General features: G+C 45.2%; 39 protein-coding genes. 4 read left to right on the top strand and 35 right to left on the bottom strand.

Going from position 1 to position 42602, the window contains the following annotated elements:
- From ACQY3M_RS07215 to ACQY3M_RS07190, 6 genes are all read right to left on the bottom strand, one after another.
- Positions 1-459, bottom strand: a 459-nt coding sequence (locus tag ACQY3M_RS07215; RefSeq protein ID WP_428067123.1) for a PLP-dependent cysteine synthase family protein, incomplete at its 3' end; no start/stop codon positions are given.
- 9 nt (positions 460-468) lie between these two features.
- Entirely contained in the window at positions 469-1302 is an 834-nt protein-coding gene (locus ACQY3M_RS07210) for a transglutaminase family protein (RefSeq protein WP_428067121.1), read from the bottom strand.
- Positions 1295-2206, bottom strand: coding sequence for a GTPase Era (gene era, locus ACQY3M_RS07205; RefSeq protein WP_428067119.1), 912 nt, complete (start codon positions 2204-2206; stop codon positions 1295-1297). Before era ends, ACQY3M_RS07210 begins: the two co-directional genes overlap by 8 nt.
- 131 nt (positions 2207-2337) lie before the next feature.
- Positions 2338-2880 (bottom strand): bifunctional pyr operon transcriptional regulator/uracil phosphoribosyltransferase PyrR, encoded by a 543-nt coding sequence (gene pyrR, locus ACQY3M_RS07200; RefSeq protein WP_428067118.1) that lies wholly within the window; start codon positions 2878-2880, stop codon positions 2338-2340.
- 146 nt (positions 2881-3026) lie between these two features.
- Positions 3027-4517: a D-alanyl-D-alanine carboxypeptidase/D-alanyl-D-alanine endopeptidase gene (gene dacB / locus ACQY3M_RS07195; RefSeq protein ID WP_428067117.1), complete on the bottom strand. Its 1491-nt coding sequence runs from the start codon at positions 4515-4517 to the stop codon at positions 3027-3029.
- Between the two features lie 14 nt (positions 4518-4531).
- Positions 4532-6094: a hypothetical protein gene (locus ACQY3M_RS07190; protein ID WP_428067116.1), complete on the bottom strand. Its 1563-nt coding sequence runs from the start codon at positions 6092-6094 to the stop codon at positions 4532-4534.
- Between the two features lie 56 nt (positions 6095-6150).
- Here ACQY3M_RS07190 and ACQY3M_RS07185 point away from each other — a divergent pair, with 56 nt between their 5' ends.
- A complete protein-coding gene (locus tag ACQY3M_RS07185) occupies positions 6151-6657 on the top strand; it encodes a biotin transporter BioY (protein WP_428067114.1) in 507 nt (168 codons plus the stop codon).
- Positions 6658-6724: 67 nt separating this feature from the next.
- On the opposite strand, the gene ACQY3M_RS07180 is transcribed toward ACQY3M_RS07185, so the two are convergent.
- A complete protein-coding gene (locus ACQY3M_RS07180; RefSeq protein WP_428067113.1) occupies positions 6725-8104 on the bottom strand; it encodes an MATE family efflux transporter in 1380 nt (459 codons plus the stop codon).
- 88 nt (positions 8105-8192) lie between these two features.
- On the bottom strand, positions 8193-8396 hold the full coding sequence (locus ACQY3M_RS07175; protein ID WP_428047105.1) for a cold-shock protein: 204 nt from the start codon (positions 8394-8396) through the stop codon (positions 8193-8195).
- A gap of 111 nt (positions 8397-8507) precedes the next feature.
- Here ACQY3M_RS07175 and ACQY3M_RS07170 point away from each other — a divergent pair, with 111 nt between their 5' ends.
- From ACQY3M_RS07170 to ACQY3M_RS07160, 3 genes are all read left to right on the top strand, one after another.
- Positions 8508-9377, top strand: a complete 870-nt coding sequence (locus ACQY3M_RS07170; RefSeq protein WP_428067112.1) for a class I SAM-dependent methyltransferase — start codon at positions 8508-8510, stop codon at positions 9375-9377.
- 93 nt (positions 9378-9470) lie between these two features.
- Positions 9471-10475, top strand: a complete 1005-nt coding sequence (ftcD, locus tag ACQY3M_RS07165) for a glutamate formimidoyltransferase (protein ID WP_428067110.1) — start codon at positions 9471-9473, stop codon at positions 10473-10475.
- 1 nt (position 10476) lies between these two features.
- Positions 10477-11631 (top strand): aminotransferase class V-fold PLP-dependent enzyme, encoded by a 1155-nt coding sequence (locus ACQY3M_RS07160; RefSeq protein ID WP_428067109.1) that lies wholly within the window; start codon positions 10477-10479, stop codon positions 11629-11631.
- Here ACQY3M_RS07160 and rsmA read toward each other — a convergent pair.
- From rsmA to ACQY3M_RS07025, 27 genes are all read right to left on the bottom strand, one after another.
- Positions 11621-12409, bottom strand: a complete 789-nt coding sequence (rsmA, locus tag ACQY3M_RS07155) for a 16S rRNA (adenine(1518)-N(6)/adenine(1519)-N(6))-dimethyltransferase RsmA (protein ID WP_428067107.1) — start codon at positions 12407-12409, stop codon at positions 11621-11623. The two genes, ACQY3M_RS07160 and rsmA, sit on opposite strands and share 11 nt — an antisense overlap.
- Positions 12410-12411: 2 nt before the next feature.
- Entirely contained in the window at positions 12412-14289 is a 1878-nt protein-coding gene (locus ACQY3M_RS07150; protein ID WP_428067106.1) for a tetratricopeptide repeat protein, read from the bottom strand.
- 262 nt (positions 14290-14551) lie between these two features.
- Positions 14552-18412: a hypothetical protein gene (locus ACQY3M_RS07145; RefSeq protein ID WP_428067104.1), complete on the bottom strand. Its 3861-nt coding sequence runs from the start codon at positions 18410-18412 to the stop codon at positions 14552-14554.
- Between the two features lie 134 nt (positions 18413-18546).
- Complete coding sequence (locus tag ACQY3M_RS07140; RefSeq protein ID WP_428067103.1) at positions 18547-20079, bottom strand: hypothetical protein; 1533 nt, start codon at positions 20077-20079, stop codon at positions 18547-18549.
- A 59-nt stretch (positions 20080-20138) separates the two neighbouring features.
- On the bottom strand, positions 20139-20648 hold the full coding sequence (locus ACQY3M_RS07135; RefSeq protein ID WP_428067102.1) for a hypothetical protein: 510 nt from the start codon (positions 20646-20648) through the stop codon (positions 20139-20141).
- Positions 20649-20679: 31 nt separating this feature from the next.
- Positions 20680-22188 carry a hypothetical protein gene (locus ACQY3M_RS07130; protein ID WP_428067100.1) on the bottom strand — a complete coding sequence of 503 codons (1509 nt, stop codon included), beginning with the start codon at positions 22186-22188 and terminating at the stop codon, positions 20680-20682.
- A 29-nt stretch (positions 22189-22217) separates the two neighbouring features.
- On the bottom strand, positions 22218-23135 hold the full coding sequence (locus tag ACQY3M_RS07125) for a hypothetical protein (protein WP_428067098.1): 918 nt from the start codon (positions 23133-23135) through the stop codon (positions 22218-22220).
- A gap of 254 nt (positions 23136-23389) precedes the next feature.
- Positions 23390-24754, bottom strand: coding sequence for a hypothetical protein (locus tag ACQY3M_RS07120; RefSeq protein ID WP_428067097.1), 1365 nt, complete (start codon positions 24752-24754; stop codon positions 23390-23392).
- Positions 24755-24925: 171 nt separating this feature from the next.
- Positions 24926-25522 carry a TadE family protein gene (locus tag ACQY3M_RS07115; RefSeq protein ID WP_428067096.1) on the bottom strand — a complete coding sequence of 199 codons (597 nt, stop codon included), beginning with the start codon at positions 25520-25522 and terminating at the stop codon, positions 24926-24928.
- The gene (locus tag ACQY3M_RS07110) at positions 25477-26553 is read right to left on the bottom strand and encodes a hypothetical protein (RefSeq protein WP_428067095.1); all 1077 of its coding nucleotides are present in this window, start codon (positions 26551-26553) and stop codon (positions 25477-25479) included. Before ACQY3M_RS07110 ends, ACQY3M_RS07115 begins: the two co-directional genes overlap by 46 nt.
- Complete coding sequence (locus ACQY3M_RS07105) at positions 26554-26724, bottom strand: hypothetical protein (protein WP_428067093.1); 171 nt, start codon at positions 26722-26724, stop codon at positions 26554-26556.
- A gap of 6 nt (positions 26725-26730) precedes the next feature.
- The gene (locus tag ACQY3M_RS07100; RefSeq protein ID WP_428067091.1) at positions 26731-27396 is read right to left on the bottom strand and encodes a response regulator transcription factor; all 666 of its coding nucleotides are present in this window, start codon (positions 27394-27396) and stop codon (positions 26731-26733) included.
- A gap of 9 nt (positions 27397-27405) precedes the next feature.
- The gene (locus ACQY3M_RS07095; RefSeq protein WP_428067089.1) at positions 27406-28521 is read right to left on the bottom strand and encodes an ATP-binding protein; all 1116 of its coding nucleotides are present in this window, start codon (positions 28519-28521) and stop codon (positions 27406-27408) included.
- A gap of 4 nt (positions 28522-28525) precedes the next feature.
- Positions 28526-30364: an ATP-binding protein gene (locus tag ACQY3M_RS07090; RefSeq protein ID WP_428067088.1), complete on the bottom strand. Its 1839-nt coding sequence runs from the start codon at positions 30362-30364 to the stop codon at positions 28526-28528.
- A 90-nt stretch (positions 30365-30454) separates the two neighbouring features.
- The gene (locus ACQY3M_RS07085) at positions 30455-31396 is read right to left on the bottom strand and encodes a hypothetical protein (RefSeq protein ID WP_428067086.1); all 942 of its coding nucleotides are present in this window, start codon (positions 31394-31396) and stop codon (positions 30455-30457) included.
- A 21-nt stretch (positions 31397-31417) separates the two neighbouring features.
- Positions 31418-31726 (bottom strand): hypothetical protein, encoded by a 309-nt coding sequence (locus ACQY3M_RS07080; protein WP_428067084.1) that lies wholly within the window; start codon positions 31724-31726, stop codon positions 31418-31420.
- A 19-nt stretch (positions 31727-31745) separates the two neighbouring features.
- A complete protein-coding gene (locus ACQY3M_RS07075) occupies positions 31746-32867 on the bottom strand; it encodes a sensor histidine kinase (protein WP_428067083.1) in 1122 nt (373 codons plus the stop codon).
- Between the two features lie 4 nt (positions 32868-32871).
- Positions 32872-34254 carry a tetratricopeptide repeat protein gene (locus ACQY3M_RS07070; RefSeq protein WP_428067081.1) on the bottom strand — a complete coding sequence of 461 codons (1383 nt, stop codon included), beginning with the start codon at positions 34252-34254 and terminating at the stop codon, positions 32872-32874.
- A gap of 12 nt (positions 34255-34266) precedes the next feature.
- Positions 34267-35157 carry a type II secretion system F family protein gene (locus ACQY3M_RS07065; protein ID WP_428067079.1) on the bottom strand — a complete coding sequence of 297 codons (891 nt, stop codon included), beginning with the start codon at positions 35155-35157 and terminating at the stop codon, positions 34267-34269.
- A 3-nt stretch (positions 35158-35160) separates the two neighbouring features.
- Complete coding sequence (locus tag ACQY3M_RS07060) at positions 35161-36765, bottom strand: type II secretion system F family protein (RefSeq protein WP_428067077.1); 1605 nt, start codon at positions 36763-36765, stop codon at positions 35161-35163.
- A gap of 12 nt (positions 36766-36777) precedes the next feature.
- On the bottom strand, positions 36778-38997 hold the full coding sequence (locus ACQY3M_RS07055; protein WP_428067075.1) for an ATPase, T2SS/T4P/T4SS family: 2220 nt from the start codon (positions 38995-38997) through the stop codon (positions 36778-36780).
- Between the two features lie 4 nt (positions 38998-39001).
- Entirely contained in the window at positions 39002-39745 is a 744-nt protein-coding gene (locus ACQY3M_RS07050; RefSeq protein ID WP_428067074.1) for a hypothetical protein, read from the bottom strand.
- Between the two features lie 34 nt (positions 39746-39779).
- The gene (cpaB, locus tag ACQY3M_RS07045; RefSeq protein ID WP_428067072.1) at positions 39780-40538 is read right to left on the bottom strand and encodes a Flp pilus assembly protein CpaB; all 759 of its coding nucleotides are present in this window, start codon (positions 40536-40538) and stop codon (positions 39780-39782) included.
- Positions 40539-40626: 88 nt separating this feature from the next.
- Positions 40627-41097 (bottom strand): TadE family protein, encoded by a 471-nt coding sequence (locus ACQY3M_RS07040; RefSeq protein ID WP_428067070.1) that lies wholly within the window; start codon positions 41095-41097, stop codon positions 40627-40629.
- Between the two features lie 7 nt (positions 41098-41104).
- Positions 41105-41317 carry a class III signal peptide-containing protein gene (locus ACQY3M_RS07035; protein WP_428067069.1) on the bottom strand — a complete coding sequence of 71 codons (213 nt, stop codon included), beginning with the start codon at positions 41315-41317 and terminating at the stop codon, positions 41105-41107.
- A 41-nt stretch (positions 41318-41358) separates the two neighbouring features.
- Complete coding sequence (locus ACQY3M_RS07030) at positions 41359-41523, bottom strand: hypothetical protein (RefSeq protein WP_428067067.1); 165 nt, start codon at positions 41521-41523, stop codon at positions 41359-41361.
- A 26-nt stretch (positions 41524-41549) separates the two neighbouring features.
- Entirely contained in the window at positions 41550-42536 is a 987-nt protein-coding gene (locus tag ACQY3M_RS07025; protein ID WP_428067066.1) for a UPF0164 family protein, read from the bottom strand.
- Between the last annotated feature and the right edge of the window lie 66 nt (positions 42537-42602).

The following is a 42602-nucleotide window of genomic DNA, read 5'->3' as shown; positions in this document are numbered from 1 at the left end:
CCCGGTGGTTTCGTAATGAGAAAGAGCATTGGCCTTATTGGAAAATTGATCGGGCATATACGCAAATGGAATTTCTTTTAAAATTTCCTTGGCCTTGGCTATGGAACCGCCCATTCCGTCACGCGCGGGCGTAAGAATAAGCTCCGCCCCCAACAGCTTAAGCAGTTTGCGCCGCTCCTCGCTCATACTCTCGGGCATACACAAAATTACCCTAAATCCCTTTAAACGCCCCAGCGCCGCCAAGGCTATGCCAGTATTGCCGCTGGTAGGCTCCACTATTGCCCCGCCCGGCTTAAGCAGTCCTTCTTTTAAGGCCGAGTTTATCATATACAAGGCAGCCCGGTCTTTTATGCTGGAGAAAGGATTAAACTTCTCCGCTTTTATGTAAATGTTTGCGGGTAATTCCCTGTTTATTTTGATAAGAGGCGTATGCCCTATTGCGGAAGTTATGTCTTTCACAAAATCTCCCTATTCCGCCAAGCTGAGGCTCTTGCGTACAATCGCAAGCGCTCCGTCCTCCCCGTTCTTGGAATAGACATATATCAAGTTGGCCAAAAAGCGCCTTATAATTTGTTTGCTTGTGAGCGGGGTAATCAGAGCGCCGCTCCAAGAAAATCCGTGCGCGGAAGCATAAATATTACACTCGTCCTCGCCTACGAACCGCCCGCCCGCGAAAACGTCTACATATACGGGCTCGTAGGAGTATTTGTCGCGCAGCCTTACCATAACTTTGCCTCCCGCGTCAAACATATCTGCCTTTACGTCAAAACATTCCGCCGCGCAGCAATATAAAGCCGCCATCGCGAAACTGCTCGCCCCGCCGTCTGATATTATATCGGGCAGACTTAAAACCTTTACGCCCGAGTTTAAACTCTCAAGGCGGTATTTCCCGCGGACAAAAAAGTATTGTGACAATACCTCCGCCTTATGAAATATGTCAAAACCGCAATCCATTTCGGCGGCCAAATCCCTCTTTAAAAGTTCAAATTTGGCCAGGGCTTGCCTCTCGCTCAAATAAGGGTTTATTATTCCCGCTATAAGAAGCATACCTTTCAACAACGATGGATTGCCCGCCTTAAAATAGTTCCCGAAAGCCGCAGAACGTTCCTCCCGCTTTATGTTTACCAGAATGTCCTTGATATAGCCGGGTATATTCGCGCCGTAGCTTTCCTCGAGTACGTTCTTGAATTTTAACGGGTCTTGCCTTATAAACTGCGCCAAAGTAGCCTGAAGGCGCGGCTTCAAAGAAGGCTCCTTGTCCATTAAATCGATAAGCGCTTTTATTTTGTTTCTGCTAATCATTTATATACCCAAACCGCTTAAGATACTTTACGCTTTGCCGCCAGTTCGGCGTAACGGCTACGTGCAGCTGAAGGCGATATTTCATACCCAAAAAGTCGTTTATCCGGCGTTGGGCGGCCTCCCTCAGCTTGGCTATCGCGCTGCCGCCTTTGCCTATGATAATAGGCTTTTGGCGTTCCCGTTCCACGTGTATTACCGCGCTGATATAGTTTTTTTCTCCCAAGTCCTCGGTAAATTTTTCCACCTCTACATAAGTGCTGTACGGTATCTCCTCCCCGTACTGAAGGAAAATCTGCTCTCTTATAAATTCCCCTATATAAAAACGTTCCCAGCGGTCGGTAAGCTGGCCTTTGGGGAAATAGGCGGGGCCGTACGGTATATAGTCCACCACCGCGCGCTCCAAATCTTTGACGCCTTCGCCCTTCTTCGCATTCACCAAGAAAACTTTCTTAAATTTAAGCTCGCACGACAAAGCCTTTACTATTCTGTCCAGCTCGTCTTTGTCCTTTATCAAATCAACTTTGTTGACTACCAGAAACAGCGGGCAGTATAATCCCTTGAGCTTCTTTATAAGCGGGGTATGCCGCGCCATCGGCGCCGTAGGGTCGTATACGAAAATAACCAAATCGGCGTCCTCGTTTATCGCCTGATTGAGAGAGTTGAGCATTATCTGCTGCAATTTGTATTCAGCATGCAAAAAACCCGGCGTATCCACAAACACTATTTGATAATCGTCGCCTTCGCATATCGCCAAAATGTTTTGTCTGGTAGTCTGCGGCTTGTGCGTAACGGGCGAAAGCGCCACGCCCGCAAACTGGTTAAGCAGTGTGGATTTTCCGGCATTGGCAAGCCCCGCCATTACGGCAAAACCGCTTTTGAATTTTTGTTCGGCATTATTTTCCATATATTAATATTCTATCAATTTAAAGTCGCGTGCGTTAAGTATTTTAACATAAAGAAAACCGCCCCCAAAAGGGCGGTTCCTTTTTTATACGATTTAAATCACTCGGCTCAATTCAACGAGAAATCGGCGTTTTATTTCTTCTGCCCGCCGATATTGTGTACTATTCTGTCATCGCCGTCATGTTCCTTGATATGCACATGTATAATATCGTCGTCACCCGTCACCACGTATTTGCCTACATAATCGGCCATTACCGGTATTTCCCTGTGCCCCCTGTCAACCAAGACCATAAGTTCCACTTTGCGCGGGCGGCCGCAGTCCATTATCGCGTCCAGCGCGCAGCGGACGGTGCGCCCGGTATAAAGAACGTCGTCTACTATAACAATATTCTTGCCGTTAATGTCAAAACCGATATTGGCCGCTTTCATTTGAGGGTCTTCAGCTACGGTGGTCAAGTCGTCACGGTAAAGGGTTATGTCAAGCTCGCCCAAAGGCAGTTTTATGCCCGAAAATTTTTCTATCTTGTCCTGAAGCCGCTTCGCGATATGTACGCCGCGCGTCTTTATGCCGACAAGGCACAAGTCTTTGGTGTCTTCATATCTTTCGAGTATTTCATTGGCTATTCTGTCTAAAATCCTGCTCATTAAAGCTTCGCTTACTATATCTTTCTGCATAATATCTCCCTCAAAAATAAAAAAACCGCCCTGTAAAAGCTGCGGATTTATGAAAATAAAGAGGCCAAAGCTTTTTTGCCGATAAGCAAGATATGCCCGTATTTTTTATTTTTCATCAGCGGCCTCCCTAATATTTTATTATAGCATTATTTGCCCGCGCGGCGCGCCTGCGGCTTCTTGTTTAGGCCTATGTCCGAAAGCTTGCCGATAAAATCGTCATGTACTTCATCCACTCCGCGCATACGCCCCGAGTAATTGTTTACTATCGAGCAGAACGCTATGCGCCTGCCGTTATGGTCCTTGGTATAGCCCGCAACCGCGCGGACTCTATCCAAAGAGCCCGTCTTTACAAAAGCCTCAAAAGCCGCGGTGCTGTATCTTAGCCGCCTTGACATCGTGCCGTTATCATCGGGATCGCCGGCCACGGGAAGACTGTTCAAAAACACTTCCCCGTAAGGCTTGTCCAAAACTTTTTCCAACATCTCCACCGTTATCTTGCAATCTACGATATTATCACGCGCCAAGCCGCTGCCGTCAAATACGTCAAAATTAGCCGTATCTATGCCCAAACTTTCAAGAAATTCCTTAACCTTGCGCACCCCTTCACCCGAACTGCCGCTGCCTTCTTTATACGCGCTTATAACCCTTATAAGAGTATCGGCGTATAAATTAAAACTGCGTTTGTTTGTATAGGACACTATATCTTTAAGCGGAGGCGAAAAATAGCTTATAAGCAATTTTTTGTCGTCATAACTTTCGGGCGCTTTTAACAGTGCAGTTCCTTTAACCTGGATATCGTTCTTTTCCAAAGAGCGCCTAAAATAATCGGCCATAAAAGCCGCTGGGCTAGGCATTGCGGCGGATATTTTTACGGGATTTTTGCTAAGCGGTATTGCCCCTAATATTCTCGCTTCCGAACTCGCGGGAACAAAATTTACAAAAGTATCCTCCGACCTCAAAGACGCCGACCCTTTTACCCTGCTTTGTAAGCTCAAATTGGACATTTCCGGCTCGGTCTTGAGTATCTCGGCCGGGGCGCCGTCTTCCGATACTGGCGCGAAATAAATTTCATAGGAGTTATCCCTCACGCTTAATCCGTCGCTCGGCGCGGCGTAATAATTGCCTATGTTCTGATAACTTGTTCTCCACGGCAGCATAACCCCGCTGAAAATGCTGTTGTCGGCATAGATATTGCCTTGTATTTTATTTATCCCCGCTTCCTTAAACTGCCCGACCCAGCTTTCCATCAAAACGGGCAAATCCGGCACAAAAGCCAATCGGGGCGAACCCAAAGTCGGGTCACCCGCTCCTTTTATGTAGACGTCGCCCAAAAGTTTTTTGCCTTTTATTTCGCCGTCGTAATATACTTTGGTTTCAAAGGTGAAGTCCGGCCCAAGCAAGTCCAAGGCCGCCGCCGTAGTGAAAAGTTTTAAAACGCTGGCTGGCGCCAAACGCATGGTGGGATTTATGCTTACTATATCCTCCCCGCCCACATACTTGGCATAGGCGGAAAACTGCGCGTCTTTTAAAGCGGGCCTTTCGTCAAAAACGGAAGATATCTCCCCGCAGCCTTCGCATTCGGCAAAAGCGTGAGCAAACAGAACGGTAAAACTTAACAGCACAATGGCAAACCTCATAGCGCCCCCAAGTTCTAATTTACCCAAGGATACCATTTATCCCTGTCGCGCATCGCTATTACGGCACAGGCTATTATCAAAGTCTTGCTGTTTATCGCTTCGGGTTTGTCGATTTCGCAGGTCAGCCTGGAAAAAATATTCTTCTCGTATTTTATAGTTCCTTTACACTCTACCCGCCCTTGCAAAACATAATCAGCCCGCAGCAGCCCGCTTAAATGCCCGAAACATTTGCGCAAAACGGAGCGCCAAAGCGAAGCTTCTTGTATAATGGCTATGATTTCTTCCCCGTTATATATAGTCCACTTCCTGCTCAGGCGAAAGCGATCCCTGCTGATGCGGAATATGACGGCATTGCTTGTATCGGCAACCGCATATTCCTCTTTAAGCAAGGGCACACCCTGCTGTACACAGCGGAAAGCCAGCTTGCCGCTATCGCCGTAAAAGTAAAATTTCGAGCCGAAAAGAAACGATGTCAGCAACCCCGCACAGAATATCAATAATCCGAAAACGGAAAACAGCGAACACAAAGACAGCGCCGTATTTATCACCACGGGGTGCAAGTTCATATAATTGCCCGTGATTATAAAGATTAAGAACACCCTTAGCAAAAAGAAAAACAAGGCACACAAAAAACCCAAGCCGGTAAATATCCCGCCCCATCTTGGAGCCGTAGTTATAAAATTATTGCCTTGGTTATCGTAAAATCTGAAAAACAAATCGGGCGAACCGTAAAAACGCTTCCCTCGAATAGGGTAGACCGAACGGGGATTTGAATGCGCGCGAATGGCTTTTGCCGGGAAAAACAGCCTAAGCGCAAAAACACACACCAAAAGCAAAGCGTAAATCATTACAGCTATGAGCAATATCCCCGACCAGCCGCCGGTATTCAGGCTGAATTTGACCTTCGCCTCGCCCGCTTGAAGTTTGGGTGTGGGCTTTAAATTTTCGGGACTATCTTCCAGCGAGTCTCCGTTTAACAGAGCTGACATATCCTCATCTACTATCGGTTGTTCGTCTATCGATATATCGCCAATCTGCAAATCCGTAAGTTCGGCGGCGGTATCGGCGCCGGCCAGTTCAACGGGTTTTGGCGCCGGCGAAATAAAGGATAATATCAAATCCGCCTCAACATAGGGCAAACCTTTGATATCCACTTTATAGCCTTTGGAATCGGCCAAGAAATATCCATGCGTAAACTCCGAACCGTTGCCCGTAAAATTAAATGAAAGCAATGGATCGGAAGTGGAAAACTCCGTCTTTTTTATGGTCTCGCCCGTATAGGTATTGACGATTATTTTATATTTCTTCTTTTTAGTGGCCGCGATATCTTTGTTTATCGCGTCTTCAAGGCACTTGACGTCGGCGCATTTTTCAAGCGCGTCTATCCTGAAACTTGCCTTTCCGCGCTGCGCGTATACCACCGCGCCTTCCTTGGCGGAGGTCTTCCAGCCGGAGGGCAAATCTATCGTAAACGCTTTATCCGGCGCTGAAAACAAAACCGCATTTCCGCATAACGGAAATAAGGCAAGCAACAACGCCGCGCAAATAATCAATTTTGAAATGCGCCTAGTCCTCATATTTATATTTATTATATAATATCCTAAACAGCATTTAACAAGAGGGAAACTAAAAAATGGAACTCGTAAAGACTATCAAAAACGTAATTTCCAAAGAAATTGCCGCCATTATCGGTGGTGCTTTATTCATAGCTTTGTTAGCAAAAATAGCTTTGTTTTTGCCTTTTACGCCTGTACCGGTAACGTTGCAAACTTTGGCCTGTATGCTTGTCGGCGCAGCTTTGGGCAAAAAAGGCGCGCTCTCCGTAATAACCTATATAGCACTCGGCGTTATGGGGCTGCCTGTTCTTAATGTGGGCATGTTCACTGCCGGCTATTTGCTGGGTTTTGCCGTCGCCGCCTATTTAATAGGATACTTGTTTGAAACGAAAATAGTAAAAAACGTTTTTACCGCTTTTCTAGCTTTTACCGCGGGCGAACTTCTTATCCTTACCATGGGCAGCCTTTGGCTCTCGCTGTTCATAGAACATGCTTTTGCGTTGGGATTTTTCCCCTTCCTGTTGGGCGGATTGTTTAAAGTTTGTCTGGCAACTTACATAGCAAAAAAAGTAAAACGTTGGTAAAAATAATTTTTACGGAATAAAATAACCCGCCCAAAATGGCGGGTTATTTTTTGGATTAAATATATTTTTATTTGGTAATGTCTATATTGCGCCATCTGCCGCTGAAAAACCGCCACCCCATAATTATACCCGTCAGCCAGGCATAAGACGTTATCCAACTCCACGCCGCAACTATACCCATACCCATAACACCTACGATAAACCAACTGCCCAGAACCAGCATAGCCGCACAGCATATCATAGCTTTCATATGAAATTTGGTATCGCCGGCACCCCTTATAGCGTCACCAAAGCACAGATAAGTCAAATCGCCCCAGGTAAATAGACACAAAAGGTGCAAAAGAGGGACAGTCTGTTTTTGAATAAGAATCATATCTTCCGTCAAGACATTCCCCTCAAAAAAACCCGTAAAGAAATGCGGAAAGAAATAAAAACCCGCCGTTATGCATATTACGTAAAAAGCACCAGTTTTAAGGGCGGTAAGCGTCGTCTTTACGCCCAAGTCCGGCTGCTTGCGCCCAACATATTGCCCCATAAGTATTTGCGTCGCTATCGCCAAGCCCATAAGCGGCATAAACACTATGGACTGAAGAGTCATTACTATATTGCTCGCGGCTAAGGATATTTTATCTATATTCCCCACAAAAAACGCAAATACCGAACAGGAAAATATATCCATAAAGAACCCAAATCCGTTCGGCATTCCGTACTTGATAAGCCGCCACGCCGCCTGCTTGTTAAAACCGAACAGCCTGCCCAGTTTAAATTTATTGTTTATTTTGGGATTAAAAATAATGGCAAAAAATATTAAAGTCACGCTTGCTCCGCTTATTACGGTGGACCATGCCGCCCCCTTTATACCCATCTGAGGAAAGCCCCATTTGCCGAATATCATCGCATAAGACAAACCTATATTAAGCACATTGCCAGCCAAGTTGACCAACATAGTAATGCCCGTCTTGCCCTGCCCGCTGAAAAACCCCGCCAAGGCATTGTTCACTATCGTAAATCCGCCAAAGAGCGTAAGTATAGTAAAGTATTGTTTTTCCAATTCTTTAACTTCCGGCGCATGAGAAGACAAATCTATAAAAAACAGGCCCAGCGGCACCAAAGCCGCAATAACCAAACCAAAAAAAGCACCCACCAATACGCCTTGCCACAGAGCCACACTCAAGCGAGCGTAACGGCGCTGGCCATAATAATTGGCCACGAATACGCTGGTATAACCGCAGGTACCCATAAAAAAGGATACCATGGAAAAAGAAATCAAACCCGCGGGCAGACACGCCGCCAAAGCGTCGGCCGAATACCACGAAAGAAACATCCTGTCGGTAAACTGCATTATACTGGCCGAAGACGTCGTGATTATCAAAGGTACGGCTATCCTAAGCAACAGTCCTACGGAACCGGGTTTGTCACTCTTTACTATTTTTAATATGTCTTTCATACAAACTACACCTTACATCTTAAACTTTATATCACGCAAAAAAACCTCAGCAACCGAAGGCTGCTGAGGTTTTAGTCATAAAAGCGTTTTATTTCTTTGAGACTTTTACAGCCTTAGGACCCTTTTCGGATTCTACGACTTCAAAGGTTACTTCCTGACCTTCGGCTAAGGTTTTGAAACCGTCGCCTTGTATTTCCTGATAGTGAACAAAAAGATCTTTTGAACCGTCTTCAGGGGTTATGAAACCATAACCTTTTTGATCATTAAACCACTTTACTTTTCCGTTTGCCATTACATTTACTTCCTTGTTAATTAACTTTAAGTCTCAAAGAGACGTAGAGGATTTTCTCCTCACTTAAATTATACAATAAATAATATTATTTTGTGCCGATACGGATTTATTATGAAAAAAACAAAACTTATAAAACGCTGCCTTCAAGGGTTTTCCACCGTCTTAAAGCGGCTTGGTCTGCCGGGCAAAAAATACGGCTATTATATTCCCTATCCATACGCAAACGACGATTGCTCTAAAAAAGATTTATACCCTTTAAAAAATATAAAAAGCTTGCTGGACGCAAATCTTAAAGAGTTTAAAAAATTATGCTCGGAAATGGAAAAATACAACAATGTTCTGCAAACTTTTAAAAAGAGCTCCAAGCTGACGCCTTTGGCTCCGCGCTTTAATCAGGACTGGTTCTGCGGCATAGACGGCGCCGCCGCTTACGTTTTAACGCGTATGTTAAAACCCTCCAAAATAGTGGAAGTTGGCACCGGTTTTTCCACCCGCTTTCTGGCGCAGGCCGTCAAAGACGAAAATCTTTCCACTTTAATTTATTCCGTCAACCCCAAGGAATTGCACGGCGAGGCGAAACTATGCTCAAAATTTTTTAACTGTACTTTGGATAAAGTGCCTCTTTCTCTGCTTTGCGATCTGAAGCGAAACGATATCCTATTTATAGACGCCTCCCACTTGTTTATGCCCGGCACCGATCTGGAAACTATTTTCCTGCAAGTACTGCCCGCTTTGCCTAAAGGAGTATATATACACTTCCACGATATTTTTCTGCCCGACGACTATCCCCATGACGAGGATTGGGATTGGTGGGCCTTCAACGAGCAGTCCTGCCTGGCAATACTTCTTAACGGCGGCGGCTATAAACCCGTTTTCCCCAGCGCCTATTTAAGAAAGTACCACCCAGAATCATTGCAAAACGTCTTTGCGCCCTGCCACCCCAGAGGCCGAGAAAGCGGTTTTTGGATTGTAAAAGAATAAAATATAACTCTTTTATTGATTGAGGGGCCTTATTCTGCAAAAACTCCAAATTATATATAATTTATGGATTAAGATATTTAAAGAGGTATAAAGATGTCAACGATAGCATGCGTCCCCAACATATCCGAGGGACGGGACAAAAAAATAATCAAAGCGATAATAGATACGGTAAAGAAAAGCGCCAACATACAGCTTTTGGGCGCCGAAAGCGGATATGACGTTAACCGTACGGTAATAACTTTCGCGGGAGCGCCCGAGGAAGTTAAAAAAGCCGCCTTTGCCTGCATAAAGAAAAGCTATGAACTTATTGATATGTCCAACCACCACGGCAAGCATATGCGTATGGGCTGCGTGGACGTCTGCCCTTTCATACCGATAGCCAAAGCCGATATCCAAGACTGCGTGGTAATAGCGCAGGAACTCGGCGCGCAAGTCGGCGGGGAGTTGGGCATACCGGTATATTTATACGGATACGCCGCAAGCAGTTTGGCCAGGAAAGATCTGGCCTATATCCGCAGCGGCGAATACGAACACTTGGCCATAAAACTGCAAAATACGCCGCCCGACTTCGGCACCGACACCTACGACGCAGTAGTAAAGAAATCCGGCGCGATATGCATCGGCGCCAGGAACTGCCTTATAGCCTATAATGTCAATCTTGACACAAAAGACGTCAATATAGCTAAAGAGATCGCCGCAGTTATCAGGGAAAGCGGCAAAAATCACAGCGGTATGGGGATACTAAAAGCCGTAAAAGCGATAGGGTGGTATATAGAAGAATACGGCAAATGCCAAGTATCAATGAATTTGGAAGACTATAAAAGAACCCCGCTGTATGTCGTCTACGAAACCTGCGTGGCGGAAGCCAAAAAGCGAGGCGTAAAAGTTACTGGCAGCGAGATTATAGGGCTTGTCCCCAAAGATCTTATGCTCGATACGGCCAAGTTCTATTTAAACAAGAAGGGCAAAATAACGCTCGGCATGCCGATGAAAGACGTAATAAACGAAGCGGTGGAAAACCTGGGCCTTAACGAAATATCGCCCTTCAATATGAATGAACGCATATTGGAATTTAAACTCAAATCAATGAATTCTTAATATGAAGATACCCAAAAGGATTTTGCCTTCCTCCACTTTCGCGGCGGGGCCCGCGCAAGGGCTTGAAGCCGTGCGCGAAACGCCTCTAAGCGAGACTATGTTCGAAAGAAGGCACCGCACCCCATTCATAACGGAAAACCTTTACAAAAAAACAGCCGTAAACCTAAGGAAATTATTTAATTTGCCGCAGGATTATTTGGTCGTATTTTTCCCAGGCGGCGCTACGGCGGCGATGGATGCCGTCGTTTGGACTTTAAACGACGGACATATATCAGGGCTTAGCTTCGGAGCTTTTTCCACACTGTGGAACGAGAAAATATGCCGCAGCCTTCCACCAAAAGTAAAAAAAGAATTCGTGGATTTTGATTATAAAAATCCGTCCTCGGCAAAGCGTCTTGATACTAAAGCTTCTTTGCTTCTGCTTACCCCGAACGAAACTTCAAACGGCATAGCACTGCCCGATTCTTTGCTGGAATCAATTTATAAAGATAAAGGCAAAAATACCCTTATCGCTTGGGACGCCACTTCCTGCGCGGGCGCAAGAGTTCTGCCCAAATGCTTTGACATAATGTTGTTCGGCGCGCAAAAAGCCTTCGGCGCGCCGGGCGGCACCTGCGTAATATTCCTAAGCCCCAAGGCCGCGGAAAAGGCTTTATCCAAAGAAAACGACGGCAATATCCCGTATTTCTTAAATCTCGCGCACGCCGTAAAAAAAGCGCAAGCATATCAGCCTTTCAATACTCCTTGCAATACTACGATATGGGCCATAGCCCAAGCGTGCGAATTTATGCTGAAGCTCGGCGGAATAAAGAATATGCAAAAGCTATCCAAAGCGCATGCCGCCGCCATTTTAAACTATGTCAAAAAAAGCACCTGGCTTGAGCCGCTTATAAAAGACGCGAAATATCGTTCTTACACAACTCTTACGCTTGAAATTACCGATAAGGACATCAAAGACGAACAAATCAACCGCGCGCTGGCGCAGACAAAAAAAACCAACCTGATTGACGGGATAGAAAAATATTCCTCAATAAAAGAGAATTCTTTAAGGATAGGGTGCTTCCCCTTCGTAGATACAAAAGGAATCGGGCAGTTTGAGAAACTCTGCCTGACTCTGGATTTCATCTATAAAGAACTTAAAAAATCTAAAAGATGATACCGTCAAGCGCGGAGGCCAAATCGGCATATTTGCGCGGGGTAAGTTCCTCTGCGCGGGCCGATATTTTTACACCCGCTTTCTGCAAGGTTTTAGCCAAAAGCTCTTTGTCTTTTTTATATACTTCGCACAAAGCGTTGAGGACGGTTTTTCTTCGGTAGGCAAACACTGCTTTTACCAAAACCGTAAAATCTTCCTTATGCTTTTGGTTCTTGAAAGTTATTTGGCCTTCGGGTTTTATCAGAAGCACTTCGCTGTCGACTTTCGGAGGAGGATTAAAACTGCCGGGGCTCACCCTGCAAACGCTCCTGCACGAGGCTGAAGCCTGAAATATCACCGACAAAGGGCCGTAATGCTTGCTTTCGACTTTCGCGCTTAAGCGTTGGGCCTGCTCGCGCTGGAACATAAAAACGGCCGCCTGAAAATTGGGCAAAGCCAATACTTTAAGCAGAATATCGGCCGCGTCTATATACGGCAAATTGCTGACAAAAGTGACGGGGCCATCAGGCAGCCAGGAAAGATCGTCCTTTAAAAAATCATTGTTTTTTATACACACTTGCGCGTAAGAGGGCAAATTCTCCTTTAGGTAGGTTACCATTTCCGGGTCTATTTCCACCAAAGTAAAATCATTGACGCCGCGCTCAAGCAGAGCCTGCGTTATCGCCCCTTTGCCGGGGCCTATTTCCGTCAAAGAGCCTTCCATATTGTCTATAACCGTATCGGCTATTTTATCTATTATTCCTTTATTTACCAAAAAGTGCTGTCCGTATTTACGCATAATTATTTTTCGCTCAACAATATATTTTTATTTTCCAAAGCTATTTTATTTTCGGGGTTAAGTTTTAAGACGGCTTCATACTCTTTAAGAGCTTCATCTTCCCCGCCGAGTATTATATAGGCCGTTCCTCTTCCCAAAAGTGCCATTTCCATAAGGGTTTTATTCCCCTCTTTTTCAGCGGTGTCATAGGCTTGAGTAAAAGAGAGCAAGGCTTCTTTGCCTTCACCCAAAGTTAAAGCGGAAAGGCCTGCTATCATATAATCGCGCCCGTCGCCTCCGCTTAATCTGGCGGAAACCTCCTGCCCTACTTCTTTGACGTATTTAACCCAGCCTTTGCCCGCGACCCAAAGCCCCATATCATTACCCACCATATACGGATTATACGCCGCTTTTGAATTTGATTTGGATTGATTTCTCAGCGTGGAGCTGTCGTTTACCGCCGCGCCGCCGCGTATAGACATTTTTACGTCATACTCTTTGGAAGCGTTGTTTAATACGTCGTTAAGGCCGTTAAAAATCCTTTCTATATACTCTTTGCGTTCTTCCTCGGTCGAAGGTCTAAGCGCGAAGGAACGGCTGAACGAACGCGTCAGAGCCTGCTTCTCGGCAGCCTCCCAAGAGGCTTGCAGCATTGATGGCTGAGCTATCGGCACGCCGCCTTCCTCAGGGGGCGCGTCAAATAAATCCGAGGGTTTTAGTTTAGGCTCAAGCTGAATTTCCAAATCTATATTAAGCGGTTTGTCAGCGGGTATGCGTTCAAGCCGTTTTTTGAAGCTATCGAGCTGTTTGTCGGGCGGCGGCATTTTTAGATCGGGAGCGGTATTGGGCAAATTGGATTTGGAACTATCCTCAAGAGATTGCTCCCCGCCATCAGATTTTAAAGAGTCTGCATTTGGCCCCCCGTTTGAATCGCCCGCCGAGGCCGAAGGCTCCGATTCGTTTTCCTTGCCGCCTGAATAGGAAAGCGAAAGAGCAAGGCCCTCATCGGAAAGCGGCGATATTAAAAACGCGCGGCTGATAAATTCCACCGCTTCGTCTTTTCTGTTTTCGCGCGCCAATAAATTGGCCAGACGGAAACGCGCCACGCTGTCGCCCGGTTTAATTTTAAGCGCTTTTCTGTAATTTAATTCGGCCTTGGTAGAGGAACCCTGTTTCTCGCTAAGCACCGCCAAAGCAAGCATGGCTTCTTCATAATTCGGGTAAAGGCGCAAAGCTTTTTTAAAAGAGTCCTCAGCCAAATTATCCCGCCCCATAACCTCGTAGAGCGAGCCAAGCTGATAGTGGTACAAAGGGTGGTTTTTATCCAAGCGTACGGCGTTGCGGAAATGGAACAGTGCTTCGTCGTAATTGCCCAAGGCGGCGTAAGTTGAGCCCAAATTCATTTGGCTGTCGGGGCGGTCGGGATCAATCTCGACGGTTTTTTTGAAACTTTCCAAGGCTGAATTTATGTCGCCTTTCCAAGCATAAGCTATGCCCATAAGCTGGTGCGCGTGCGCGTTTTCCGGGTCTAGTTTTAAAGCCGCGCGATATTCCGACATCGCCTGATCAACCTGCCCCTGCCAATAAAGCGCAGCCCCCAAAAATATATGTGGGTAAGGGTCATCTGGATTTTTTATTACCGCCTTTGCAAAAGATTGGGAGGCCTCTTTATACTTTGATACGCTCAATTCCCTTATGCCTTGATACATATTGGTATAGGATTGATTTACCATCAAATTATCCCAAAAAGTGGGATATTTGCCCTCCAAATTGGCCTTATTGCCGCTTATGCCGATGCCGCTGCCGCCCAAGAATTTAGGCAATGCGGCGTTGAGATGCCCCACAGCAAAAGCCAGAACAAAAAGCAGTATATATACCTTATACACACGCGCCTTAAACATAGATAAATTATATCATTTAGCAAGATTGTAATTATAACCCCTATTTATTTAAAACAGAAAGTAAAACTTTGGGAAAGATTTTATTTATCCGTTTTAATTCTATCCACGTGAAATAAGTTCCCTAAAAAGAGTTTTGTAACTATAAAAGCGCATTATACCGCTTTAATTTAAACCAGTTAAAACGACAGGATTATTAAACTGAGAATAAATAAATAAAAATCCCCCGGTTTAAACCGGGGGATTTTAAGATTTTTACTTAACACTATTGTCTGCAAGGTTGAGGTGTATAGTCGTTATCGTTTATCACTTTACCCGCAATACATTTAGCCCAATGTTCATCAGCTTTAGAACCAGCAGAAGCACCTTGTCCGCTTACGTAAATTACCAATCTTCTTGATAATCTGCGTGCTTCCGCCAATTCGTTATTCTTATAATCAAGCTCTTCCTGTTTGGCTTGCCTATAAGCTTGATATTCCGGCAAAGCCTCCTCTTCAGGCGTTAATTTTACCTTAGCCCTTGTTGCATCCAAGAGGCTGTTTTTCTCATTAATCTGGCGTTTAATTGTTAGTTGTTCGTCAAATGCCGCACCATCAAATTTAGTTTCCAGATCGCGGATCTCAGCCTCAATCGTAGCTATTTCATTGTTGTCAAGTTTTCTAAGTATAGCCGCACCGTTTACCGTATTGCTGCTATAATTGTTCAAGGCAGTTCTGGCCGCGTCGGTAGCATCCGTCTTGGAAAGATATGTATCCTGGATCTCCTCTATTTTCGCTTTATGAGGATTTTCGCCGGTATCAACAGGATAATTCTGTTTCACGTTAGCTATATAGTCAGCCTCGGAAGTATATCCGTCTTTATTATTTCTGTTGAACCCGGGAACACCCGTAAAGTCCGAAGGGAATGCGAACTCAATATACAAGTTGGGATCTTTCCGCTGTATATATTCGTATACAATCTTTGCCACTTTTAGCGCTCTGGCTTGAGACAATCCCTTGTTCTTCTCTCCTCCGGAGGCGGAAGTCCATCCGTAGAGACCGACTTTCATCTCCTTTCCTTTTAAGCATTTGAGTAAATCTTCGGTCTGAGATTGAACCTTAGCAACTCCGTCGGAATCCATATCTTTACAACTGGCGCTGTTACCAGAACCGAATCTCGTAAACTGATAAGTACAGAAGGTCGAAGAGACATTAAACACACATTCGCCAGGTTTTTCTACTTCTCTTTGTTCGCCTTCGTCCTTAGGGTAGCATTCTTCGCAGTCGGTCAACACGTCATTTGCCACATTCTGCAAGACTTCTTTCTTCAAGTTCAGATCTTTACGATCCGGAGATACGCCATAAGTATCTGTATCCGTATGTTTGCACAATCTAGCGCACTGCGGCTGTTTGGAAATAAACTTATTGGTATCTTCTCCACATTCCGCATCACTCTTGGCATAATTCCTAAGATCTTCGCCTCTGACGTCTTGGCTCTTGTCGGTAGCTCTGAAGAAATAACCTTCAACTTGTACCGCTTTATAGAGCTTGCCGTCTTCTTTACAGAAAGTACCGGTAACCGGCTCAGGCGGACATTCGTCGCCGTTGCAACCCCATTTATAGAAACACTGCGCCTGTTTATATCCCGCGGTAGGACCGATAAGATCTTCCGCCGTAATATCGTCAAGGCTCTTGCCTTCGAATACATGTCCTATTTCGACCAGCGGGGTTTCCTTATTGGTCATCAACCAGAACACTTTACCGTTGCCGGGCCTGGATTTGCCGGTAGCCTCTTCGGTGGAGCCGGATAAAGATTTACCGGGCCTAAACCCTGGGACAGTATATCTTACTACCGTTTCCTTTTTACCGTCTTTTACAGTATCGCTAATTGTAGTCTTTACCATTCCGCCGGCATTTTTCTTTTCCTTTACTATCGCGCCCAATTTACCGTCTTTTACAGCACCGGTTTGTACGTATTCAACAAATATGGCGAATATATTGTCTTTCGGGTTGACGACATCTACCGAGAAAGATGATTCCGCCAAAGCATTAATCTCTACAGGGTCCTCCGATACGCACGATATGCTGTTCGTCTGTTGATTATTAATCTGTCCTTCGGAATACCATATAGGGCAGACTTCTTTGATCTCCGTCTTAGCCTTGATGTCTTTCATGATGTCGTCTTCATCAATGAATTGAGCCGGTTTGGCATTCTTGCCGGTACAATAGTTGTACTGCGCGTTTACTTTTCCTCTTATATAATCCGAGAAGGCTATATCTTCTCCTTCGGATTCTTCATCTCCCGCGGCAGTGCCTTTATCATCGAATATATATCTGCCGCTCTTTAAGTCCTTTCTCTCGGCAACAAGTTTTTCATATCTTTCTTTTTGGGCCGAGGTTCTTTCCTCCGGCGAAGGCAAATTGTCCAACTCTTTATCAATATCGGCTATTCTTGCTTCCACCTCGCTGGCTTTCTTAACTTCAGCGGAATCGCTGTCTTCGTTAAGGTCATTATACTGGCCGACTTTCTTGCCGATTCTTCTCTTCGTATTCTTGGAAACGAAAGAACCTACTCTGGTAATTTCGCAGTTTGTATTAATAGCTTTAAGTTCATCTGCACTCAAAGAGAAGTCATTCGTTTTCTCCAAAGCTATAACAAACTCATTGTTGCTTTTGCCGGTATCAACTTTAGAATCTCTGGGTTTAGCTTTTACGTATACTACAATCTTCTCCTGTTTGCCGGAGCGCACCTTACCGTCTGCTTTGCGAGTCGCTTTCGCTTTGTATACCATAGGAGTCTTGTTTACGCCTTCGCAAGAACCGGAATATTGCGTACCGGAAGCCCAAGCCAACTTGCCGGCTTTCAAGCCCATACATTCAAGCCTCGCCTGTAAAGCGTTTTTGGCTCCAGATTCGGAAACATACGTCTTAGCTCCGTGGGAATCGCAGAAAGACTGTATAGACGAGAAAGAATTATTCGTCGTTTCTTTACTGTCGCCTGAGCCGCTTGTAGAGGACGTATAATCGCCAATGTCGCCCGCGCAAAGTTCCATACCGTCTACCAAACAGCAAACATCTTTAGAACCGCCTTTTATACCCAAAAAGTTCTTTACCGAACCGTCTTCGGAACCAGTCAACAGACACATCGCCAAGTTCGTAGATACTTTTATCAACGAATCGGACAAAGCCTTCTGCCAGTTGTAGTTCCAAAGCTCCCACATCTTTTGGGAACGCTCTTTCATCATATCCCACCACCAAGGACGCTCATTGGTGTAACCGAATTTATGATCGGGAACACCGCCTTGAGAACCTATCCTAGCAGCAGCTCTCCTCGGATCTCCGGCCGCACCTAACGGAGCACCGTCTACATCGCGAAGCTGAGCTTCAAACAATGCCTGCTTGGCTGAACCTTGGTTTAAAGCTCCTAAGGAACGAGCCGCCTCAGCATATAAACCTTCCCCGGTAAGTACTCTGCCTTTGCCTGCCGAGCTAAGCGGCTGCAAAGCTACAGGCCTTACGCCAACTCTAGCTGCCGCTGTACCCGTAGTCGTAGGAGCCCCGCCAATCGCCAAGTTGCGAGTTAATCCTGAACTGCTGTTGCCAAAACTCATCGCGCGGTTTCTAAAAGCACCTATGGCCGTAGCTTTGCGCTGAACGGCATTACGGATAGACGGCTTGGCTACATTCTTATATATCTCCCTTTGAGGCTTCTCTTCCTCATAAGATGACTGCGCATGCGATATGTAAGAAGATGTGTCCTCGGAATCATAGCTATCGCTTAAGCTGGGGGTATCCATTCCGCTGCGATTGGTTATAATATAGTCCATTGGATCTCTATAGCCCGTGCTGGGAACGATCTCGCCGTCACCCGAAGACGGATAGTCATACAGGGATTCGCCTACAAAATCGTCATAGCCCGAACCTTCAAACCCGGTCGCGTCAGTGCCGCTGTTGCGGCTTAATAATGGCAGCAGCAATAAGGCTGCGGCAGCCACTATTATAAATGGCAAATCCCGTTGGGCTCTTTGAATTAGAGTCCGCTTGGCTTTGCCGTCTCCTCCTACACGGGAGGGAATACGTTTGGATAATGGAAGAGATTTACTCTTCTTTAACTTATCGCTAAACGTAAAGCTATCCTTATTTGGCATAGTGCCTCCTCTTTACATTTATTATTTACTGCAACTGCAAATCTGGTCCTGCCTTCTTCCCACCATTACACTACAATTTTATACCCCTGTCAACCCGTTTGTAATGTATATAAAAACCTATTTACCCCTGCTAATTAAAAGAAATTATCCGCTACCGTACCGTCTAAACCCGCGCCTTTGCGGACATCGGTAAGTATCGTGTTGACTTTATCTATTTTCAAACTGTTGCCATTATTGTCTATAGAATTATTTTTACACTTCTTAAACTTTGTCAGCAAAGTCCAAACATTGCCGCCCCAAGTCTTACCTTTGGCTTTTGCTTCGTCAAGTTTGCTGCAAGATACAGTAGTCTCATAATTAAGCCCGCATTGACCGGCATAATCACCGCCGATATTGCGCAATTCATTACACGTAGTCTTCATCGCGTCTATATAGGCATTCCATTCCTGACGCTTAGCTTTTGATTTCGCAGAGCCTTTCGGCCAATTTGCGCTGCATGATCCCGGAACACCTGTGTTGGAGCCAGAATCTTTACCTGCCTGTATCAGTTTTGCTTCCAAATTTCTGTATGCCTTGCCCGTATCGTTTAAAGCCTGATCAAAAGCGGCGCGCGCCGCAGCGCATGCTCCGCGGGCTTTCGTCGCCTTATCTATTATCGTTGAAGGAGGCTCCAAAGAGTCAACAGCTTTTTCCGTTTCCTCACCTACGGCCAGTAAATCCTCTTCCTCAACCTCGCCGCCATCCCAGGCCGCCTCTACAACATTTTTTGCGACATCGTTATATTTCTGCCCTTTTGCGGTGGCACTCAAATAATATACACGGCCCATCTCTCTGCCGGAATGACCAAAAGCTCCCATTTGCCGTCCCGAAGAAATACTGGTTCTTATTCTGCTTGTCATTGCGTTTATACCGCCAAAGGCTCCCAAACGACCGCCGTGCAGTTTCTTGGCTTGGCTATCTAAAGATTGGAAATACATGCTGTTCTCATCACTTCTGGCAGATTTTATATCCCCCAAATTAGACGGCTTTAAAATTTTTGTTTTATCGCTGCCTGATAAAATGATATTGCCCTTCGCATCTCTTTTACCGCTAGAACTTGCAGCATATGCCTGATCTAAAGCCATTTCATCAAAAGGCTTCACAAATGGCTGGCCGTATTCGTCCGCCGCTGCGGCGTTCGTTGTCCCATCTATATACGGGCTTACAGCATTCATTCCCATCTGATACGCGATCCCTTCCGGATCCTCCAAATTTAAACCAGAAGCCGATCCCGCTATCGCACTGTAACGGCCCATTTTCTCAAATTCCTTTCTATACGCTTCTTGCGCATCTAAAAGACGGTTGGAGCTTTGCAAAGTAAAAGGAGAAAGCCCACCGCTGCTTTCGTAAACGGAATATTGTCCGTTCCGGACGGAAGCCAGCCTTCCTCCGCCCTCTATACCAAAAGTATACGCCGCGAAATCAGATAATGTCAAAGCCCGCATGGATTCGTCGGTAAGCCCAAACATTATTCCCATACGTCCAAGCAAAGGTATTTCCGACATAGGCATAGTTATAGCCGTAAGAAAGAACAGTAACAGCAGTAAAATTACCGCCAATATGCCCCTCTTATTCTTATAAAAAGGAGTCTTTTTGTTTCTGTCTCTAACTATGTTTTTGTTTTTCATACCATTACCCTTTTCCCTTTTCTTTATCGCGGCGTCTAGATTTTATCGCCTTGAGAACATTATAGGCTGGAAGTCCTCAATTTGTTGACCCTCGTACTTCCGCTCTGCCCGCCTGAAACTCCGCTTCTGGGCTGAGAAGGCCTGTTAATCTTTCTGTTTAACGACTCTTGCTGTGCCCTCTGTTGCTGCAATTTCTGAGCTTCAGCCCTCTTAATAGCATTAACTCTCTGCTGATACTCATCAACTTGGGATCCGTAATCAACCGTTTCAAGTCGATCCTCTTCCTTATAGCCGAAAGTATCTTGCGCCGACTTTAAGAACATTGCCGTACTGTCTGCCCTATTAGCCTGCCCCGTCCTGTCTACCGGAATATATATCTCTGTCTTAATACGACGGGGCTCCTCTTTAGGCAACAGGCCTTGTTCCTTTAGCTCCGCTTCATAGTTGGCTTTTATGGTTTCAATTTCCTTTTTAGTTCTAACATCTATATATCCGCTTACAATCGATGTCAGTATCCAGCTGCCAACAAATGCCGCCAATATGGTTAAATAATCTTTTTTATTATACATAAACACCTGTTACTGTATTCTTACATAATATTTAAAAACCTAAATATCCTGAAGCTCCTTTTAAAAGAGCCATTGCTCCTACGCCTGCCATTAATTTTCCGCCCAAAGTTCCCAAGAAAGCTGACATCTTAGTACCCGTAGAAGTCAACAGGCCCAACCATGGCAATGCCCCGAAAGCTATCGGCAACCAATATCTCATATGGTTCCAAGGACCCGCAGATAAGCCATATCCCAAATTGTTTATTCTATTTACATACAGGCCCATCATTCCCATTCCGAATCCAATAATCACTGCGGTCATAATAGCTGCAACTATATAGCCGCCAACGCCCCCTAGCCATGCCGTAGCCTTATGCGCTGCCATAACTGCTATAATACCGCCGATAGTCATACCTATCATTGTAATAATTGTAGTCCATATCTTAGAGACAGCGTCACGATATTTATCACTAGCCTGCGTAAAATTATCAATACCTCCGACAGTCGTACCCTTTCCGTTCTTGTTAATAGTACTAGCTTCTCTATCCAAAGCAGCTGCTTTTTCTATCATAGGAGTACTGCCGGTTATTTGCGTACCCTCCTCAACGTCTCCGCTGCCGTCAAAAGCCGCTGATGCTTCTACAAAGCCTTTTTCCGCATCACTATATACCGTGCCTTTTCCCAAAGCCGAATATTTCTGCGCGGAAACCAACTCTCCCATTGTGCTGGTAAAGTAAGCCTGTCCGCTGCCGCCATTACCGCTTGTTCCGCCTCTTGAATTGCTGCCACCCATGGCGCCAAGACGCCCGTGTTTTGCGCTTGCAATGCCGCTTATATTACTTTCCGGAATATTGCCCATATTTACAGAAGGAACAGCTTGCTGAGCAGCTTTATCGGAAGACATAGCCCCCATAATACCGCCCATATTGCGAGCGCCGCCGCCTGAAGAAACACCGGAAGCTGAACTTCCGCCAAACATATTGCTTCTGTTAAGTTTGTTAAGCTGGGTAGCAGACGCTTCCGCTTTTTCTAAAGCACCTTTTTCCGTTCCGCCCTCTTCCCCAGCTGCACCTTCGCCTTGGCCAGCTTTAGCACTTACGGCCGCCGCAGTAGCATTGAATTGATTCATTGCCGCACCTATGTCAGATGGCATACCACCAACTGAGGCTAGGTTCTCCCCGCCTTCATAAGCGGCATTGTTCATAGCCATAGGATCCACTACTCCGCTTCCATAAGAGCTTGCATTGTCACCATAAGCAAATTTATTTCTGCCGGCTGCTCCCAAATAATCTAACGCAGTTCCGCCTTCACGCGCGGCCTGAGCTGCAGCCATTTGCTGTTCCAATGCTTCTTTGGAAAAAGCTCCATATCCGCCGCCTGAGCCCACCGAAGCAGTATCCGCACTGTATTGCCCCAATACGCGCCCGGATACGCCTTTAGGCCCGTCACTCATCAAGTTGGTAGCTACTCCTATACCAACCGCAACGGTGGCAACGCCCAAAGCCGCACCGAATATTACGGGTTTTGACACCGCTCCTATTCTGTTTAATATATTTTTCATACACCAAACTCCTATTATGCTATTTAAAGTTAAAATATTCCGCCTAACCATGCACCCAATGCCATTTTAGCCAAATCCATACCCCAGTTTATAAGACACGCACCTTGGAGAGGATTTTGCTCACAAGTCTCTGCTTCTTCTTCCTCTTTCTCTTTTTTTAAATCTTCTAATTTAGAGTCCAACCCTTCTAGCTCTCCACTGTTGCCAGCACGTTCCAGCTTATCTCTTAAATCTTCTTCATCAACGTTTAAAGCGCCAGAATCTTTTTCCAAATCGCTTTCTAAAAAGTCTTTGCCAACATCCATTGTCCCTTTTTGAAAAGCATCCACCGAGCCGCCTGCCGCCGACTCTAAATCTCTGCTGTTAGCAGCTTGAGCACTTGCCATCACCGCATGCTGGAAGCCCAATGCCTTTCCGCCTTTTACTTGATTTATTAAAGCGGCTTGCGCTTGGGTCATCTTCGAGCCAGATTGGACATTGGCGGAACTGCTTCCCACATTGGAAACCGTCCCTCTCATTCCGCCACCGCCGCCAGAAACACTTACCATCGAACCACCACTTAAAGAGCCTTTAGGAGTAATCGGGCGTGCATTTTTTGGTCTAGCTTCTTTCCTCTTTTTCTCAGCAATACTCTCTCTTATCTTCTTTGCCTCTTTTTCATCTTGCGCCGCTTTATATTCGTCATCTGGAGCGACCGGTACTCCGTTCAAAGCGTCATCGGCTTGCCGCTCCTCTTTCTGTTTCTTAGTAAATAAGCCGTTTATATAATCTTTTCGCGCTATATCGTCATATTTATTGGATGCCAACAAATACGCCTCGGCACTGTCATCGTCAAAAGGCATATTGCCTAAATCAAATGCCTGTTTGCGATATGCAGCCTCTGATGGCGTCTGTTTTTTTGCGCCTTTTACGGCAACTCCTATAGAAATGGCAAAAACCAACACCATTATACACGCAGCCCATGTATATATCTGTGCCTTTTCTCCGCCTCTCTTGCCGCCGGCGCCCCTAATAATTATCGACATATTTTATCCTCTTAAAATACAAATCTGATATGCAATAAAATCGGCCCCTGATGACCGATACCCCATTACCGCCGGAATATCCTCAAACACGGAGCTAATTTATTGGCACACCAAGTGCCTACTAAAAGTCTACCAATAAACCCCTAGATTGTCAATGGTAAAGATACGGTTTATATTCAAAGATTTTTACTGTTTCGCAACAGATCTTCTTTAACCCAATTATCAAAACGTTCTTGCTGTAACCTTCTGTTTTCCTCTTGCATTTTCTTTGACATTTCTTCCATTTGATAACGTCGAAGAGCATCATTATATCTCTCTGTCCGGCTCTTCATATAATCTTTACTGAAATCCGATACGCCACTAGTCTTGAGATAGGCATTATCCTGTTTTAATTGCTGTAAGCGCGCTTTCTCACTTGCACTTAATTCGTTTTTAGACTCCAAGTTCTCTATCTCTTGGTTATTTGCTTCTATTTGCGAGTTTTTGTTTGCCGCTTCCTCCGGAGTTAATTCGCCCTTACCTCTGTTAAGCAATGATGTTAAAGCTTGCTTACCAATATCCATAAGTGCATTCATAAACTCGTTAGCCATACAGCCGCCATCTATTTTCCCGTTTCTCATAGCGCCGTCACATTTATAATCTTTCTTGCTCTTCTTTTCTGCATTGTCTTTAGCTTCGGAAAGTTTCTCGTCTAAGGTATTAGTCAAACCTTTTTCCTTATCTATCGCACCAAGCGCTTTATCCAAATCCATCTCCGCGGCCATATCCTCCAAATCTCCTTTCAAATCGCCTTCCAAATCGCCTGAATTTTGAAACGCGTCCGCCGCCAACGCATGCGCCGCTTCTAAATCCTGCGCATTAGCTGCTGCGCGGCTCTTTTCATAAGCAGACATAAAACCGCCCCCGCGTCCGCCTTTCTTTAATTCCTGAGCCAACTGGTTGCTTAAAGTGCCGCCGCCCCTGCTATTTACATTCGCCGATGAACCGGAAGATTTATTGTTTTTATCGTCCGCACGCCAAATAGTCGCACTTACACCGCTGCTTCCGCCCGTCGCCCTAACCCCGCTGGACGCGTTTAAAGAGCCTTTTGATGTTCTCTGCGCTACCGCATTCTTGGCCGCCTGTCTGCTGCGCTGATAGCGCTCCTTCGCGATTCTTACGTTTTCCTTGGCCTTTGCAGCTTCAGCATATTCCTCGTCTGGAGGCTCCGGCACTCCGTTTGCAGCGTCTTCAGCTTGGCGTTCTGCTTTGTCTTCTTCCGTAAATAATGCGTTTATCAAATCGTTCTTGGCTATATCGCCGTATCTTACGCTCGATAACAACTGCGCTTCTGCTTCCTCATTGGAAAAAGGCATGTCCGCCAAATCTTTAAAGTCGGAATAGCTATATGCCGAATCCATCGGATCCGGCGCATTTCCACCGCCCATAAAAGCCGTAGATATTATCGCCAAACCAAATACCGCTACCGCACCGTAGCCCAGCCATGCGCTTACGGGGCTTTTCTTCATTCCGCCGTTTTTGCTTTTTAATACTACCGCCATATTCCTATCCCCTAAAATTTAAATTCTTAATACAAAAAATCTTGCCCCTGATGACCGATACCCCATTACCGCCGGAATATCCTCAAACACGGAGCTATCTTCAGCACGAATGTACTTATAATAAGTCTACAAACAAACCTATTATTTGTCAACCGCGGCAATTTAATCAAATCAGTTCGGATTGGACATCGGCAATCTAAACGATATGGGCCTATCCCTGTTGGGAACTCTCTTGATTACTTCTATCGAGCCACCGCGCTTGCATATAAAATTATAACCGCGCTCGCACGCCAGACCGTAAGGCTTCTTACACACTTGTCTTATATCGTACGAACATAAAAACGGTATATTGGGTGGATAAGTGCTTACCTTTAAAGTCATATTATTCCACACGTTTGTGCGTTCTACCTCAAGATCTACGCTCTTTAAAGACAAAAACTTGCGCATAGCCGCATTATTAAAACCGATATATTCCCTTACTTTCTTTTCTATGTCTCTCTTTAAAAACATATTATCCCAACCGTCGGCATATTTTACCGCGCGGTGGCTTTCCAGCTGCCAACGGCGCGCCGCATAAAAAGAGGCTATCTCCGTCTTCTGGACTATGATCAGCAACCCGTATATCTTTATAATAAACAAAGTCAATATAAAGAATATCGGAAACAATAATACAACTTCCGTAGTCGCCTGTCCTTTTTTGGTTCTTATCCTGTCAAATATTCTCACGGAAATATCCTCACTTGATATTTGGGCGTAGGATTGGGCCACACGCAGTTGTTATCCTCCTTAGTGCATTGCAGCGCCACCTTAACGTGATTGCGCGGATTAAACTTATTTAAATTAACGTTGAAATAGTTGCTTGGCGCTTTAAACTCTTGCGTTATATCCAACCCCTTATACAAACGCTTTAATTTACTCAAATAGCTGCGTCCGACATTGGCATATTGAAACAATCGCCCGTCCATCATGTTTTCTTCTTCCAAGTCAAACTGTATTTCCTTAGCGTCCTCGGTGCCGTCATCTGGGTTAACAAAGTAGAATTTTATTTTCTTTATATATACCGGTTCGGTATCGGCTATATAACTCTTAAAAACTTTTGCGCCTTCTCTTCCGCATTCGCTCATTTTGCAGTCGCCGGCGTTAAGATAGTATCCTTTGCGGAAGAATTCCCCCTCTTTGCTCAAACGCATATAAACACTCTTTTGGTCCTCGTATATTTGGCTAACAAAATAATATACCAATATATACAGTTTTACGGCGTCCGGGTTCCAGCCGATGGAATATTCGTCGGCATATTTCTTAGACATTACCGGAAAGAAGGTGTCCTCGTCGATACTCGGAGGCGCGGCATCATTCCACGACGAACGCTCGGGGGATTCTTCAGTATAAAATTTCAATTCCCATTCGGTGTCGCTGTCTTTAGGTTCGCTGTTCCACTCTCCGGCGTCACCCAATGCCGGGAAAGCGCCTCCCCTATAAAACAGTTCATACACGCTGAGTTCTTTATTCTCTTGCCCTTTCAGCGGGAAAGCCGGTTCCTCCGGAGCCAAATTCTCCCTAAAAATCCTAAACGGGAACGCCCCGTTTAAATACGCCGTCGCGTTCAGATACTGAGAAGCCGACGTAAGCTCCGTAAACGCCGCCGTATCCAACGCAAATTGATGGCGAATTTTTTCCCTGGAAAGTTTTGCCGTTTCAAACAACAGATATATTACAAGCAATATCGTCGGTATCAACAATATAGCCGGCAATACTATCTGCGCTCTTTTGTTCTTTATAGAATAAAAACAAAACGACATTCAGCCCCCCAATATGCTGCCTATTATCGTAAAAAATCCGCCCGCGATTTCTTTATGAAACGTAACGATGAACGCCAATACGAAGGTAATAACGGAGCCCAGCATCAGCAAAAACTCCACCGTCTGCTGTCCTCTGTTATTGCTTACCGTTCTTATAGCATTCTTTAGCATCTTAGTTTACCTGTCGGAAGATATTATCCCAAGTTTGATAGCCTTTACCACCGCTTCCGTTCTGCTCGTAACGTCCAGCTTGTGGAACGCGCTGTTTAAATGATTTTTTATCGTCTTGACGCTGCAGCCAAGTTCCAGAGCTAGCTCCTTATTGCTCATACCGTGGCCGAGCAAGTCCAATACCCTTATCTCCGTCTTTGTCAATGCGGCTTGTGCGGGGGTATTACTGTCGCCCATTTTTCTTAAGCCCTGCAACAATTTACCCATAAGCTGCTGCGGTATCATCAAGCCCTCTGAAGTAAACGTCCGTATGGAGTTTACCAATTCCGCCGCCGGCAGCATCTTTGACAAATAGCCGTTGGCTCCGGCTTGTATCGCTTCCATTACATGAGCCTCGTCCTCAAAGCTAGATAACATCAATACGTTTACTTCAGGCTGATTCTTCTTTATCTGTCTGGTAGCTGCTATCCCGTCAAGTTTCGGAAGTTTTATATCCATTAAAACGACTTCCGGTTTCAGCTTTTTGGTAAGAGAAACGGCTTCCTCTCCGTCAGCCGCTTCACCGACGACCTCTATCCACTTCTCCCCGGTAAGAACATCTTTTATACCTTCTCGGAAGAGAGTTTGATCGTCAGCTATAAGAACTTTTACTGTTTTTTTCTTGGCTGGCATATATTTCTCCTAATTTATGACGGGCAATGTAAAATTGAAAGTGGCACCGCATCCTTCGCCCTCACTTTCGGCCCATATCTTACCTTCGTGATTTAAAACTATATCCTGCGCTATTGAAAGGCCCAGCCCCAAACGTCCGCCCGTGCCCTTCTGATAAAAACTTTTGAACAGCTCCTTTGTATCCTCAGGGTTGATCCCCGCGCCGCTGTCCTTAACAGACACTTTAGCATTTTTGGCGTCAATTTTCACTACGCTTATCTTTATCAATCCGTTTTCGGGGGTATGCCTTATCGCGTTCTCGGTTATATTCGATATTACCTGCCTGATTCTCTTGGCGTCGCCGTATACGCGTATATCTTCTTCCCCCTCAAAACTCATATATATATCTTTAAGCTTTGCCTTTTCTTTAAATACCTCAAAAGCGCTGCGTATAGAAGATGTTAAATCAAATTCCGCTTTTTCCAGACGCAGTTTTCCCTTCTCTATGGCGGCCCAATCCACCAGGTCCTTCACCAACAGAAATATCTGCCCCAAACTCTCATTCATATACTGCATCTTCTTCTTTTGGTTATCGTCTGGATTTTTTATCGTTTTTTGGAGCATATCATAGCTCATCTTCAAAGCCATAAGAGAGTTGGATAAATCGTGCGATACTATCGAGAAAAATTTACTCTTCATACTGTTGAGATTGCTCAAATCAGCATTCGTCGCTTTTAACTGCTCCACCAGTTTCCTGTTGCTTTGTTCCAAATAAAATTTCTCTAAAGCCATCTTTATCGTGCGTTTTAAATAGTCGAAATCAACCGGCTTTATCAAAAAGTCGTATACCGATTCCTGTATCGCCTTGACAACCGCGTTTAACGACGCGTGCGCCGTTATCATTATTATCTGCGATTGTGTATTAAATTGCCTTATCTGCTTTACTACGTCCAAACCGGTGCCGTCCACCAAATTGTAATCCATCAGTATCACATTAAAAAAATCATTCCTGACCAGACTCATACATTCCTTCGCGCTGCCGGCCTGGTAAACGTCATAGCCCTCTATCTCCAACAGTTCGCTAAGCGTGCCGCGCAAATTATCATCGTCATCTACTACTAATATCTTTTCCTGTTTCTCTTCCATATCGTTACTTTCCTTCATCCCTATGAGTCTTGAATATCATGCTTATCTTGGTTCCCTTCCCTTCTTCGCTTACAAGCTCTATCTGCACATTGTTGCGCCCGGCCACTTTCTTAACAACCGCCAGGCCAAGCCCCGTACCGCGCGCTTTAGTGGTGAAAAACGGCGCAAAAATATTTTCCCTTATTTCTTTGGGTATGCCCGGTCCGCTGTCCCTTATGCTTAAAACACAAGTGTAGTTCTCCCCCAAGAAGGTTTTTATTATCAGTTGCCCGCCGTCGGGCATAACCTCTACGGCGTTGCCGATAATGTTGCGTACCGCCTGTTTTATTTCTTCCGTATCTATCCTCACGGGAAGCGGCAGGGGGCTGTATTCCGTCACCACTTTTATGTTGCCCGGCATGGGATATGATGCCATTATCTCTTTTATATACAAAGTCAAATCTATTACCGTAAGTATCTGTTCGCGGCTTCTGGCATAGCCCAAAATCTCCTCGATTATCCCGTTGGCCTGCTGTATCTCTTGATCTATTACGGAAATGTTTTTTAATATTTTAGGTTCCGCATTATCGCCCAAACGCGCTTTTATCAAATACACCGCGTTCTTTATCACCGCCAAGGGATTTTTTATTTCGTGGCTTACTATCGACGCCATTTGCCCTATCGCCGCCAAACGTTCTTTCTTTATCAGTTCGTTAAGTGCCGTCCTTAATTCCTTCGTCCTGCTGCCCACCCGCAGCTCCAAAGATTGATTTAATTCTTCCAAATCTTTCCTTTCCTGGCGCATCTCGTCGAACTGTATTTTTATGGTATCCAACATCCTAGCAAACGATTTTGATAATATGCCAATCTCATTATCCGGCGCAGGCAATACCGGCAAATCCGTATCGCCTTGTTCAACTATCCTAACGGCTTTCGTCATATCTTTAATCGGACGCAATATTATCCCTGTCAAATATAAACTTAAAATCAACAATACTAAAAATGCCACTGCTATTACGCCAGCAAGCAATAAAGGATAGCTCTCCAAATACACCATTATAGGCAAATTAAGCTCGCTGTTCAGCTTTCCCGTAAAGACCATCCAGTCACTGGTGGGAAGCTTGCTCAGTACCCCGCTGTAATCCCTAATGTCAACAAAACCGTAATTATCGTTTTTGGCCAAATTAACAAGCTGGCTTATCTGTAAATCATAAGCGTCGTCCAGTTCCGTACTTAGCCCGCCGGTACTTGAATATATCAAAAATCCGTTGCTGGTAAATATTAAAGTTAAATCCTCTTTGGATATAGAAGGCTCTATCATCTGGGCCAAAACCTCAAGGTTGAACTGCACCACCACCGCCCTGTTTAAGCCTCTATAACTATCCGGGAAAGACATCGTCAAAGATATTATCCCGCGCGCGGGGTTTTTGTTTAGGGATCCTATATAAATCTTCTTGCCGTCTATGGTCTTTGTCAATATTTCGGGCAGTATGTCGTTATAGCTTATTTTCGGACGCATTCCGTAGTAGGAATTTTCCCGCCCGTTATTATCCAGGAAGGATATTCCTATAACAGATTTATTCTTCGCCAAGAATACTTCCACCAATTTGGCATAGTTTTCATCGTCGACATAGCCCGCGGCACGTATCTCCAGGAAAGTTTCTATCAGTTTCTCGTTCTGGGAAATGTAGGAGGACACCTCGTTTGAAAAGCGATTGTTAAACATCTCAAAACGCTCCCTTTGCTCGTTTTTGAGCATTATACCGCCCACCTGCGCCATATAAAATATTATCAGCAGCGCAGGCAATACAGCCGCTATTATAACAACAACTAAAACGGTATTTCTAAGGTGTCCGCTCTTCATATCTATTACTTTTCTATCGTATTTATTCTCTACTATAAAAATTGGGGCATAATATTCTTATGCCCCAATCCGTTTTAAATTTTCACTGCTTTAGCACTGTCCGGCAGGGGCTCCTTGAGGTGCGGCACCATAAGTCTGAGCCAATCCCTCAAAACCAGGGATTGAAGCCAAGCTGTTCATATCGGTTACCACTCTGCCTTCCCAGATTACGGTCGGAGAAGCGTTTACGTTATACTCATTGCTGTGCTTAATTTCTTCTTTAAGCATCTCGACGCCTTCGTCCCAGTATTTTCTGAATACTTTCGGGTTGATACCGGCCTGTTCTGCGGCCTGATCCCATAAGCTGGATTGATAATTTTTGTTTCTTATTTCAAGATATTTCCAGAATTTTTTAGGGTATCTCTTCTTGATGATCAACTGTCTTACGTTTTCTTCCCACTCGGCCGAACCGTGCAAGCTGCTGAACTGCTCGCCGTTTCTGCCTTCGCTGACGATATACCTGATATTAACGTTCACGTCTTTGGGAAGTCTTTCAAGTTTCATCGCATCTATTATTCTGTTCTCGGCCAAAACGCCGTACGGGCACTGAGACATTACAAAAATCTCAAGCTGATTGGGTACGGCTTCTTTGTTGGCATATACCCCGTTTCTGGTTTGTTTTTCAAAAACAATAAAATCATCGGTCGTAGGCAACTGGCCGTATTTTATTGGTTCGGCAAATTTTTCTTCCGTTAATTTTGTCTTCTCTACCAAGTACAAAGGCATATAATCCAAGTTCAATCCTTTATATTTGGCGTCTTTAAGAGCTTGCTCTCTATCCACTTTTACAATCTCGACTTCCCCGCCGATAAATTGTTTAAGCCCCTCGTTTAACGCTTCGTCTTCACCGCCGTTGGCATCACCCGTCATTTCTATCACCGTTATAGTTACGGGCTTGCTTTTGGCAGCCTTTTTTGCCGGAGCCGCATTGGCGACGCCGACGCTAAGCAATCCTAAAGACAAAACGAAAGTCAATATTCTGCTGATTTTCATTTAATTTACTCCTCCTGATAATTACTGGGCCGAACTATCTTCCGTTCCTTCGGAAGGCACTCCGGCTTCTTCTATATCAAATCTTATACCCCTTATGCCGAACGCGCAAAGAAGGTTGTACACAAACGCCAACGCCAATGATATAACCACCAACGTCAAGGTTTGCGCCAAAGTCCATAATACAACCTGCATTATCTTTTGCATCATTGTATAGTCGCTTAAATCGCCAATAGCGAATATGGCGTTTAAAAAGCTCAGTACAAAAAGTACAAGCGGATAGACTGAGAACACTACCGTACCCAAGTTTATATTCTTTATTTCAAGCTTCATATATTCTCCTTAAATTCCTCTACTTCTTTACCGCGGACAGCGGTTCCAATACGATTATGGTCCTGACTATCCCGCCCTTAGAAGAAAGTTGCAAAGTCTTTATTCCAAATGCGCGCCCGCCGCTTTGCGTCTTCGCGCGGAATATCTTGCCGGGATTATCCATCGCCTGCCCCACTATATGCACTATATCCTGCTGAGTCCCGCCAAAAATATCCAGCAAGTGTATCGGCCCGTCTTTCTTTATCGCAAGCTCAAAGTTCGCATGCATTACATTGTTATTCTCGTCAACAACCAAAGCCCTGCTGCCTTTGGGTATCGTTATCGCCAACACAGAAGACCACCACTCCTGCTCATAATGATGGCGGCTCTTATCCAAAATCTCGCGTTCCTCAAGCTCTTTCTTTACCTTGCTCAAAAAGCCTTGCACCGCTCTTGCCAATTCGCCAACTTCGTCATTACGCTCCATAAAGTCCAGCTGAAAACTCTTAGTCGAAATATTCTCTATGCTGTCGGTAAGCGCAAGTATCGGTTTGGTAACGTTCTTTATTACGAATATATAAAGGACAATGCCCATCAATATAAAAATCAATATTGATCCCGCCAAATAATTTACCAAAGCCCTGTTTATTTCCGACTTCACCTGCTCCCTGGAGACGTCAAAACTTATTACGCCCGCGACTTTGCCGTCCTTGGCTTTAAGCGGTATCGCTATCTCGTAGGAATAGCCGTCGTCTTTGAGTATTACCCGCGGCACACCCATTTTTAAGGCTTCCAATACGGCATCGGTATCCAAGTTGCCGCCGCGGTGATATTCCGACAAAGACATCCTTATCTTATCGGAATCCTTATGCCACCTTATAGTGCCGTTCCCGTTGAAATAGACTATATTCGATATTCTGTTGTCGTGGCGCGGCCATGAGGATATCAAGTCCACTTCCGGTATCGTAATCAAATCACGCCCCACCAAGCCTTCTATCAAAACATTGGCGTTCGTCCTTACGATATTAATTATATGATTTTGCAAATTGGTATCAAATACCCTCTTAAATAAATTGAAATATAAAAGCGCACCCAAAATAAGCGCATATCCCGCCACAAGCGAAAACCACAAAAACCATCGTATGCTTATTTTTTTTATCATATACCTACCTGCCGCTGCTCAGCTTCGCCTCTATATTCTTTAAACCAAGAGCCGCATCCGAATTCTCCGGATTAAGCTGCAACGCCGCCTGAAATTCCGATTTGGCTCTTTCATAATCGCCGTCGGAGTAATATTTAAGACCGATAAGATATCTCTCATTAGAGGCCTGCCTTGCGTCCTCGGATATCATGCCGGGCTGCTTAGTTAAAGTCGCCGTAGGGAAATCGCTCGCGGCGATTTCTTGCGGAGCCTGAGGCTGCGCTATGGGTTGTGAGGTATCCTCCCCGCCTAAATTGGTCGTAGGTATAGGTTCCGGCATCGGTATGGGAACCTCCTGCGGCTCCACCACCGGCGGAGTTAGCGGCTCGGGCTGAGGTTTAGTTTCCACTTTATTGGCTTGCGCCGCGGCTCTTAACTTAGCCGCTTCCGCCGTCTTGATATTCATCGCCACATCGTTTTGGTCATAACCCCAGTTCTTCGCTTCCTTCCAATTGGCCACCGCCGTATTATATCTCTTATTGCGGTATGCCTTATTGCCCGCTTCAAAGTAACCTTTGGCGATTTCTTCCTTGAGCTGCATAGTAAACTTCTGAGTTTGCTGTTCGCCGGGTTGTATCTCCAAAGATTTTTCAAATTCCCTATATGCAGGTATCAGCTTTCCTTGCGAATACAAGCTGAAAGCCTTATTTAAAGTCTTCTCGTTTTCCTCGCGCTTCATCTCCGCTTCGACTTCCGCTATCTTCGCGGTAAGGCCTGCGTCCTCTTTTTTTATGATAAGTACGCTGTACCACTGATTTAAAGCCTCATTATAATCACCGTTCTTATAAGCGTAATAGCCGCGGCGGGTATGTTCTTCGGCGATTTCGTTTTCTATCCTTCTCACCCAATCCTTAGCCTTAGATTCGCCCGGCCTTAATACCAATATCTCTTCAAATTTGCTCTGCGCTTCCACCAGTCTGCCGTGCTTGTACAGGTTTATGCCTTCTTCATACTTCATATTTACTATCTCGTCTTCCGACAAGGTCCCGTACGTCGCCATGCGCCCGGCCTCTTTTGATAAGGTCTGAGCTTTGGTTAGACTCGGATCTATACTCAAGATAACATTGGCAAGTTCGTGCGCTCTTTGATAGTCTCCGCGCTTGTATAAAGCGTACGCGTTTTCGTATACCATTCTTAGCGTATAATTCTGTATCCGCTGCTTCTCAAGCTGTACCGTGGAGAGATACTGCTTCTTCTGCTCCACGTTGGAAATCGTACCCAAAGATATCTTCTGCAGGTCCAACAGCATACCGGCCTCTTTCCCGCGTTCCCTTAACGGCCTGTCAGCCGCGTTTAGACTAAGCGTCATAATCGCCAATATCGGTAATATAAATGATATTCTTTTCATAAACGGTTCCTCTTAAAAGGGCATGCCGCCCCTCATAAAATCTGCAACCATCGGCGCAATTATCAAAATGAAGACTACCGGAAATATAAATATAAACAACGGTATCAACATCTTCGTAGACGCTTGCGCCGCCAATTTCTCGGCCTTATTCAATCTTCTAAACCTCAAGTCCGTAGAAAAATTCCTAAGCAAATCAACCAAGCTCGTTCCCAATTCGTCAGATTGTACTATCAACCCTACAAATGACCTTATGTCCTGTACGCCCGTTCTGGCCGCCAAACGCTCCAAAGCCTCGCGCCTGGAATACCCTAACTTCGTTTCGTTTAAAGTCTTCTCTATTTCAACTTCAAGCAAGGTCTTTTGCTTGGCTATCTTTATTATCCTTTCAAATGCAGTCATATAGTCCAATCCGGACTCTATTATCAGTGCAGTCAAATCGACCGTCGTCGCAAAATTGCCCAGCATCTCCTGCTGACGCTTCTGTATCTCGCCCTTGTATTTCAAATCCGGCAAATAAAAGCCCAAAGGCAGCGTTATTATAAGTATCGGCGTTTTAAACACCAACATCAAGAGTATCGGCAAGCCTATCGCGCAATATATCTTATAATACAGTATGTCCACGGGCTGGGGCTTGGCCGGGCTGCCCATCAGCATATACATCTCTTCCAACGGCTTTTGCAGCTTAAATGTTTCCAATACAAAAAGAGCAATGCGATCTAAAAAACGTTCCTGAGGGCGCAGCTTCGCAAAGCTGGATGTGGATTTTATTTGTTTCGCCTCCAAGTCCGCTATGTCGGTTCTCTCGTCCGAGGGGGAAAGTATCCTCAATACGGCCACCATTACCGCTACCGATCCGAACACCGCAACCACCAACATTATTACAGTATATGCGCCCAAGTTCATATCTTATACCTTTATTTCCCCTAATTTGTTTACCAACTTTATACCGATGCCTATCCACACTATGCACATAAACAATACTACTATACCTATCGTGGAAGTATAAAAGTTTATCATCGTGTCAGGCTGGAACATAAACATTACGCCTACCATCACCCACGGCATGACACCGACCACTATCGCCTGTATCCTTTGCTGAGCCGTCATCGCCTGCAACTTCTCTTCCAGTTTACTCTCTTCCCTTATGTTCTCCACTATCCTTTCAAAAATCTTCGTTAAGTTACCGCCGACTTGCCTCTGCAGTACTATGGCCTTCACCATATACGAAAGCAATCTCGACTCTATCCTGTCTTCCATACCTTCCAAAGCCTTCTCAAACGGAGCACCTAATTTATAGTTCTTTATTACCAAAGAAAATTCGTCCGATATCGGCGGCTTTAAATCCCTTGAAACCATATCAAAACCCTGGACTATATCCATACCGGATTTTAAAGAGTTTGACAACAATATTAAAGCGTCCATCAGCTGGGCGTTCACTTTCTCGCCGCGGCGTTTCTTAAGTACTCCCAATATTATCCCCGGCATCTTTAACCCGAAGGTCAAACCCATCGCAAAGAACACCGCAAACATCAATACGCCCGTAAATCCGCCTGCGCCCATACCGAACAGCGCACCCAATACGCAGAAGAAAAATAAAGTCCCCAATACTATATATTTTACGTTTATGTCCAAGAACTGCCTGCTGTAATCATCTGCCCATACAGAGCTCTTCTGCATATACTGCCCGATAGCCTTGGATATTTGATCGTTCCTATCGGAAACTAACATATACCCGCTTATAAATACGGATATCGTACCCAACAGCATAAATATCGTTATCGCTATATCATTGGTGGTATGCTTACTCTTCGGGTCAGGCATTACCAATGGCTTGGTCGTTACCATATCGCCATAAAGACTGTTTGATAATGTCACTACGCCCATTACGGCCTTTCTAAATCTATTGCGCCACAGCCAAGGCGATACTTTAAAAGATTCCAATACGCTGCCCATCTCCGCATCTATCAAATCCAATGTAGCTATCATGGAGCGGCCACGTCCTTCCATACTGTCGCGCAGTTCATAATTTGAAGGGCGGCTCTTCAATCTGTCGATATACACTATCATCTGCGTCTTAAATTTAGTTATACGCTCTATCGTATCGGCCGTAGTATAGGCCCCGCCGCTGTTTATTTGCTCCATCAGCTCCAAAAAGTTAAAGATAAGCCCGATAGGCTGGCGCCACATCTCGGCTTCGCTGTAATACTCCATACCGCCGCCTTCGCCTGCCGATACTTGCCATAATCTCCTCATATCCATTTCAGGCAGCAGCTTGTCCAAATATTTCGGCATTGGAACGGCTTTAGCCCCACTGCCGCAGGCCACAGGCTCAAAAGTTTTTTGATCGGTTGGCTTGGAAGCGTCCAAAAAGTTGTAAATAGCGTATAAACGCTCCTTCGCGCACGCTATCCTATCGCTTTGGTTCGTGGTAAATATACCCTGCGCATTCAAAGCTATGCCCGAAGCTCCGCTTATCAAAACCGTTATTAAAAACCTTTTTAGAAATTTCATCGTCTGTCCTTTCTATGCCGCGGCCTCTTCCGTTTTTGCCGTCGGCTCTTTCCTATCAAACGTTTCTTTGGGGACATCTATACCCTTTGCCTTAAACTCAGGGAAGAATGTAGGCAAATCGCCCGTAGGCGCAAAGGTGCCTTCAACCTTGCCCTCTTTATTGACGCCCGTCTGCACATAGCGGAATAAATCCTTGCTCTGTATCACTCCGTCTTTCTGCCCGCATATCTCAGTTACGTATGTAACCTTTCTGCTTCCGTCGGAGAACCTGGAAAGCTGTACTATCAAGTTTACGGCAGAGGAAATCATCTCCCTGATAGCCCATATCGGCAAGTCCGCGCTTGCCATCATGCACATAGCCTCAAGACGCGTAAGTCCGTCGCGCGGCGTGTTTGCGTGAATAGTGGCCAAAGAACCCTCGTGACCGGTGTTCATCGCTTGCAACATGTCCAAAGCTTCCGAGCCGCGGCACTCACCGACTACTATGCGGTCCGGCCTCATACGAAGACAGTTCTTTACAAGGTCCTTAATCGTTATCTCGCCTTTGCCCTCGATGTTCGCAGGCCTGCTTTCCAAGGAAACCCAGTGTTCCTGCTGGAGTCTCAACTCCGCGGTATCTTCCACCGTTACGATACGTTCATTCTCAGGAATGTAACTTGATAATGCGTTTAAAAACGTGGTTTTACCGGTACCGGTACCGCCGCATATAATAATGTTCTTTCTGAGTTTAACACAGCTCTCCAAAAAGTACATCGTATCCCTGTCAATCGTACCGAAACGATAATAATCTTCCGGCCCAAACGGCTTCTGGGAGAAGCGCCTTATCGTCAATGAAGGACCAGAAACCGCCAAAGGCGCTATAATCGCGTTTACACGGGAACCGTCTTTCAATCTCGCGTCCACCAACGGTACCGATTCGTCTATACGCCTGCCCAGCGGCGCCACTATCCTCTTTATTACTTGCACCACTTGGTCATTGTTGCGGAATTTATAACGCGTAAGCGTCAGCTTGCCTTTCTGCTCGATAAAAATCTTGTCGTAAGCGTTTACCATGATTTCCGTGACGGACGGATCCCTCATCAAAGCCTCTAAAGGCCCCAATCCCAAAATTTCGTCCAATAATTCGTTGATAAACCTTATCTTTTGGTCGCGGGAAAGCTGTACGTTCGCTTTCTTTCGCAAAACTTCGTCTATAATTACGGAAACACGCTTCCTGGTTTGCTCGTTCTGAGAGCCTTCCTCGCTTATTACTATACGCTCTACTTCCAATGTCTTAATCACGTCCTTATGTACTTGTTGCTTCAAAGAGTCCCAATAGGACAGTTCCGTATCGCCTGCGTCAAAATGGTTGGGCCCTTTCGCATTGCCGGTCAACACCGTCGCAGCTTCCCATATGTTCTTTGCCGCAGAAACAAATTCACTGTCGGGCACTACCGTAGACCAGTTCTTCTCTATCGTAGGAGTATCTTCTATCACCTTCAAAATAGGCTTTAAACCTTCCTGAACCCAAAGAGAACTGCGGTTGACCAAAATCTCTATCTCCCTCTTGTTGGAGGATTCAAAAACGCTTTCCTCCCAGGTAAGATATACTATCGGCTCACGCCCGAGTTTTATAAAAAATTGGTTTACTTCTTCGTGATCTATCGCTCCGGGCAAATTGTATTGATTGCAAATTATGTCGATACGGTCAATAGGGAAATGCATCTCCTTAAAATCCGTAAACATCGATACCGCCGTATTCAAATGAGAACGGGTACAATTCGTAACCCAAAAAATCTTATCGGCTATATCAAAAGCGAACGATTCCATAGGGAAACTGGAATCAACATCAAGAAATATGTCAAAAGTCTGCTGCAGCCTTGAAAGCATCGGCAGCAATATCTTAGGCGATATTAAGGATACTTCCTGCCTGGTGGAACCCAAAGGCAGAACACCTACCCCCACTTGAGTCATAGAGACCTTGCCTCTTAAAAGGCCGCCCGCTATCGCTATGGCGCCCGATCCCAACGCACGCACGAGATCCGCTACCGTAACCGGTTTCCTTATCCCCAAATAAAAGCCGTGTTCCTGCCTAGCCAAAGGGTCCAAAGGTACAATCAGTACCGGCCTCTTCTGCATTTCCGCCCAAGCTATGGCTAGGTTTAATACAAGCGTCGTCTTACCTACACCCTCTTTCGGGCCGGTAAACGCTATTACTCTTGGTGAGCCGGATATCCCCTGCGTTTCTTCCATATTATTACTCCACGATCTCTACCGTTATGAATAAGAATAAAGATCTTTGTTCTTCGGTTATGTCTTTGTTCCTGAAAAGCAACCCTATTAAAGGTATTTTGCCCAGTATTGGCACTCTGTCTTCCGCAACGCTTCTGGTGCTGCTCTTTAAGCCGCCGATAACCAAAGTCTCCCCGCTGCTAAGCTCAACCTCGGATCTTAAAAACCTCTTCGTCATTGACGGTACCGTAGAACCGTTTATCGTCAAGCTCCTGGAATAGTCCGGGTTGGAAAGCTCAATCTCCAGCTGTACTATTATGATATTGTTCCTTTCCGGTATAATCGTAGGCATTACGTCCAATTTAACGCCGTATTCCTTCATTTCCGTTCCGACGTTCCTGTCGCTCACCACGGGATAAGGGATCTGCCCGCCTGCGGAGAAGTTCGCACTGGTATTGGAACGGGCTATCACTTTCGGATTGGAAAGTATCTGCGCCTTGCCTTCGTTTTCCATAAGTTTTAAACGAGTCGTAAGCAAAGACTTCCTCTCAAACTCGCCTATCGAGAATATCCCGGGAATTTCCTTCTCGCTGAAATCCAGCAATTGGTTCCATGCAAAACCCTTAGAGGTCGTCAAAGAACCGCTGATCTCAACGATGTCGGCGCTGACGGCTACCAACTCCGTCTTCTTAGCTTCCGCGCTTATGCCCAGCGCCATGAAGGCTAAGATCATTGTTAAAGCTTTTAAAACATATTTCTGATTTTTCATATTTATATAATCCCTTAAATAATTTTAAATTCCTTTAACTAAACAGTTTGGAGAAGCTGGATATCTCTATCGGCAATACCTTTCTGTCGCCGTTAGACCTTACGATAACCGTAATCACGCCTTCTTCCTGCGCCAAGGCCAAATACTGCGCTTCCACCGGCGATACCGACAAGCTTAATACCGACCTGTCGGAAAACGCCGCATTGTTCGCTTCCCGTTCGGCATTCGCCGCCCTGGAAGCGGAATCCATACCCTGCCCCAAGTTCCCGCCTACGCCGAGAACCGGTATATCCTGCAAAATCGTAGCCGTCATCTTTTCCTTGCCGCCGCCATTCTTTATCATGGCGTCGAAAGTGAGCAATACGTCAACTTTGTCTTCCGGCTTTATTAAACTGGAAACATTGGTATCAACCGGCAATATAAAAGCCCTGTAAGACGGCATTACCTTTAAACTTATCCCCGATTCGGGGCTCAAACTCGTTACCGACGGCTTCGTTATCTGATTGCCGCGCGCTATGGCTACTTTGGTAACCAAATTCTCTATATCGCTCAAATTTGCCCCTCTAGATATTACATAAGCGTCTTTCTGTATATAGGCAGTGGGAATGTCTACTTCTTTTATATTGCCCCTTACTATCATTTTCCCCTCGGGCAAATCAACCGCGGCAACAGCCACCTTTTCCATTTTGGAAGTTTCTCTTATCTTACCCTGCGCCATATAAAGCACAAAATAATATATTAAAGCCGCCGCTATAGCTATAACTACCGGAAGCATAATATTCTTTTTGTTCATGTAAAGCTCCTTTAAAAACTGCCTATATAATAAAAATCCGTTCTGACTTCTTATCCCTTAAATAGCCGCTTAAATACGGCTCTTGCGCCTAATTCAGCAACGGCCGTTCCACCGGCATCCTTACCGTCGCTTTTATCCTCTTTATTCCCAATCTTTTGGGCTCATCGGCAAAAATATAGCTCGTAAGAGGAAACAATAACTGCACTTTGTACACAAAAGTTACCACCAAATCTTCATTGGCGTGATTCTTTACTTGAGGGTCATTGCTCGTCTTCTGCAAAACCGCGGAAAATTGCATGCTCTGCGCCCCGCGTTGACCAAACATCTTGTTAAGAGCTTCTTTCATCTTACTGTTTATTCTTTGGCTGTCGGTATTTCCGCTGTGCTTCTTAACGCCCACCAAAGATCCTACCCTCGCAAGCTCATAAGAAACGTGATGCGCCAAAATCATGCGATAGGCCATATTCCCCAGTTCCAAAACGACAAATATTATCATTAAGAATACCGGCAGAATCAATATCAACTCTATTACAGTTTGGCCATCACGTTTCTTTATCATCGTCAAATTACAGGTTGCCCGCTTCTCCCATAATCTTTGCTTTTACGCTGTCGAAAAGCTCAGGCATAAAGGTTTTAATCAAACCGCCGACTATACCTACCACTACTACGATAATACCAAGCATGAACAAATATTCGATGGTATTCTGGCCTTTTTTATTTTTGACCGTCTCAATCGCATTGGCATAAGCCAAATGCATTTTAGCAATCATTCTCATCATAAACAACTCCTCCGAAAATATAAAAACATCTTTTCCTTAAACTAATTTTCAAGCTCATAAACAGAGAGTATTATCTTCGCCCCCTGCTCAAATTGTTGCGGTACTACCCAGCTGTAATATTTATAAAAAAGAACAAATGCCACAAATAACGCCGCCGTAGTCAATATATATTCAACCGCAGCCTGACCTTTCTTGTTTCTTTTCATACCAGCCGTCCCGCGGATTTACAGTTCTAGAACTGTAATCTAACCGCCAATTGATGGGCCGTGCCCAATGCGCCCGAAGGCATCATAGTATAATCAAGCCCTAAACCGTATCCGAACACTTCGCTGCTGTAAAAACCGAAACCCAAAGTTACCTTTGAAGTCGTCTCCAAGCCGATCTTCTCGGCTATGTCGCCGTCTTCCGCCCAGCCCGTATTCTCGCGGTTATAGTAACCTACCCTTATATCAAAAGAAGCGACCTGCACCAAATCTTCGGGGATATGTATTGCAAGACCTACGCCATATCTTAATTTATCATCTACATAATCAACTATTTCGCCCGAAACGGTAAAATATTTTGTGTTTATCGCCGCACCGCCTCTAATCGCCGAAGGCACTTCATCGGGATCGCCAAGGTTCTGCCCCATAACACCTATCACGAATCTGTTGTTGGATATTCTCAGCTTACCGCCGATGTCAAATGCCGGGTTGATATGTTTTACGCCGACGTTGTCTTCATTGATATATTTGGCCGTACCGCCTATGTCCAATACGCCAAAGAATGTCCTTCCCAAAGATACCGTAGCGACAAAGTCCCTTATAGCATCACCCGTAATATTATACGGGATACCCTCCGGATCTCTGGCATTGAGGTCATCGCCGGATAAGCGCATATACCTTAAACTGACACCCAAAATGGTTTTGCCTATCGGCTGTATATACCCTACGGCACTGTCGCCTACGCCTTCAAACCACTGCATGTGAGAGACCTGTATTTCTCTAGAAGTGCTGGTCGCTATACCCGCAGGGTTCCAAAACAAGGCCTGCGCTCCGCTGGAAAGAGCCGTATACGCATTACCCAAAGCCTGGGCCTCAGGCGCGCCGGTGCCGAGTTTCAAAAATGCACTAGCACTGGTACCTGCTCTTTTATAAGGGCCCGCAGCTTCCACCCAGACGCCAAGCAGGGAAAATATTGTTACTATCGTTAAAAGCTTAATATATTTATTGTTTTTCATAAATCTGTCGTCCCGATATTATGGTATAAGGATTTTGATTACCTTCTGCGATTTCACCGCATTGCC

The sequence above is a fragment of the Candidatus Proelusimicrobium volucris genome, from assembly GCF_959605025.1.
GTDB classification, from domain to species: domain Bacteria; phylum Elusimicrobiota; class Elusimicrobia; order Elusimicrobiales; family Elusimicrobiaceae; genus Proelusimicrobium; species Proelusimicrobium volucris.
Note: the sequence above shows the minus strand (reverse complement) of the source record. Positions and strands in the feature narration are given on the sequence as shown.

Excerpts from the sequence above, each read along its gene's own strand:
- dacB (WP_428067117.1), bottom strand. The coding sequence starts at position 4,517 with ATGAGGTTTGCCATTGTGCTGTTAAGTTTTACCGTTCTGTTTGCTCAC.
- ACQY3M_RS07185 (WP_428067114.1), top strand. The coding sequence starts at position 6,151 with ATGGAACTCGTAAAGACTATCAAAAACGTAATTTCCAAAGAAATTGCC.
- ACQY3M_RS07035 (WP_428067069.1), bottom strand. The coding sequence starts at position 41,317 with ATGATGAGAATGATTGCTAAAATGCATTTGGCTTATGCCAATGCGATT.
- pyrR (WP_428067118.1), bottom strand. The coding sequence starts at position 2,880 with ATGCAGAAAGATATAGTAAGCGAAGCTTTAATGAGCAGGATTTTAGAC.
- ftcD (WP_428067110.1), top strand. The coding sequence starts at position 9,471 with ATGTCAACGATAGCATGCGTCCCCAACATATCCGAGGGACGGGACAAA.
- ACQY3M_RS07125 (WP_428067098.1), bottom strand. The coding sequence starts at position 23,135 with ATGGTGTTGGTTTTTGCCATTTCTATAGGAGTTGCCGTAAAAGGCGCA.
- ACQY3M_RS07140 (WP_428067103.1), bottom strand. The coding sequence starts at position 20,079 with ATGAAAAACAAAAACATAGTTAGAGACAGAAACAAAAAGACTCCTTTT.
- ACQY3M_RS07100 (WP_428067091.1), bottom strand. The coding sequence starts at position 27,396 with ATGCCAGCCAAGAAAAAAACAGTAAAAGTTCTTATAGCTGACGATCAA.
- ACQY3M_RS07110 (WP_428067095.1), bottom strand. The coding sequence starts at position 26,553 with ATGTCGTTTTGTTTTTATTCTATAAAGAACAAAAGAGCGCAGATAGTA.
- ACQY3M_RS07095 (WP_428067089.1), bottom strand. The coding sequence starts at position 28,521 with ATGGAAGAGAAACAGGAAAAGATATTAGTAGTAGATGACGATGATAAT.
- ACQY3M_RS07180 (WP_428067113.1), bottom strand. The coding sequence starts at position 8,104 with ATGAAAGACATATTAAAAATAGTAAAGAGTGACAAACCCGGTTCCGTA.
- ACQY3M_RS07090 (WP_428067088.1), bottom strand. The coding sequence starts at position 30,364 with ATGAAGAGCGGACACCTTAGAAATACCGTTTTAGTTGTTGTTATAATA.
- ACQY3M_RS07210 (WP_428067121.1), bottom strand. The coding sequence starts at position 1,302 with ATGATTAGCAGAAACAAAATAAAAGCGCTTATCGATTTAATGGACAAG.
- era (WP_428067119.1), bottom strand. The coding sequence starts at position 2,206 with ATGGAAAATAATGCCGAACAAAAATTCAAAAGCGGTTTTGCCGTAATG.
- ACQY3M_RS07170 (WP_428067112.1), top strand. The coding sequence starts at position 8,508 with ATGAAAAAAACAAAACTTATAAAACGCTGCCTTCAAGGGTTTTCCACC.
- ACQY3M_RS07160 (WP_428067109.1), top strand. The coding sequence starts at position 10,477 with ATGAAGATACCCAAAAGGATTTTGCCTTCCTCCACTTTCGCGGCGGGG.
- ACQY3M_RS07190 (WP_428067116.1), bottom strand. The coding sequence starts at position 6,094 with ATGAGGACTAGGCGCATTTCAAAATTGATTATTTGCGCGGCGTTGTTG.
- ACQY3M_RS07040 (WP_428067070.1), bottom strand. The coding sequence starts at position 41,097 with ATGATAAAGAAACGTGATGGCCAAACTGTAATAGAGTTGATATTGATT.
- ACQY3M_RS07065 (WP_428067079.1), bottom strand. The coding sequence starts at position 35,157 with ATGAACTTGGGCGCATATACTGTAATAATGTTGGTGGTTGCGGTGTTC.
- ACQY3M_RS07145 (WP_428067104.1), bottom strand. The coding sequence starts at position 18,412 with ATGCCAAATAAGGATAGCTTTACGTTTAGCGATAAGTTAAAGAAGAGT.
- ACQY3M_RS07060 (WP_428067077.1), bottom strand. The coding sequence starts at position 36,765 with ATGAAATTTCTAAAAAGGTTTTTAATAACGGTTTTGATAAGCGGAGCT.
- ACQY3M_RS07150 (WP_428067106.1), bottom strand. The coding sequence starts at position 14,289 with ATGTTTAAGGCGCGTGTGTATAAGGTATATATACTGCTTTTTGTTCTG.
- ACQY3M_RS07130 (WP_428067100.1), bottom strand. The coding sequence starts at position 22,188 with ATGAAAAATATATTAAACAGAATAGGAGCGGTGTCAAAACCCGTAATA.
- ACQY3M_RS07050 (WP_428067074.1), bottom strand. The coding sequence starts at position 39,745 with ATGAAAAATCAGAAATATGTTTTAAAAGCTTTAACAATGATCTTAGCC.
- ACQY3M_RS07070 (WP_428067081.1), bottom strand. The coding sequence starts at position 34,254 with ATGAAAAGAATATCATTTATATTACCGATATTGGCGATTATGACGCTT.
- ACQY3M_RS07120 (WP_428067097.1), bottom strand. The coding sequence starts at position 24,754 with ATGGCGGTAGTATTAAAAAGCAAAAACGGCGGAATGAAGAAAAGCCCC.
- ACQY3M_RS07175 (WP_428047105.1), bottom strand. The coding sequence starts at position 8,396 with ATGGCAAACGGAAAAGTAAAGTGGTTTAATGATCAAAAAGGTTATGGT.
- ACQY3M_RS07105 (WP_428067093.1), bottom strand. The coding sequence starts at position 26,724 with ATGCTAAAGAATGCTATAAGAACGGTAAGCAATAACAGAGGACAGCAG.
- ACQY3M_RS07030 (WP_428067067.1), bottom strand. The coding sequence starts at position 41,523 with ATGAAAAGAAACAAGAAAGGTCAGGCTGCGGTTGAATATATATTGACT.
- ACQY3M_RS07055 (WP_428067075.1), bottom strand. The coding sequence starts at position 38,997 with ATGGAAGAAACGCAGGGGATATCCGGCTCACCAAGAGTAATAGCGTTT.
- cpaB (WP_428067072.1), bottom strand. The coding sequence starts at position 40,538 with ATGAACAAAAAGAATATTATGCTTCCGGTAGTTATAGCTATAGCGGCG.
- ACQY3M_RS07025 (WP_428067066.1), bottom strand. The coding sequence starts at position 42,536 with ATGAAAAACAATAAATATATTAAGCTTTTAACGATAGTAACAATATTT.
- ACQY3M_RS07085 (WP_428067086.1), bottom strand. The coding sequence starts at position 31,396 with ATGAAAATCAGCAGAATATTGACTTTCGTTTTGTCTTTAGGATTGCTT.
- ACQY3M_RS07075 (WP_428067083.1), bottom strand. The coding sequence starts at position 32,867 with ATGATAAAAAAAATAAGCATACGATGGTTTTTGTGGTTTTCGCTTGTG.
- ACQY3M_RS07135 (WP_428067102.1), bottom strand. The coding sequence starts at position 20,648 with ATGTATAATAAAAAAGATTATTTAACCATATTGGCGGCATTTGTTGGC.
- ACQY3M_RS07080 (WP_428067084.1), bottom strand. The coding sequence starts at position 31,726 with ATGAAGCTTGAAATAAAGAATATAAACTTGGGTACGGTAGTGTTCTCA.
- rsmA (WP_428067107.1), bottom strand. The coding sequence starts at position 12,409 with ATGCGTAAATACGGACAGCACTTTTTGGTAAATAAAGGAATAATAGAT.